Annotated in this window: 56 protein-coding genes (2 of these 56 cut by a window edge); 38 read left to right on the forward strand and 18 right to left on the reverse strand. The window is 57.1% G+C overall.

The features are described from left to right. A protein-coding gene (locus AABO57_09440) for an ankyrin repeat domain-containing protein (GenBank protein MEK6285949.1) crosses the window boundary here: on the reverse strand, window positions 1-734 show its 5' portion. 67 nt of this gene lie to the left of the window's left edge; the window shows 734 of its 801 coding nt (coding positions 1-734); it begins with the start codon at window positions 732-734; its stop codon lies beyond the left edge, outside the window. Window positions 735-1033: 299 nt separating this feature from the next. Here AABO57_09440 and AABO57_09445 point away from each other — a divergent pair, with 299 nt between their 5' ends. The 9 genes from AABO57_09445 to AABO57_09485 all read left to right on the forward strand — a co-directional run bounded on the left by AABO57_09445 (window position 1034) and on the right by AABO57_09485 (window position 9037). Continuing rightward, window positions 1034-3280 (forward strand): PQQ-binding-like beta-propeller repeat protein, encoded by a 2247-nt coding sequence (locus AABO57_09445; protein MEK6285950.1) that lies wholly within the window; start codon window positions 1034-1036, stop codon window positions 3278-3280. A 102-nt stretch (window positions 3281-3382) separates the two neighbouring features. Then, window positions 3383-4831, forward strand: a complete 1449-nt coding sequence (locus AABO57_09450) for a PQQ-binding-like beta-propeller repeat protein (GenBank protein MEK6285951.1) — start codon at window positions 3383-3385, stop codon at window positions 4829-4831. Between the two features lie 354 nt (window positions 4832-5185). Beyond that, a complete protein-coding gene (locus AABO57_09455; GenBank protein ID MEK6285952.1) occupies window positions 5186-6328 on the forward strand; it encodes an iron-containing alcohol dehydrogenase in 1143 nt (380 codons plus the stop codon). Between the two features lie 42 nt (window positions 6329-6370). Further along, a complete protein-coding gene (locus AABO57_09460) occupies window positions 6371-7498 on the forward strand; it encodes a PQQ-binding-like beta-propeller repeat protein (GenBank protein MEK6285953.1) in 1128 nt (375 codons plus the stop codon). Between the two features lie 108 nt (window positions 7499-7606). Then, a complete protein-coding gene (locus AABO57_09465) occupies window positions 7607-7840 on the forward strand; it encodes a type II toxin-antitoxin system RelE/ParE family toxin (GenBank protein MEK6285954.1) in 234 nt (77 codons plus the stop codon). Further along, window positions 7806-8192, forward strand: coding sequence for a HigA family addiction module antitoxin (locus AABO57_09470; protein MEK6285955.1), 387 nt, complete (start codon window positions 7806-7808; stop codon window positions 8190-8192). The genes AABO57_09465 and AABO57_09470 overlap by 35 nt, the downstream gene beginning before the upstream one ends. 105 nt (window positions 8193-8297) lie before the next feature. Further along, window positions 8298-8537, forward strand: coding sequence for an addiction module protein (locus AABO57_09475; protein ID MEK6285956.1), 240 nt, complete (start codon window positions 8298-8300; stop codon window positions 8535-8537). Between the two features lie 45 nt (window positions 8538-8582). Further along, window positions 8583-8828: a type II toxin-antitoxin system HicB family antitoxin gene (locus tag AABO57_09480; GenBank protein MEK6285957.1), complete on the forward strand. Its 246-nt coding sequence runs from the start codon at window positions 8583-8585 to the stop codon at window positions 8826-8828. Then, window positions 8825-9037 carry a type II toxin-antitoxin system HicA family toxin gene (locus AABO57_09485; GenBank protein ID MEK6285958.1) on the forward strand — a complete coding sequence of 71 codons (213 nt, stop codon included), beginning with the start codon at window positions 8825-8827 and terminating at the stop codon, window positions 9035-9037. Before AABO57_09480 ends, AABO57_09485 begins: the two co-directional genes overlap by 4 nt. Window positions 9038-9039: 2 nt before the next feature. On the opposite strand, the gene AABO57_09490 is transcribed toward AABO57_09485, so the two are convergent. Further along, on the reverse strand, window positions 9040-10413 hold the full coding sequence (locus AABO57_09490; GenBank protein MEK6285959.1) for an MFS transporter: 1374 nt from the start codon (window positions 10411-10413) through the stop codon (window positions 9040-9042). A 162-nt stretch (window positions 10414-10575) separates the two neighbouring features. Between AABO57_09490 and AABO57_09495 the strand changes: the two genes are divergently transcribed. From AABO57_09495 to AABO57_09505, 3 genes are read left to right on the forward strand one after another with little or no spacing between them, the layout of a single operon-like run. Beyond that, on the forward strand, window positions 10576-10860 hold the full coding sequence (locus AABO57_09495; protein ID MEK6285960.1) for a BrnT family toxin: 285 nt from the start codon (window positions 10576-10578) through the stop codon (window positions 10858-10860). Then, complete coding sequence (locus tag AABO57_09500; GenBank protein ID MEK6285961.1) at window positions 10847-11110, forward strand: CopG family antitoxin; 264 nt, start codon at window positions 10847-10849, stop codon at window positions 11108-11110. The genes AABO57_09495 and AABO57_09500 overlap by 14 nt, the downstream gene beginning before the upstream one ends. A gap of 4 nt (window positions 11111-11114) precedes the next feature. Continuing rightward, a complete protein-coding gene (locus AABO57_09505; GenBank protein MEK6285962.1) occupies window positions 11115-11963 on the forward strand; it encodes a hypothetical protein in 849 nt (282 codons plus the stop codon). Between the two features lie 35 nt (window positions 11964-11998). On the opposite strand, the gene AABO57_09510 is transcribed toward AABO57_09505, so the two are convergent. After that, window positions 11999-13639: a sodium:solute symporter family protein gene (locus AABO57_09510; protein ID MEK6285963.1), complete on the reverse strand. Its 1641-nt coding sequence runs from the start codon at window positions 13637-13639 to the stop codon at window positions 11999-12001. Continuing rightward, window positions 13636-13950 carry a DUF3311 domain-containing protein gene (locus tag AABO57_09515; GenBank protein MEK6285964.1) on the reverse strand — a complete coding sequence of 105 codons (315 nt, stop codon included), beginning with the start codon at window positions 13948-13950 and terminating at the stop codon, window positions 13636-13638. Before AABO57_09515 ends, AABO57_09510 begins: the two co-directional genes overlap by 4 nt. A gap of 145 nt (window positions 13951-14095) precedes the next feature. Between AABO57_09515 and AABO57_09520 the strand changes: the two genes are divergently transcribed. The 11 genes from AABO57_09520 (at window position 14096) to AABO57_09570 (ending at window position 25313) form a co-directional block, all read left to right on the forward strand. Then, complete coding sequence (locus AABO57_09520) at window positions 14096-15406, forward strand: coproporphyrinogen-III oxidase family protein (GenBank protein ID MEK6285965.1); 1311 nt, start codon at window positions 14096-14098, stop codon at window positions 15404-15406. Continuing rightward, entirely contained in the window at window positions 15399-16784 is a 1386-nt protein-coding gene (locus AABO57_09525) for an NAD(P)/FAD-dependent oxidoreductase (GenBank protein ID MEK6285966.1), read from the forward strand. The genes AABO57_09520 and AABO57_09525 overlap by 8 nt, the downstream gene beginning before the upstream one ends. A gap of 22 nt (window positions 16785-16806) precedes the next feature. Continuing rightward, window positions 16807-18066 carry a cation:proton antiporter gene (locus AABO57_09530; protein ID MEK6285967.1) on the forward strand — a complete coding sequence of 420 codons (1260 nt, stop codon included), beginning with the start codon at window positions 16807-16809 and terminating at the stop codon, window positions 18064-18066. A 481-nt stretch (window positions 18067-18547) separates the two neighbouring features. Then, the gene (locus tag AABO57_09535) at window positions 18548-18784 is read left to right on the forward strand and encodes a DUF433 domain-containing protein (protein MEK6285968.1); all 237 of its coding nucleotides are present in this window, start codon (window positions 18548-18550) and stop codon (window positions 18782-18784) included. Window positions 18785-18907: 123 nt separating this feature from the next. After that, complete coding sequence (locus AABO57_09540; GenBank protein MEK6285969.1) at window positions 18908-19144, forward strand: ribbon-helix-helix protein, CopG family; 237 nt, start codon at window positions 18908-18910, stop codon at window positions 19142-19144. Continuing rightward, window positions 19141-19482 (forward strand): type II toxin-antitoxin system PemK/MazF family toxin, encoded by a 342-nt coding sequence (locus tag AABO57_09545; GenBank protein ID MEK6285970.1) that lies wholly within the window; start codon window positions 19141-19143, stop codon window positions 19480-19482. The genes AABO57_09540 and AABO57_09545 overlap by 4 nt, the downstream gene beginning before the upstream one ends. Window positions 19483-19815: 333 nt before the next feature. Continuing rightward, complete coding sequence (locus tag AABO57_09550) at window positions 19816-20799, forward strand: toll/interleukin-1 receptor domain-containing protein (protein MEK6285971.1); 984 nt, start codon at window positions 19816-19818, stop codon at window positions 20797-20799. A gap of 738 nt (window positions 20800-21537) precedes the next feature. Further along, on the forward strand, window positions 21538-22485 hold the full coding sequence (locus AABO57_09555) for a metallophosphoesterase (protein MEK6285972.1): 948 nt from the start codon (window positions 21538-21540) through the stop codon (window positions 22483-22485). Between the two features lie 46 nt (window positions 22486-22531). Continuing rightward, entirely contained in the window at window positions 22532-23125 is a 594-nt protein-coding gene (locus AABO57_09560; GenBank protein ID MEK6285973.1) for a hypothetical protein, read from the forward strand. 221 nt (window positions 23126-23346) lie between these two features. Further along, window positions 23347-24807 (forward strand): PQQ-binding-like beta-propeller repeat protein, encoded by a 1461-nt coding sequence (locus tag AABO57_09565; protein ID MEK6285974.1) that lies wholly within the window; start codon window positions 23347-23349, stop codon window positions 24805-24807. 23 nt (window positions 24808-24830) lie between these two features. Further along, entirely contained in the window at window positions 24831-25313 is a 483-nt protein-coding gene (locus AABO57_09570; protein MEK6285975.1) for a hypothetical protein, read from the forward strand. A 243-nt stretch (window positions 25314-25556) separates the two neighbouring features. Here the strand turns inward: AABO57_09570 and AABO57_09575 are convergent, their stop codons facing one another. From AABO57_09575 to AABO57_09610, 8 genes are all read right to left on the reverse strand, one after another. Continuing rightward, complete coding sequence (locus tag AABO57_09575) at window positions 25557-26630, reverse strand: hypothetical protein (protein ID MEK6285976.1); 1074 nt, start codon at window positions 26628-26630, stop codon at window positions 25557-25559. A 60-nt stretch (window positions 26631-26690) separates the two neighbouring features. After that, entirely contained in the window at window positions 26691-30656 is a 3966-nt protein-coding gene (locus AABO57_09580) for a caspase family protein (protein ID MEK6285977.1), read from the reverse strand. A gap of 537 nt (window positions 30657-31193) precedes the next feature. Beyond that, a complete protein-coding gene (locus tag AABO57_09585) occupies window positions 31194-33575 on the reverse strand; it encodes a hypothetical protein (protein ID MEK6285978.1) in 2382 nt (793 codons plus the stop codon). Between the two features lie 104 nt (window positions 33576-33679). Further along, window positions 33680-34873 (reverse strand): glycosyltransferase, encoded by a 1194-nt coding sequence (locus tag AABO57_09590; protein MEK6285979.1) that lies wholly within the window; start codon window positions 34871-34873, stop codon window positions 33680-33682. Between the two features lie 88 nt (window positions 34874-34961). Continuing rightward, the gene (locus AABO57_09595; GenBank protein ID MEK6285980.1) at window positions 34962-35180 is read right to left on the reverse strand and encodes a type II toxin-antitoxin system HicB family antitoxin; all 219 of its coding nucleotides are present in this window, start codon (window positions 35178-35180) and stop codon (window positions 34962-34964) included. A gap of 42 nt (window positions 35181-35222) precedes the next feature. Then, window positions 35223-35414, reverse strand: coding sequence for a hypothetical protein (locus AABO57_09600; GenBank protein ID MEK6285981.1), 192 nt, complete (start codon window positions 35412-35414; stop codon window positions 35223-35225). A gap of 12 nt (window positions 35415-35426) precedes the next feature. Further along, entirely contained in the window at window positions 35427-36218 is a 792-nt protein-coding gene (locus tag AABO57_09605; GenBank protein ID MEK6285982.1) for an FRG domain-containing protein, read from the reverse strand. Between the two features lie 92 nt (window positions 36219-36310). Then, window positions 36311-38653 (reverse strand): integrin alpha, encoded by a 2343-nt coding sequence (locus AABO57_09610; protein ID MEK6285983.1) that lies wholly within the window; start codon window positions 38651-38653, stop codon window positions 36311-36313. Between the two features lie 388 nt (window positions 38654-39041). Here AABO57_09610 and AABO57_09615 point away from each other — a divergent pair, with 388 nt between their 5' ends. Genes AABO57_09615 through AABO57_09625 form a run of 3 tightly spaced genes read left to right on the forward strand, consistent with a single transcriptional unit; the run spans window position 39042 to window position 41845 of the window. Beyond that, window positions 39042-39641 carry a sigma-70 family RNA polymerase sigma factor gene (locus AABO57_09615; protein ID MEK6285984.1) on the forward strand — a complete coding sequence of 200 codons (600 nt, stop codon included), beginning with the start codon at window positions 39042-39044 and terminating at the stop codon, window positions 39639-39641. 2 nt (window positions 39642-39643) lie between these two features. Continuing rightward, on the forward strand, window positions 39644-40732 hold the full coding sequence (locus AABO57_09620) for a zf-HC2 domain-containing protein (GenBank protein ID MEK6285985.1): 1089 nt from the start codon (window positions 39644-39646) through the stop codon (window positions 40730-40732). A gap of 21 nt (window positions 40733-40753) precedes the next feature. After that, entirely contained in the window at window positions 40754-41845 is a 1092-nt protein-coding gene (locus AABO57_09625; protein MEK6285986.1) for a hypothetical protein, read from the forward strand. A 118-nt stretch (window positions 41846-41963) separates the two neighbouring features. On the opposite strand, the gene AABO57_09630 is transcribed toward AABO57_09625, so the two are convergent. Together AABO57_09630 and AABO57_09635 are read right to left on the reverse strand one after the other, a co-directional pair. Beyond that, on the reverse strand, window positions 41964-42350 hold the full coding sequence (locus AABO57_09630; protein ID MEK6285987.1) for a VOC family protein: 387 nt from the start codon (window positions 42348-42350) through the stop codon (window positions 41964-41966). Between the two features lie 298 nt (window positions 42351-42648). After that, window positions 42649-42987 carry a hypothetical protein gene (locus tag AABO57_09635; GenBank protein MEK6285988.1) on the reverse strand — a complete coding sequence of 113 codons (339 nt, stop codon included), beginning with the start codon at window positions 42985-42987 and terminating at the stop codon, window positions 42649-42651. Between the two features lie 91 nt (window positions 42988-43078). Between AABO57_09635 and hpnJ the strand changes: the two genes are divergently transcribed. The 6 genes from hpnJ to AABO57_09665 all read left to right on the forward strand — a co-directional run bounded on the left by hpnJ (window position 43079) and on the right by AABO57_09665 (window position 47797). Next, window positions 43079-44515: a hopanoid biosynthesis associated radical SAM protein HpnJ gene (hpnJ, locus tag AABO57_09640; GenBank protein MEK6285989.1), complete on the forward strand. Its 1437-nt coding sequence runs from the start codon at window positions 43079-43081 to the stop codon at window positions 44513-44515. Between the two features lie 71 nt (window positions 44516-44586). Continuing rightward, a complete protein-coding gene (hpnK, locus tag AABO57_09645; GenBank protein MEK6285990.1) occupies window positions 44587-45495 on the forward strand; it encodes a hopanoid biosynthesis-associated protein HpnK in 909 nt (302 codons plus the stop codon). Continuing rightward, window positions 45492-45935, forward strand: coding sequence for an EamA family transporter (locus AABO57_09650; GenBank protein MEK6285991.1), 444 nt, complete (start codon window positions 45492-45494; stop codon window positions 45933-45935). The genes hpnK and AABO57_09650 overlap by 4 nt, the downstream gene beginning before the upstream one ends. Beyond that, entirely contained in the window at window positions 45932-46303 is a 372-nt protein-coding gene (locus AABO57_09655) for an EamA family transporter (protein ID MEK6285992.1), read from the forward strand. Before AABO57_09650 ends, AABO57_09655 begins: the two co-directional genes overlap by 4 nt. Window positions 46304-46315: 12 nt before the next feature. Continuing rightward, window positions 46316-47509 carry a bacteriohopanetetrol glucosamine biosynthesis glycosyltransferase HpnI gene (hpnI, locus tag AABO57_09660; protein MEK6285993.1) on the forward strand — a complete coding sequence of 398 codons (1194 nt, stop codon included), beginning with the start codon at window positions 46316-46318 and terminating at the stop codon, window positions 47507-47509. A 114-nt stretch (window positions 47510-47623) separates the two neighbouring features. Beyond that, a complete protein-coding gene (locus tag AABO57_09665) occupies window positions 47624-47797 on the forward strand; it encodes a hypothetical protein (GenBank protein MEK6285994.1) in 174 nt (57 codons plus the stop codon). Window positions 47798-47991: 194 nt separating this feature from the next. On the opposite strand, the gene rlmN is transcribed toward AABO57_09665, so the two are convergent. Continuing rightward, complete coding sequence (gene rlmN / locus AABO57_09670; protein MEK6285995.1) at window positions 47992-49062, reverse strand: 23S rRNA (adenine(2503)-C(2))-methyltransferase RlmN; 1071 nt, start codon at window positions 49060-49062, stop codon at window positions 47992-47994. A gap of 409 nt (window positions 49063-49471) precedes the next feature. Here rlmN and AABO57_09675 point away from each other — a divergent pair, with 409 nt between their 5' ends. Beyond that, window positions 49472-50521 (forward strand): hypothetical protein, encoded by a 1050-nt coding sequence (locus tag AABO57_09675; GenBank protein ID MEK6285996.1) that lies wholly within the window; start codon window positions 49472-49474, stop codon window positions 50519-50521. Window positions 50522-50754: 233 nt separating this feature from the next. Here the strand turns inward: AABO57_09675 and AABO57_09680 are convergent, their stop codons facing one another. Beyond that, the gene (locus AABO57_09680) at window positions 50755-52110 is read right to left on the reverse strand and encodes an amidohydrolase family protein (protein MEK6285997.1); all 1356 of its coding nucleotides are present in this window, start codon (window positions 52108-52110) and stop codon (window positions 50755-50757) included. Window positions 52111-52459: 349 nt separating this feature from the next. Between AABO57_09680 and AABO57_09685 the strand changes: the two genes are divergently transcribed. Further along, a complete protein-coding gene (locus AABO57_09685) occupies window positions 52460-53011 on the forward strand; it encodes a hypothetical protein (GenBank protein ID MEK6285998.1) in 552 nt (183 codons plus the stop codon). A 45-nt stretch (window positions 53012-53056) separates the two neighbouring features. On the opposite strand, the gene AABO57_09690 is transcribed toward AABO57_09685, so the two are convergent. After that, on the reverse strand, window positions 53057-54361 hold the full coding sequence (locus tag AABO57_09690; GenBank protein MEK6285999.1) for a metallophosphoesterase: 1305 nt from the start codon (window positions 54359-54361) through the stop codon (window positions 53057-53059). Window positions 54362-54561: 200 nt separating this feature from the next. Here AABO57_09690 and AABO57_09695 point away from each other — a divergent pair, with 200 nt between their 5' ends. The 4 genes from AABO57_09695 to AABO57_09710 all read left to right on the forward strand — a co-directional run bounded on the left by AABO57_09695 (window position 54562) and on the right by AABO57_09710 (window position 57502). After that, entirely contained in the window at window positions 54562-54786 is a 225-nt protein-coding gene (locus AABO57_09695; GenBank protein ID MEK6286000.1) for a hypothetical protein, read from the forward strand. Beyond that, window positions 54783-55184, forward strand: a complete 402-nt coding sequence (locus AABO57_09700; GenBank protein MEK6286001.1) for a PIN domain-containing protein — start codon at window positions 54783-54785, stop codon at window positions 55182-55184. Before AABO57_09695 ends, AABO57_09700 begins: the two co-directional genes overlap by 4 nt. A 61-nt stretch (window positions 55185-55245) precedes the next feature. Continuing rightward, window positions 55246-55653, forward strand: a complete 408-nt coding sequence (locus AABO57_09705) for a hypothetical protein (protein MEK6286002.1) — start codon at window positions 55246-55248, stop codon at window positions 55651-55653. Window positions 55654-55999: 346 nt separating this feature from the next. Further along, window positions 56000-57502 (forward strand): thioredoxin domain-containing protein, encoded by a 1503-nt coding sequence (locus AABO57_09710; protein ID MEK6286003.1) that lies wholly within the window; start codon window positions 56000-56002, stop codon window positions 57500-57502. Between the two features lie 53 nt (window positions 57503-57555). Here AABO57_09710 and AABO57_09715 read toward each other — a convergent pair whose 3' ends face one another. Then, window positions 57556-57671, reverse strand: the 3' end of a protein-coding gene (locus AABO57_09715; protein MEK6286004.1) for a hypothetical protein. 961 nt of this gene lie beyond the right edge of the window; the window shows 116 of its 1077 coding nt (coding positions 962-1077); its start codon lies off the right edge, out of view; its stop codon occupies window positions 57556-57558.

A 57671-nucleotide genomic window follows, 5' to 3' on the forward strand; every position in this document is an offset into this window, starting at 1 on the left:
TTGTCGCCTTCGATGTTAAACGCGATCGTCGCCTCAACCTCGAGGATCGCGAATGTGTTCTTGCTAATCGCAGAAGTGGTGAACCAACCCTGGCCGCTGACCCTTCCGGCGAGCTTTCCGTCTCTGATCTCAATGGCGAGCTCGCCGACCTGTTCGTTCTTATATAAGCCGGCATAGCTCTTCAAGACGTCGGGATCAACGGTTACTTCGGCCGCGACCGCGCCTGCCTTCTTCAACAGCTCGACGATCTCCTTGTTGCCTCCTGAAGAAGCTCGCCGCAGCGCGTTGTTCAGAGTCTCGGGTTTTACGCCACCCTTTTCGACCACTGCCTTGACGATCTCGACGTTGCCGTCTTGAACTCCCGACATCAGCGCACGCTCGATGCCGGCGGCGCCTTTGTCCAACAAGAGCTTCACCACCTGCGCGTGTCCGTGCGACAGCGCCCACCCGAGAGGGACCTCTCCGTAGAAGGTGTCCTTCACGTTCACGTCCGCGCCGCGCTCGATCAACACCTTCACCACCTCGACGTGTCCCTTATCGCAAGCGTAAGACAGAGCCGTCGCGCCGTAGCGCGTTTTGGCGTTCACATCCACGCCCGCATCGAGAAGCGCTTTGACCGCGGCGGCGTCGCCTTTTCTCGCCGCCGCGAAGAATTCTTCGTTCTTATCCTGTGCGCTCGCGGTCAGCGGGCACAACAATATGAGAGCCAGCAAAAACTTTTGTCCGGTTGACATCGACACTCCCTCGATTCACGGGACTTTTGAAAACCCGCCTTGTTGGGCACACCCTAATAGCAGGAAGCTTACGGCTTTTGCATCTACCGCGTCGAGATTATTAGTGGGCACTGTGATACTGCCGCGCTCGAAGTGTGAAACGTCGCCTCGGTCCAGCAGGTTCAAAGAATCCCTGCTTGACGCGCCTAACCGCAACATAATATCTTGAGATTCAACGAGTCAAGGCTAATGCAGTGGAGAAACTTGCTTCGTGCGGATTCGATGAGCGCGAATTCAGACCTATCTGTGAAGGGCCAATCATGAATGCCATTTTCCCGAAGTACCTATCCTTCGCACTGATGTTGTTCTTTCTCGTTCCGGCCGGCCGCGTTCGATCGGGAAGCGATTGGACTGACTGGCGAGGCCCGGCACGCGTCGGCGTCTCGCTCGAAAAGGGTCTGCCCACTCGCTGGTCGCCAAAAGGAGAGAACCTTGTATGGAAGGCTCCCTACGGCGGACGTTCGACGCCGATTGTGATGGGCGGCCGCGTCTTCCTGTTCAACTCGGCGGGTGAAGGCGAGACGATGCAGGAGCGCGTGATGTGCTTGAACGCCGACACCGGCAAGCTCTTGTGGGAGCATCGCCTCAACGTCTACGAGAGCGACGTGCCGACGCGCCGAATCGCCTGGTCATCGCCTGTTGGCGACCCGGCGACCGGCAACATTTACGTGTTAGGCGCTTGCAACGAGCTGACTGCTTTTTCGAACGACGGAAAAGTGCTGTGGGGACGATCGCTGACTGAGGAATTCGGCTCCTGGACGACGCACGGCGGGCGCACCGCTTCTCCGATCATTGAAGGCGACCTTGTAATCGTAGGCACGATCATAGACGGATGGGGCGACACCGCGCAGCGCAAACATCGCTTCTATGCTTTCGACAAGACGACCGGCGAATGCGTCTGGACCAGCGCGCCGGGGGGCCGTCCTTACGACACGGTTTATCCAACGCCGATCGCGGCGACGATCAACGGCACTCGGATGATCATCGTCGGCGGCGCTGACGGCGCTGTGTGCGCGATGAAGGCCCAAACCGGAGAGCCGGTGTGGACCTACGCGATCACCAAGCGCGGCATCAACAACTGCGCGGTGATCAACGGCACGACCGTCTTCGTTTCACACAGCGAAGAGAACCTCGACACAAACGAGATGGGCCTGATCGCCGCGATCGACGCGACGGGGAAGGGCGCGCTCACCAAGGCTAACATCAAGTGGTCGGTCAACCGCATCCGGGGCGGTTATTCTTCGCCGGTCATTGACGGCGACCGCCTTTACCAGATCGACGACAGCGCGAATGTGTTCGCCGTCGATATCAACACCGGCAAGGAACTCTGGAAGCATACGATCGGCACGCTCCAGCGAGCGTCGCCGGTGCTCGCCGACGGCAAGCTCTACGTCGGCACTGAGAACGGAAAATTCTTCATCCTCAAGCCGGGACCGGCCGGTTGTCAGGTGCTGGATGAAGATGAGCTCGAGCCGGGCGTCAGCAACGTGCAACTCAAAACCGACGCGGGCGACGATTTGATCGCGGCCAACGAGCAGATACTCGCTTCGGTGGCCGTTTCGCGCGGGCGCATCTACCTCGTTTCAACCAAAGCGATTTACTGCATCGGCAAGAAGACGCCCTCGCCCGCGCTGCCGCCAGTGACAGAGACCGTGGAGAATGCGCCGGCGGGCGCAGCCGTAGCGCACGTGCAGATCGTGCCGGCTGATTTGTTGATGAAGCCGGGCCAGACGGCGAAGTTCAGGGTGCGCCTGTTCGACGATCACGGGCGTTTCATACGCGAAGAACCGAATGCGGCGTGGTCGCTCGAGGGTGTGAAGGGCGCGGCTCAGAGCAATCAGTTCACGCCCGCCGCCGATGCCGGCGTTCAAACTGGGATCGTGAAAGCGGCGGTCGGAGGAGTCACCGGAGTCTCTCGAGTGCGCGTGATCCCGGCGATGCCGGTTAGCGAGGATTTTGATTCAACACCGGTGGACACCGTTCCCAGGTACTGGATCAGCACCGGAGGCAAATACGTAGTGCGCGAAGTAGAAGGCAACAAGGTGCTCGTTAAAAATCCCAACCCGCCGGCTTTCAAGCGCGCCCGGTCGTTCTTCAGCCCGGCCGATTGGTCGAACTACACAACCCAAGCCGACGTCCGTGCGACGGAAAAGCGGCGTCAAATGGGCGACGCCGGGGTTGTGGCCCAGCGTTATGAGCTGGTGATCATGGGCAACAGCCAGAAGATCGAGCTGCGTTCCTGGCAGGTCGAAGCCACGCGCACAGTCAGGAAGCCGTTCGCATGGAAAGCGGACACGTGGTATCGCCTGAAGCTGCAAGTCGAGAATCTACCTGACGGCAAGGTGCGAGCTCGCGGTAAGGCGTGGCCCGCGTCCGAGCCCGAACCCGCGGATTGGACTCTTGAGCGCGTTGAGTCGCCTGGCAATCGTCAGGGCAGCGCCGGGATCTTCGCCGACGCGCCGAACGAAATATTTATCGATAACATCAAGGTGACACCAAACAAGTAGTTTGGTAGTACGGGCTTCAGCCGGAAGTTTGTGAGGCCGTTCTGCTGCGACATTCGAGTTACGAACTTCCGACTGAAGGCCGTACTACGAACATGGAGATTTATGAAGATACGCAGTTCTAACTTGCTCTTATTCGGCGGCGCGTGCGCGCTGTCGCTTGCGATTGTTGCGCATCTCGTTTCAGCTTCCGATCCCGGCAACGGTGACTGGCCGATGTGGGGAGGGACGCCCGACCGGAACATGGTCTCGAATCTGAAAGGCATGCCGACAAGCTGGGACGTCAAGACCAAGAAGAACGTCAAGTGGGTCGCCACGCTTGGCTCGCAGAGCTACGGAAACCCCGTGGTCTCAGGCGGCATGGTCTACGTCGGTACTAACAACGAAGGGTTGCGCGACCCGAAGCAGGGCGGCGACCGCGGCGTGCTGATGTGCTTCCGTGAATCCGACGGCGAGTTCCTTTGGCAGCACACCAACGAGAAGCTTGCCGCCGGGCGCGTCAACGATTGGCCGTTTCAAGGAGTTTGCTCTTCACCGCTTGTCGAGGGCGACCGGCTCTATTACGTCACGAATCGTTGTGAGGTGGTTTGCCTCGACACCCAGGGCTTCCGCGATAACGAAAACGACGGGCCTTACAAGGAAGAGAAGTTGACCGGTCAGTCCGACGCCGACATCGTTTGGAAGTACGACATGATGGAGGAGGTCGGCTCGCAGCCTCACAATATGTCGAACTGCTCTCCGGTCTCGTACGGAGACATTCTTTACATCTGCACTTCAAACGGCCAGGATGAAAGCCACGTGAACATTCCTTCGCCGAAGGCTCCGGCGATCATTGCGATCAACAAGAAAACAGCGAAGCTTGTCTGGGAGGACAATTCGGTTTCCGATCGCATTCTGCACGGGCAGTGGTCTTCGGCAGCGGTCGGCAAGATCGGAGACGTGGTTCAGGTGGTTCACGGGCAGGGCGACGGCTGGGTGCGTGGTTACGACGCGACGAGCGGAAAGAAGCTCTGGGAGTTCGATTGCAACCCGAAGGACTCCGTTTGGCCAAAGACGCGAAACGAGCTGATCAGCACACCGGTGATCTTCGACAACAAGGTCTACGTTGCTAACGGACAGGACCCGGAACACGGAGAAGGCGTTGGCCATCTCTACTGCATAGACGCGACCTTGCGGGGCGACATAACCAAGACGGGAGCCGTGTGGCACTACGACAAAATTCGACGATCGATCTCGACCGGAGCGCTTTACGACGGCATGCTGTTCTATCCAGACTTCAGCGGCTTTCTGCACTGTCTGGACGCAAAGACCGGCAAGGCATTCTGGGTCCATGACATGTTCGCGGCGGTGTGGGGCTCGCCGATGGTCGTGGATGGCAAAGTTTATCTGGGTGACGAGGACGGTGACATCGCGATTCTGACGGCCGCCAAAGAGAAGAAGGTCATTGGCGAAATAAACATGGGAAGCTCCGTCTACTCCACGCCGATCCCGGTCAACGGCGCACTGCTCATAGTCAATCGCAATCAGCTATTCGCTCTGGCAGAGAAGAAATGATGGTTCACTGCCGCCGCGCAAACGAGAACGCGCGAACGTCAAAGACTTCCGGAATCCCCCCAACGGCAGTTGGGGGATTGTTCACGGGCAACCTACTGAGGCTTGCGAGGCAACTCCGTTGGGCGGAACAACTCCGTTAGGAGTTGAATGGTTTATAGAAGAGCTCGTTCCAAGTGGCGCGCCCCAGCGGGGTGCCATGTCGGTCAGTCGCTCATCGGATGAGGATTGATGCGGCACATTGCACCCCGCTGGGGTGCGGCTACCAGGCGCACTACGGTTCCATAAACATCGCACCCCTCTGGGGTGCCTCCAGCAATTACCGTGGGATGCCGAGCTCGGATAAAAGTTGGTTGTATGGAGCCCTTTGATTTTCACAGCCGGACACGATTGATCTTCGGCGAGGCGTCGTTTGACCGGCTCGGCGCTCTGGCGTCGGAACTTGGCTTTCGCCGCACGTTGCTGGTCGCTGACATTGGGATTCTCGCCTGCGGCTATGTAGAGCAAGCAACCAAGATTCTCACCGACTCTCGAATCACGGTATTCTCCTTTCACGATTTCGATTCGAATCCAAACACAACAATGATCGACGCCGGGCGCGCCGTCGCCGCATCGCTGGAGATAGATTCAATCATCGGCCTTGGCGGCGGCAGCTCAATGGATACGGCTAAGGCTATCAACTTTCTGCTGACCGGCGGCGGAGCGATGCGAGACTATTGGGGCTACGGGAAAGCTCGCGCGCCGATGCTGCCGATGATCGCCGTACCTACAACGTCGGGCACCGGCAGCGAGGCTCAATCGTACGCTCTCATCTCTGACTCTGAGACTCACGTCAAGATGGCTTGCGGTGATCCCGGCGCTGCTTTCAAGGTCGCGATCCTCGATCCGGGCTTGACCGTATCACAGCCTGCCGGCGTCACCGCGACCGCGGGTTTTGACGCGATCTCACACGCAGTCGAAACCTACGTCACAACTAAGCGCACTGCCGCGTCGGAACTTTTCTCACTCGAAGCGTGGCGGTTGCTTGAAGCTAATTACGAACGCGTGATCACGAATCCCCAAGACATCGAAGCGCGCGGCGCTATGCAGCTTGGCGCTTATTGGGCGGGACTGGCGATCGAGAACTCGATGCTTGGCGCGACTCACGCTTGTGCGAACCCGCTGACGGCAAACTACAACACCGAGCACGGCGTGGCGATCGGACTGATGCTCCCGCACGTTGTTCGATGGAACGGCTCGGCTGTCGGTGATCGCTATGATCAACTCTTGAAGCACGGATCGGTGACTGTGAATCGAGACCATCCCGCGGAAGCTCTCGCTGACAGGCTTGAAGAGTTGCTGGCAATCGCCGGAATGACGCGCGGCTTGAAGACGGAAGGTATTCCTGAAAACGATCTTCCGCGCCTCGCCGAAGAAGCGGCCGGTCAATGGACAGGAGAGTTCAACCCACGGCCGTTCGGCGCCGCGGAAGCGCTCGAGCTCTATCAGCGCGCTTATTGAGCACGCACGAACTTCTCAAAAGGAGGACTATCGTCTTTGGTCATGCAATCATTCAGAAAAACTCTCTCGATACTTCTTCTGCCGGTTTGCGTTCTGCTTCTCGTCTCACCCTCGAAGTCGCAGCTTCCTCCGGAAACCTGGTCTCAGTTCCGAGGAGGCCACCAGTTGATCGGCGTCTCGGTTTCAAACGTGCCTAAAGACCTGAAGCTCGTGTGGACCTACGAAGCCGGCGAATCCATCGAGTCATCGGCCGCGATCGTCAACGGAGCGGTTTACGTCGGTTCGCAATCAGGCGAGCTAGCAGCGCTCAGCCTCTCGGACGGCTCGGTGCGTTGGAAGTACAAAGCGACCGGACCGATCGGCGAATCCTCTCCGTGCGTGAGCGGCGGCGTAGTCTTCATCGGCGATCTCAACGGAACGCTGCACGCGGTCAACACGCGCGACGGCAAAGCGATTTGGACCTTCAAGACTAGTGCTGAGATCAAGTCCTCACCTGTCGTGGTGGGCGATCGAGTGCTGATCGGTTCTTACGATGAGCATCTCTATTGCGTCGCTGTTTCGAACGGCTCGCTCATCTGGAAGTTCAGGACCGGCGGCCCGGTTCATTGCACCGTCGGCGTCTCGAACGGCATGGCGCACGTTGCGGGTTGCGACGAAACGTTTCGCGCGATTCGAATAGCCGACGGCAAAGAAGTGTTCCACATTGCGTCGGGCGCTTACACCGGAGCGTCGCCCGCGCTGGTAGGTCAAAAAGCATTCTACGGTACGTTCAACAACGAAGTGCTCGCAGTCAACCTTGGGACTCGGCGTATCAGTTGGCGATATCGGAATCGTCAGCGGCAGTTCCCTTACTATTCGTCCGCTGCAGTCGCCGAAGGCAGAGTGGTGGTCGGCGGTCGCGACAAGATGGTTCACTGCATGGACGCGGCTACAGGCAGGGAGTTGTGGACGTTTATGACGCGCGCTCGAGTCGAGTCTTCACCGGCGCTTGCTGATGGAAGAGCGTTTATTGGTTCGAACGATGGGAAGTTTTACGTGCTGGACTACAAGACAGGCGCGAAGGTCTGGGAGTTCAATGCGGGAGCGCCGCTGTCAGCTTCGCCCGCGATTGCCTCGGGCCGCGTCGTGATCGGGTCGGAGGATGGAAGGCTCTACTGCTTCGGGCAGTGAGGTTATCTATCCTGGTGAGCCAACGCGGAAGTCGTTACAATTTGGCTCGTGATACGCTCGTTCGCCGATCGCGGGACCGAGGACATATTTGACGGTATCGAAACAAGGGTGGCACGCAGGACTTGCCCGAAATCTCTATGGGCGGCTGCGCGTCGCAAGCTCGACCAGCTCAATCGGGTGCGCGACATTTTGGAGCTAGCGATTCCTCCGGGCAATCGGCTCGAGCGGCTCCGACGTGACCGAGCCGGTCAACACAGTATTCGTATCAACGACCAGTATCGTATTTGTTTTCGTTGGGAGAAGGGTTATGCAGACGAAGTCGAAATCGCGGACTACCACTAGTACCGGTTCTCGCCGAGGCAAGCCCTCGCAGCTCGTTTCAGCGCGGCGTCTACCCACTAAGCGACCACCCACCCATCCGGGAGAAATGCTCTTCGAAGAGTTCCTCAGGCCACTCGGAATCAGCCAGTCAGCCTTTGCTGAGCGACTGGAAATATCTTTTCCTCGTTTGAATGAAATCATCCGAGCGAAGCGAAGCGTTACGCCCGATACGGCCCTTCGCCTTGAGCAGGTACTGGGAATGCCGGCCGACTTTTGGCTCGGTTTGCAGCAGGATTGGGACCTCTGGCATGCCGTGCGAAGCAAGAAAGCGGCATCGATTGCCCGCCTTGAGCCCCTCCGCCAGGCAAGCTGAGGCGCCGCCCAACTCTGACAGGGCGGCGTCGTGATCAGGTCAGAAGATGGGCGTTCTCAATAAGGCTGTCTTGGCCGTTAGCGGTCAAATCACTCACAGAGTACAATGCCGGACATGGGCATCGGTCTTGAAGAGTTGGAGAAGCAGGCTCGATCGCTTAGTACAGAAGAGAAGGCGACGCTTGCTCGCATCCTCATCGAAGGGCTCGACACTACAATCGATGCCAATGCCGAGCAGCTATGGCTTGAAGAGGCGCAACGTCGTTATGAAGCATTTCTCAGAGGTGAGCTTGAGCCGCTCCCCGGCAATGAGGTAATGGAGCGTGCGCGTGATCCCATTGGGTGAAGGGATTTCTATAATGATCGCATAGGGTGCTTTACCGGAGGTCTGATGTTCTACAAGATTCCATTGCTGCTATCGCCCCAACCGGAAGGTGGGTTCACGGTTACATCACCGCTTCTCCCCGAGCTTGTCACGGAAGGCGATACGCTTGACGAAGCGTTGGCCAACGCGCGCGATGCGCTTTCAGCAGTGGTCGAAGCGTATGAGGACCTGGGCCGGCCGCTACCCGCCAATACAATGCTTGCCGACGCGAGTAGCCCGCTCTGGCTGGAGACCGTAGTAACCACGCCATGACCTATCGTGAGGTCACTCGGAACTTGAAGGCGTTAGGGTGTCAGGAGTCGCCACGTCGCGGCGGCGGCTCACACCGAAAATGGCTTAACCCCGCGGCGCAGCGAGTCACCACACTTCCTGATTGGGGCAGTAAAGATCTCAAAGCGGGGACTGTCCGAGCAGCAATCAAACAACTCGGCATCGACTGGTCAGACTTCGAAACAGCGTAGCATCACTCAGGCAACTCCTCTCGCGCCGGCTCCGGCAGCCAAAAGCTCGCAACTAATCCAATCGCGTAAACAAGAAATGCCACCGCTGCTGCTCCGTACGCAAGGTAGTGCGCCCTCTCAATGGGATTGAGCGCTGGGTTGCCACCGCCCATCATCAATGCGAACTGCGTCGTCAGCAGCGCCGCCGAAGTCCCCACCATCCTTCCTCCGACGTTCGCCGCAAAACTCTCGCCTGTACCGCGAAGATGCGTCGGGTACATGCGCGGCAGGTAGTTTCCCCAAAAGCTCAATTGCCCAACGGTGAACAGCCCCGCGAAGAAGACTCCCCATTTCAGCATCCCGAGATCGTGCACCGCGGGATAGAGAAACACCAGCGGAACGATGAACAGTCCCGGAATCTGAAACACGCGGAGCAGCTTGCGGCGCGACACGATGCGAAGAGCCAGAAACGCGAGCAGAAACCGGCCAGCCAATCCACCAAGCTCTTGAAGCGTTTGAACGCCCGCTACCGTGGACTGGACAAGTTTCTGGCGCTCGGGCGGCGGCACGCTGCTGTCTACCGGAACGAGCGCGGGCACGATCTGCGGAAGCTGCTGGATCGCGCCGAACGCCGCGCCGAGGCTGCACGCAAAAATCAATGCGCTGACCAGAGTAGTCCGGCGATACAGAGGTCTGAAAATCTCGGCGAAGCTTGGCCGCTTGAGCGTCCCTGCAGCCTTCTTTTCCTTCCACACCGGCGACTCAGGTAAGAACGGACGAATGATGATCAAAGGAATCGCAGGAATCAGTCCTGAGATCAGCAGGTATCGCCAGGTGTCGTGACTCCCTTGAATGGGCGGCAGCGAAAGGGCGATCTTCGCGATCAGAAGCGCCATCAGGCTGACCATGAACCCGCCGAGTGAGGAGAACGCCTGCGTGTAACCGATGATCGTTTCACGCCGCTTCGGCTCGGGAAAGAGTTCGGCGAGCCACGCAACCGCGGCGACGAATTCCACGCACACACCGACGAACGTCGTCGTCCTCAACACAAGCAGCATCGGCAGCGAAGTCGCAAACCCAGCGCCCAGCGCCGAAAACGCATACAGCAAAATGCTCCACGTTAAGATTCTTCGCCGCCCGAGCCGGTCGGTCAGATAGCCGCCGAGCAGTCCAAAGATTCCTCCGCACACTGCGGGCACATAGAACATCAGGTCGCGCCAGCGCGTGAACTCCGGCGTGCCGAACGTCAACCCTCCGAGTTGTTCGAGCGCCGGCCGCAGGATCAGCGGGAGCATCAGCAGCTCGTAGGTATCAAAGGCAAACCCGATGACTGCGATGATGCAGATGAGCCATTGGATTCTGGTGAGACGCGGAGAGCCATCAGCGGGAGAAGTCATAATGGGCTAGCATTCTTTGTGAAGTCTGACCATACGTCAAGGCACGTGCGGCCATCGGAATCAGTTTCTCTGGCCGCCGCTTTCGAGACCCAAGGGCGTTGCTCACACAGCAGCCCCATAATACACTTGCTCGTTCTCAAGGCTCAGCGTGCGAGGTGTCGGGTGGAGATCGAAACCGTTATCTGGCTCAGATCCGTCGTGGACAAACTCGCTGGCAAACATCAGGTAGACACGTTAGAAGTTGAAGAGGTCCTCAGCAACCGTCCAAAGATTCGCTTCGTTGAAAAGGGCACACGCAGGGGCGAAGATGTCTACCTTGCCTTGGGACAGACTGATGCAGGGCGATACCTGGCAGTACTGTTCATTTACAAGAAGGCCAAAGAGGCATTAATCTTGAGCGCGAGAGACATGGCCGCCAGGGAAAGAAGGCAATATGGCAAGAAGTAAGGCGCAAGAGGTCCCTCTCCCGAAGAAACTTGACGATCTTGTCGAGTTCTTTGAAACACACGACATGGGGGAGTACTGGGATCGCATGCCAGAGGCCCATTTTGAGGTCGAGATAAAGAAAAGAACTCACCTGATCGCGATTGACGAAGACATCGCCGATCAGATAACAGCGATCGCGAAGTCAAAGAAGACCTCCTCGGAAACCTTGGTCAACTCATGGCTGAAGGAGAAGATCCAGAAAGCCAGTTGAAGCAATGAAGAAACGCGTCAACAAACGCTTCGGTAATGCGCTTCCGACGGAGTGGTACCACGTTGAGCGATTTGCGCAGCGAGCATGGGTCAACGCTATGTACGCCTACTCGTTTGGTATCGTTGGCAACCTGAACGGGCACGAGGGTCGCAGCTTAGGCACCGGCATCGGAGTCTGCTGGAATGACATACACCTGGTCCTTACTGCGGCACACACGCTGGCTGATACCCCCGTTGATAGACTCTACTTGATGGTCCCTGCGTCAACATTGGAAATTGGCGACTCGCTCGCGGACGTAGATCGTAGCAAGGTGTTAGTCCAGACCCGAGGTCAGTTTGAGGGTTCGCGGGTTGTGATCAGCAAAGAAAACGATCTTGCAGCGGTCGTCTTGCCTCATCAATCGGACGATGCGACACAACACTTCTATAGATTCGATAGCAGACGGACAATTGCACCGCCTGGGACCGTCGTAGGTCTGTTCGGTTACCCGGCATGTCGCGCCAAACCAATGGGTGTGCGTGCAAACTATGCGGTGCTTCCGTTCTGCGACTTAGGTCAAGTTTGTATCGGACCAATAAATCACAATCACAAAACCCAGCTATTGGTTAAGTATTATGCGGGAGCAGAAGTTGATCCGCATGGGCTCAGCGGAGGTGGAATCTGGAACTTTAAGAAATCGAGCCTTATTTGGTCACCCAAGCTCGTGCTCGCCGGTTTGATGACTAACTACGACAGAAAGAAAGGGGTCATCATCGGCTATCGCGTTGCAACCTTACTACGGTTCCTTCGAAAGAGCGAAGGCGAGATGCAAGCCCTCACTGGCCCGACCGATAACGGTTCGCTCAAGCACTGACCTGCAAGCAGTCCTTTTGAATTCTGCTACCGACGTCAAGTGCTAGACAGGGCACCGCGCCGGAAGTACCGCGAGAGTGTGGTCGCGCTCGGCTTCGATGTGAAAAAAGAAACTACGACTAACAACACCGCTGATATGATCGTCATCGGTACAACCGGCATCAATCCAAACACCGCAGTCCCGCCCGGCGTTCGCGACAGAACTTCGACTCCGGCTACCGACCACATCACTACCGGAGGTCCCGGAGCCGGCGCAGGAACAAGGGATTGAAAGACGGCAACCGCTGCTACTGCCATCGCCGCCCAAACCGTGCTCGCAAGCGCTCCCCACTTTGTGCTCTTCTTCCAGAACAGCGCCGCCACCAACAGCGGCGACAGCGCCGAGTAGCCCGAGAACGCATACTGGACGGCAAGATCAAAAATGTTCTGAGGGGCTCGCAGCGCAACCGCGTACGCGGCGATCGTTATCAGAATGATAAACAGACGCCCGGTGTGAACCTGAGCCGCTTCGCCAAAGCGTTTCTTCCCGCCATAGAACGCAAAGACGTCTTCGGTGAACATCGTCGACAGCGCGAGGATTTGAGAATCGCTCGCCATCACCGCGGCCATTATCCCTGCGCCCAGCAACCCCGCCAGCCAGATCGGCGCGTAGCGCTCTAACAGCAGCAACAACACATCGTCGGCAACCATCTTCTCGCGCAACCCGTCGCGCTCATCGGGCGTCAGCACCGGACCTTCGACTGCAAGCGCGCGGCGCGCTTCGAGCTTCTGCTGAATCTGCGGAACGTCGTTCATTCGATTGGCCATCACCCCCAGAAAAACACACGGCAGCCACAGCGCCAGCATGCAGAACGGATAGAGGATGACCGTCTTCTTGAACTGACTCATCTTGCGCGCGGTCAGACAGAAGATCGTTATGTGAGGAAACGCAATCGACGATAGCGGTATGAAAGTGTAGCTGAAGAAAAACAGCGGTGAGATGCGTTCGCGCGTTAGAAGCGGCGCAGTGCCGGGCGAGGCGAGCAGCGTCTCAGCCGACTGCTGAAACCCGCCCATCCCAACTCCAATAACAATCAGCGCGATCGCCCCGAAGCACAAAAACAGCGACGTCTGAAATGTGTTCACCCACGCCGTCCCCCGCATCCCGCCAAAGAACACGTAAGACATCACTACCATCGCCACCACCGCGCCTCCCATCCAGTAAGGGACCCGGCCGCCGCTGATCGCGCTCAGCGCCGTTCCGCCACCCATCACTCCGATGATGATGTACGGAATGAGAAACGCCGCCTGGACCACGAAGATGACCGTTCCGATGTGACTGCACTCCCAGCGATCGCGAAACATCTGCACCGGCGTAATGAAGCCGTACTTCTTCCCGAGCGCCCAGACTCGAGTGCCGATAAACAAAAGCGAGAGAGGAATGATCAGCGCCGACGATGAAGCCATCAGCCCGAAGGTCACAATACCGTTGTTGAACGCGTGCCCAGACGAGCCGAGAATGGCGAACGCGGTCATGTTCGTTCCGAACAGCGAGAACAGAAAAACGTAGGGTCCCAGTGAGCGGCCTGCCAGGAAGTAGTCTTCTGCCTCCTCGCGATGGGCCGACCTTCTAAACGCGAAAATGCCGATGTAGATAACGACGGCGAGATATGCGAAGACGAAGATCGTCGGGATCACTGCTCGCCCTCCCGACCGCGTGGCGCAGACTTCAGTCTGTGATCGAGTTCGGCCTGCTCAATGACTACCGGGTTCGAATCTCGCAGACTGAATCCTGCCCCACCCTCAATCTCTTCTTCGAGGTGTGAAGGCCACGCGTGCTTTACTAGCATCCACATTAAGAGCGCGGCCGCGACGGTATAGCAGGCGTGATAGAACAGCCCGATGGGAATAAATCCGAAGACGAGCGGACGCGCCGCCCGCCAGAACCAGAAATCCTGATGCAGGACGTAAAGAGCAACTACAATGATCGGCAGCAGTGCTCGTTTCATTCAGCTTTCGTTGTAGCCATTGTAGAAATGTCTGCGTAATATGGCACAGCGCCGCAGAAAATTGCAACGCCCGCGTGCTGTTTGTTAGAATGAAGGGCAATCGCGAGGAGGCGCGCTTTGCATCAGAACTTCAAAGAGGCCGATCATGACCGATACATCTCAAACCAAGACCGAGGTCGGCAATTATTTCGTCTCCAACTATCCGCCGTTTTCATTGTGGCAACCGGAATACATCCCTCACGTTATTGAAGCGCTGAATCAACCCCCGCGCATCGAAGACCCGCTCGGGCTTTATCTGCACATTCCCTTCTGCCGCAAGCGCTGCAAGTTTTGTTACTTCAAGGTCTACACCGACAAGAACGCCTCTGAGATCGAGCGCTACCTCGACGCGTTGATTAAAGAGAATGAGATTTATAGCCGCACGCGCGCCTTTCAAGGCAGGCGGCTTCGGTTCGCGTACTTCGGCGGCGGCACGCCCTCCTACATTAGCGAAAAGCAGCTCCACTACCTCGTCGAAGGGCTCAACCGGCACGTTAGTTGGGAGAACGCCGAAGAAGTCACCTTCGAATGCGAGCCTGGGACGCTGCGAAAGTCGAAGCTCGAAACGCTGAAGGAAATCGGTGTGACGCGGCTCAGCCTCGGCGTCGAACACTTCAACGACGACGTTCTAGAGGCTAACGGCCGCGCGCATCTTTCACCCGAGATTTACCAGGCCTACGAGTGGGCTCGCGAGGTCGACTTCCCCCAGATCAACATCGATTTGATAGCCGGGATGATGGGCGAATCGGAAGACAAGTGGCGCGACACGGTCCGGCGCGCGATTGAACTCGAACCCGATTCGGTCACTATCTATCAGATGGAGCTGCCTTACAACACCGTGATCTCGCGAGAGATGATCGAGAAGGGACTCGATTCGCCGATCGCGGATTGGCCTACGAAGCGGCGCTGGGTTGACTACGCGTTCGAGCAGTTCCAGGAACGCGGCTACCGTGTCGCGAGCGCGTACACGCTTGCGACGACGCAGAAGCCTTGCCGGTTTATCTACACCGACGCGCTCTGGCACGGAGGCGATATGATCGGGCTCGGCGTTTCGTCGTTCTCGCATTTCGGCGGCGTGCACTTCCAGAACGCGCACAGCTTCGAAGAATACGTTCGTCTCCTCGATAACGATCAGTTGCCGCTTCTGCGAGCGTTATCTTTGACGCCGAAACAAAAGCTCATCCGCGAGATGATTCTTCAGCTCAAGACCGGCGCGCTCGACACCGCGTACTTTCGCCGCAAGTTCGGCGTCGAGATCTGGAACGAGTTTCAGCCGGTCTACGAGCGCCTGGCCGACGAGCATCTGATCGGGCGCGACAACGGAACTATCGAGTTGACCCGCAGCGGGCTGCTGCAGGTGGATAGCTTTCTCTCGGAATTTTTTGAACCAGAATTGAGACCCGTTCGATATGCATAAACTCCCGACGGAACTAGGCGCGAATGTTTTTGATGTGATCGTGATGGGGGGAGGGCCGGCAGGCAGCACTATCGCCAGCATCCTCGCCCGCGAAGGCCGCAAAGTTGTCCTCTTTGAAAAGGAACAATTCCCACGCCATCATATTGGCGAATCGCTGATGACCGACACCTATTTTACTTTCCAGCGCATGGGATTTCTGGAGAAGCTCAAACAGAGCCCGTTTGTGGTCAAGTACAGCGTGCAATTCGCGAACTCGGCGAGCAAAGAATCGCGCCCATTTTATTTCTTCGAAGCGAACCATCACGAGAGCGCGGTCACCTGGCAGGTGACTCGCGCCGTGTTCGATCAGATGCTTATCGAGCACGCCGAAGAGCAGGGTGCGGCCGTTTATCAGAACACAATGGTCAAGCGAGTAGTCTTCGAGGCCGGCCGCGCGTGTGGCGTCGAAGCGCAGATGCAGGACGGCTCGATTCACCAGTTCAACGCGCAGGTCGTCGTTGATGCGACCGGGCAGAGCGCGATGCTCTCAAACAAGTTTCAGTGGCGCGTTCGCGATCCCAAGCTGAAGAAGGCCGTGCTCTATTCTTACTTCAAGGGCGCGCACCGCGAGCCCGATCTGAACGGGGGAGCGACGCTCGTTCTTCGCACTCCTCCTGAGAGCGGCGGTTGGTTCTGGTACATACCACTCGAGAACGACATCACCAGCGTCGGCATCGTCGCCGATCCCGAGTACTTGATGAAGGACCGCGGCAAAGACCTGGCGAAGATCTTCAACGAGGAGATCGAGAGATGTGAATCGTGCCGCAAGCGAGTCGAGGGCGCCGAGCGCGTCGATAAGATTTATTCGATCGTCGACTATTCCTACCGTTCGAAACAATGCGCGGGCGATGGGTTCATTCTGATCGGAGACGCCTACGGCTTCCTCGACCCGATCTACTCGTCGGGCGTTCTGCTGGCGCTCAAGATGGCCGAGCTGGCGGCGGATGCGATCCACGACGCGTTCAACAACAACGACTTCTCCGGCGACCGGTTGGGGCAGTTTCAGACCAAGCTGGATAACGGCATCGAGTCTATGCGCAAGCTTGTGCACGCCTTTTATAGCGATGGCTTCAGCTTCGCGAAGTTCCTTCAGAAGTACCCCGAGCACCGGGTGAACATCATCAACCTTTTGATAGGCGACGTGTTCAAGGAAGGCGTGGACGAGGTCTACGGGCCGATGTCGGAGTTCGCCGAGATTCCGCCCCCGCTGTACGAGGAGTTCCTGTCCTCAAACGGCGACGCTGATCCGTCGGTGATCCCGGAGCCTGGGCAGGTGCTTACAGCGAAGTACTTGTACTTTGACGATCGCGTGCCCGCGCTGAAATCAACCGAGTCTTGAACGGTCCGCCGTCCTTCCGTCTATGGCCAGCTTCAAGCTGCTAGTTCTCCAGATCGGGACCATCCTAATTGTCGCGCGTCTGGTCGGCTTGCTATTCAGCAAGCTTCATCAACCGCGCGTGGTTGGCGAAATGGTCGCCGGAATTCTGCTGGGACCTTCGCTGCTGGGATGGCTGGCGCCAAACATATCGTCCGCTCTCTTTCCGCCTGAAAGCCTTGGACATCTGAATTCGCTGAGCCAGGTAGGGCTCTTGATATTCATGTTTCTGGTGGGTCTCGAGCTTGATCTAACGCACCTTCGAGAACTGGGCCGGGCGGCAGTGATGACCAGCCAGGTCAGCATCATCGCGCCGTTCATCCTGGGCTCTCTGTTTGCGGTTTATCTTTATCCAAGATTATCCGACCCAAGCGTTAACCTCACTGGGTTCGTTCTGTTCATGGGCGCGGCCATGAGCGTCACGGCATTCCCGGTTCTGGCTCGTATTCTGACTGAACGCAATATGCTACGCACCAGGGTTGGCTCGGTAGCGATTACCTGCGCGGCGGTAGATGACGTCACGGCATGGTGCATTCTTGCGGTCATAACGGTCATGGTCCGTTCGTCGAGCTTAGAACTTCCAGTATGGTTGACGATGAGTGGGCTGGTGGCATTTGTCCTGGTGATGGTGCTCGCGGTGAGGCCCGCCTTGCGCAAGCTCGAGATGGTCTATGAAAAACGCGGCAATTTAACACAGGACCTGATTGCCATAATTCTGTTGGTAGTATTGGCCTCAGGTTGGATAACAGAAACTCTGGGGGTCCACGCTTTGTTTGGCGCCTTCCTGGCCGGAGTGGTGATGCCCAGACACCCGGAATTATCTCGCGAGCTTTCGCAGAAATTCGAAGCACTCATAGTTGTGCTGTTGCTCCCAATCTATTTTGCGCTTACCGGGTTGCGATCCAGTTTTTTCCTGATCACCGGCGCGAGCATGTGGTTCTACTGCGGCGTGATCATCGTGCTGGCTGTTGTTGGTAAATTGGGCGGCTCGATGTTGTCGGCAAGAGTGAACGGAATGTCGTGGCGCGAGTCTGCCGCGGTTGGCGTTCTGATGAACACTCGCGGGCTGGTGGAATTAGTGATCCTCAATATTGGTCTCGATCTTGGCATCCTCTCGCCGGCGCTATTTTCGATAATGGTGTTGATGGCTCTGGTCACTACATTGATGACAACGCCGCTGCTGAGATGGGTCTACCCGGAAGGAACCTACACCCTGGAAAAAAACCCTGGAAGGGTGAAGGCATAAAGCCACGGGTGAGTCCGCGAACCCGTGATTAGGGGCGAGCAGGACAACGAACCCACAAAGTGGGTGGCGGCCGTTAGGACTAATTTTCTCTTGAGCCGTTGAGACGGGCGTAGGGGACGTCGTGTCGAATGATTGCGTCTAGTGATCGCATTGGCCGTCACCCTCTGCGAGGGTTCGGGGGACTGCCGATGCGTGCCCACGGGTTCGCGGACTCACCCGTGGCTTTATGCCGTCATCCCTTCGGGATTCAACGGCAAAAAATCTAACGCGCCCCACTGTTGCGCCCCAGCGTTGCCCGATCCCTTGATTTGGCATATGGTGTTGGCGCGATATTCCCCCTGTTGCTTCGGCGGCAGGGTGCGGGGCCGTAGCCGACACCGGTTGCGGCCCCTGCTTTTATGAGCGTCAGTCTGTCACGCTTTAGGTTCTGTCACGCTTTAGGTTCTTGCTAGCCGAACCATAGACCGGTAGAGTCGTAGCCATGCGATATCAGGACATCATTACCATAGACCCGGGCATGCGCGGGGGGAAGCCGTGCATTCGCGGCATGCGGATCACGGTCTACGATATTTTCAGCTACCTGGCGGCGGGGATGAACGAGAAGGAGATCTTAGAGGACTTCCCGTGCCTGACTGCCGAAGACATCCAAGCGTGCTACGCGTTCGCAGCCGCCCGCGAGGGACAGGCTACAGTGGCTCACAGTGAAACTTCTATGTGACCATAACCTGTCGCCTCTACTCTGTTGAGGCGGCTCGCTGATCGGCACCCGACTCCTCGCGAGTGTTTGCACAGCCTGTACCGTAGGCTTGAGCGCCTGTCCGGCTCTGGTTATACTCCCGGTATGAAAACGGCGGTATCAATACCCGACGACGTCTTCGAGAAGGCCGAGCGATTGGCGCGCCGGATGAAGAAGTCTCGAAGCGAGTTGTTCAGCCGGGCGCTGGCTGAGTATGTAGCTCGCCATGCGCCAGATCATGTGACGGAATCAATGAATCAGGTCTGCGACGAGATCGGTGGTGAACCGGATCCGTTCCATTCGGCGGCGGCCCGGCGCACGCTGGAGCGCGTCGAGTGGTGATCTCTCAAGGAGACATCTGGTGGGCAGATCTTCCGGACCCAACTGGATCCGGGCCTGGATTCCGCAGACCAGTCGTTGTTGTGCAGGGAGACTCATTCAACCGCAGCCGGCTCGCTACGGTTGTTTGTGTTCCGCTTACAAGCAACACCAAGTGGGCCGAGGCTCCGGGCAACGTTCTGCTGTCAGCTCGATTGACGGGGCTCCCAAAAGAATCGGTCGCCAACGTCACACAGATAGTCAGCTTGGATCGAACGCTGCTCACCGAGCGCTCAGGTAAATTGCCGCGAACGAAGCTTGCTTTGGTGTTATCCGGAATAGACGTTGTGCTGGGCAGATAGGCACTGAGCAGATCTCAGGCAAACGGGGCTACGAGCTTGCGCCTGAAGGCCCGGACTACGAACTTTCTTCATCGGAGTCTTCGCGTTGCAAATCAGGTGAGTTGCAGTATAATCCCGGTCGGCTCAGAGCTGGCGGTGTATTTATCACAGTCCGGCTGCTCGATCGTGTTGTTCATACTGCCTAATCACCGTATCATTTTGCGGTCCTTAATCCGGCAACTGGATCACGCGATCTAATCACAGTGTTCCGATTAAGTGGGCCATTTTAGAGTAATGCAGCCAGGTTGTGAGAATAGAATGCTGTAAGCGCTTTTCGAGACAGGGAGGACCACGATGAAAGTGTTCATCAGTTGGAGTGGAGAGCGTAGTCAAGCTTTAGCGCAAACGCTCCGTGACTGGCTGCCACTCGTGCTCCACTACGTTGAACCGTGGCTGTCGGAGGCGGACATCGCCGCCGGGGAACGGTGGGCGGAGGCTGTCGCAAAGGAACTAGAGGCTTCGAATTTCGGCATCATCTGCGTTACAAGCGAGAATGTCGGTTCCCAGTGGGTTCTATTTGAGGCCGGTGCGCTTGCGAAGTCGATGCAAGGCAGCAGAGTGATTCCACTCCTACTAGACTTAGAGTTTCGGGACATCACCGGTCCACTAGCACAGTTTCAGGCCAAGAAGGTCGAGAAATCCGGTCTGAGTGAGGTGGTTCACTCCATTAACAATGCCGCGAGCCAAGCCGTTCCTGAAGCGCGTGCTAAGCAATTGTTCGATGCCCTCTGGCCAGAGTTCGAGAAGACAATCACGTCGATACCCAAGGAAGCGTCCGCCACAAAGCATACCCGGCCTCAACACGAAGTACTTGAGGAGCTCGTCGCAAGCGTGCGCTCTCTCGATTCTCGCTTCCGCGATATTTCGGAGGAGTCACCGCGACAGATGCGATCTCGACGGTTCAAGTTTCATCCCTTCATGTTACGGGAGTTCGCTGAAATGGTGGGGGAGAAGCCAGGCGATCCGATACTGCTGCTGATTGCGGCGAGCATGTTTCGCGAGGATGCACCGTGGCTCTACGAACTCGGCATCGAGGCATACCGTGCTGCCAAGAGTGGCGTGCCTGAAGAAAGCGAGCGTACGCTACGCCGTTTCCAACGCGCCGCAGAGCTCATGGAGCGCGGCCCATTTGCTGAGGAGATGGGCCTCGATCTTAGGGGCACCCATATGATCATGAGAGAGTTAAGACATTTCTTCCCGAGCGAATCAACTGCTGATGAGGAGAGCAAGGCAAAGAGCAGACGCAAGAAGGAAGAGCAAGAAGACGAGGGCTCGTAACCGCACAAACTGAGGGGCTGCGTGATTGGGTTGCGCAGCCGACCGCCCGCGACGGAGTTCGTAGGACCCTGGAGTACTAGGAGACGACATATGGGGTTGCGCTTCAATCTTGAGCAAGCAAGCCTTGTTGGATGGCTTACGCGTCGGGACTTCCCACCTCCAATCGATGAGTTGGACTGGAGACATTGGCCCGAACCTTGGGATCGGCACTTTCGTCACCGGCGACGGCATCGCGCTCTCGAACAAAGTGAAGAAGGGGGAGGGCAAGTCTGGCGCGCACCGCGGGTTCAAATACGCGTCCTTGGGGACTTTCTTAGAGCACTGCCAGATTCGGTTGTGACTTCACAGCCAGAAGATCATGCGATTCTTCGTGAGCTCGCTACCAAGTCTCGACATGCATTTGCATCCATCGAGGAGAACGATCGAGACGCGGTCGTCTCCTCCAACGACGTCGCGCGCATTCTTGCTCCACTACGCCCTTGGTTCGACGTGCCCTTTTACTTTTTGCCGCTCGGAAGTCAAGTTCCCTTCGAGCGTTTCCGAGACTCAACGGACTACACAATGTGGCTTCGTTGCGAGGACAACAGACCTGGGACAATCACAAGAGACCTACTTGATCCGTTTCCGGCAATTAGGCAGTTGTTCACAGCTAATATACCAGCGACCGTATGTTGGACGTGGAGCGGGGATACAGTCGTCGTATCGCAAGAGAGTGCCTCGGTCGAAAGACTACTGGAAATGGTTCGGCATAGTCCACCGTGGCGCCTTTGGTCGGAGCTAAAGGGCCTGCACCAATCCGAAGCGCCCGCATTCAATCTTCTACAACTCAGCGATCTGCACTTCGGAGCGAGCGCCGTGACCAATACGAAACTCGCTTACGTCGAGCAGCACTTGCGCGACCGTATTGACGCGGTTCGAAGTACCGGAGGTGTCGTTCAACCGGTTATCACTGGCGACCTAATGGACACCCCGAGCAAGAAGAACCTGGAGGAATTCAAGGCGTTTAGGAATCGGCTCACTGATAATTCGAAAACAGAGGTCATCTGTATTCCGGGAAACCACGACATGCGCAAGAAGGGCTTTCTCTGGAAGAACTGGGAGGCACTGGCTGGTCTAGAGTGGAACAGTGTTGTCGCAAGCGATGTATGCAAAGTTGTCTTTCTATGTTTTGATACGTCACGCGATGCGAAGCTCGCTCAGGGTCGAATAGCTGACGATCAGTTCCTCGAGGTGGCGACAAGGCTCACGGAGCTACGTCGAAGAGGGAATTACTCCGACTATATCAGCGTCGCGCTGACGCATCATCATCCGTTTTCCACACGTGATGATGAGATTGACACCTTGCCATTTCTAGGGATTCGAGAGGAGCGATTCCTGCGAATGGAGAACGGCGATCATCTAGTGCGCTGGTGCGCAAGCAATAGCGTGCCCCTAATTCTTCACGGTCACAAGCACAAGCCAAGATTTGTCGGTCAGGAGATTGAATTCGAGGGCCGTACAAGATTGGTTCGAGCGGTGGGCTGTGGTTCTAGCTTTGGAATTGAAGGTAAGCCACTATCGTTTAATTGGATCACTTGGCAACCGGCCATAAGACAGTGGACCGTTTCATTCTTCGCCGATCCTGGTGATGGCAGTGGCTTCCAGGAGAAGAGGCTGGCGATTGGAGCGCAACCGGCTCTCCCGTGAGTAGCTGAAGCAGTTTTCGTTTGGGCGCAGAGGGTCAATTCAAAACATGAGCAGCTGCACCTCAAATACGAAGAACGATTCGTCGTTCTGTAAGCAGCCGACTATTGGTCCGCATCTTGGAACACTGGAGGCGGTCGTCCAGAGCTACCGCGAAACGTGCCAATCGCGCTTGGAGGCCCAACTACGTACTTTCGGCGACGAACCCACACTACAGTCTGCGGTGGCGCGGGCGGCTCTTGCTGAGACGCCCGATGGAAAGCGATACTCGCACCAACGCCGGATCAAGCGGGTGGTTCTACGAGAGATGCGGCGCCGACTTTTGGAAATCGGCTTTAGCAAGTTGCGTAGCTTCGACGAAATCCACAACGCTGTTGACCAGGCGATCGGATCGATTCGTGGTGTTGGCGACTTGCTGTTGTATGATACCGCACTCCGTATCGGCGCAAAGCTCGGAATTATGCCTGACCGCGTATATCTACACAGCGGCACGAGGCGCGGCGCTCGCGCCCTCGGGTTGCCGTCGAAGCGCCGATCAATCTCGATCGCGGAGCTACCAGTTGCTCTTCGCGGTTTGAAACCGCACGAGATCGAGGACTGCCTGTGCATTTTCAAGGACGACTTCCAGGGCGCGGCTCCGTAGCAGGAACTTGTTGTGACTCCTTATTATGAGCGCCTCAGATCAAGCGTGGCTCTGCCCGGTAGGCAAGCGGCTTCGCCGCAAGCCGACTACCGGTTAGTGATACAAAGTCAGGACAGGGCGTTACCGCTTTTCTTTTTCCTCCGCTATCAACTAGAATCCACCGCGCAATATCATTGAAGACTCGAAAGGCTTTCAGCGAACTTGGGTTTATGGATCACTCCATGTCAAAGATTAAGAACGTCCTCTTCGCGCTGTTAATCGCGTCACTGTCTCTGTCCTCCGTTGCCGCCGAAGACTGGTTGCAATTTCGCGGGCCTAACGGCACCGGGGTTTCTACGACTACGGGTCTGCCGACTGAGTTCGGCCCCGAGAAGAACGTCGTATGGAAGACGCCGCTTCCGCCGGGCCATTCCTCGCCCGTGCTGACGCGCAATCGAATCTTCATCACGGCGCACAGCAACGAGAAAGAGAACCATAAGCTGTTCGTCATCTGCCTCGACCGACAGACGGGCAAGCAACTCTGGCAGCGCGAAGTGCCTCGCACGCGAACCGGCCGCTTGGAGAACGTCAACGGGCCCGCCTCGCCAAGCCCGGTCACCGACGGCGAGAACGTCTATGTCTTCTTCCAGGAATTTGGGCTGGTCTCATTCGACGCCGCCGGCAAGGAAAGATGGAAGCTGCCTCTCGGACCTTTCAATATGTTCTACGGGTTTGGCGCGTCGCCCATCCTTATTGACGACAAGGTGATTCTGCCCATAGACCAGGACAACCCGAACTCATTCCTGATCGCGGTGGACAAGAACAACGGGCGCGTGCGGTGGAAGGTCGAGCGCCCCGGGGTCATCTCCGGCTACTCGACGCCCATCGTCTATCAACCGAAGCAAGGCGCGAAGCAGATCATCATCCCTGAATCGTTTCAGCTTTCGGCTTACTCGGTTGAGGACGGCAAGCGAGTCTGGTGGGTGCAAGGTCTAGCTTGCGAGATGAAATCGATCGCCAGCCACGACGCCGAATACTTGTATGTAAACGGCTGGGGCTTTCCTCAGAATCAGCCCGGAGAGCAGGTCAAGACCATTCCCTTCGCCGAAGCGCTCGCAAAATACGACGCGAACCACGATGGCCAAGTCGCTAAATCAGAAGTGACCGGCAAAGAGATGATGGACAAGATGCTGAGCGACGCGTTCGAAGCCTTTGACACGGACCGCGACGAGAAGCTCAACGAAAAAGATTGGGGCATCTTCCGCGCGATGCTGGCGGCCGAGAACGGATTGCTCGCAATCAAGCTCGGCGGCAAAGGCGATCAGACCTCGACCGCGATCCGGTGGCGATACACTAAACCGGTGCCTCAAGTGCCTTCGACGCTGCTCTACAAAGGCGTGCTGTACATGGTGAATGACGGCGGCATACTGATCTCGTTTGATCCGGCCACGGGCACCGTGATCAAGCAAGGGCGGCTCACGGGCGCGATCGACAAGTACTTCTCGTCGCCGGTCGGAGCCGATGACAAGGTGTTCCTGATCGGCCAGGGAGGCGCGGTGTCGGTGCTGAAGGCCACCGGCGATTGGGAGATACTCAAGGTCAACCAGCTCGACGACGAATGCTTCGCGACACCGGCGATTGCCGACGGGCGGATTTACATAAGGACTCGAAGCGCGCTGTATTGTTTTGGCAGTAAGAGCTAAGCAAAGAGTTAAAGGAAGAGTCCGTGACTGAAATCAAGAAGGAGACGAAACAATCTATGATCTGGGTGATGTTCGCTTTGGGCGCCGCGCTTTCGTGGGGTCTGTACGGACCCGTTCTGCACAAAGGACAGGTTGCGCTCGGCAATCCGTTCCGCGCGTTGCTCTGCGTAGGAGTCGCTTACTTTCTAATCGGCGTCCTGGTTCCGGTGATCGTGTTGGGAGCGCAGGGTGGGCTGAAAGACTTCAACAGCGGCGGCATAACGTGGGCGACGTTTGGCGGGGCGCTCGGAGCGGCGGGAGCGCTTTGCATCATCTACGCGTTCAAAGCTGGAGGCATTCCGACTTACGTGATGCCGCTGGTGTTCGGAGGCGCTCCGATCGTGAACGTGTTGTTCTCGATGTGGCAGCACCCGCCCAAGGCGTCGCCTAACCCGCTGATCTATGTTGGCTTCGTTCTGGTGGCGATCGGCGCGGGATTGGTGTTGTACTTCAAGCCTCAGTCGTAGGTCGATCCAATCGCATGAGTGAGAGCGAAATGCGCAGCAATGGATGGCGAAGCGGTTTCCGGGCTCCGGAAATACCCCAACTGAAGTTGGGGGACTTCGTCCTCCGTTGTCGTTCTTGTTTCATCCATCTCGCCCGCGAGATGGATGAAAAGTCTGGGGACCGAGATAGGCCGAGTTCCGACGTAGGTTGAACCTAACAATCCCCCAACTGAAGTTGGGGGGATTTCCAAAGTCCCGCGCGACTCACCTGGCTATTCGAAGCATCACCTTCACCAGCACAGGGGTGCTGGGCGTGGCGTTCAAACGCAAGATCGTTTGAGGAAGCGGATCCCCTTGGGTCAGCATCCGCGAGCCGTCTCCGCCTGCCGACTTTTCTGCTTTGGTGTATGGCAGGCCCGCGCCGCCCTCAAGCTCGAATTGCTCGGCGCGCCCACCCCACTCCTTCTCCCACTGAGCCAGCTTCGCGGACGGCACGTTGACGGGCTCCGAACTGATGGGCAGGGCAGCGAGCGGTTGAGGTGCCACGATCAAGATCAGCACTTCTCCACTATGCTCCGGGCGGCTGCGCGTCAGGGTGAAGTATGGCGGGTTGTCTTCCTGAGCCGGAAACTCGATGACCCGTCCCCCGACCACCGAGTTGTTTCCGCCGCGCGTGCGCGAGGTAGGGAAGATCAAATACGCGTCGCCAAGGCTGCCGTCGGCGTATTGCTCTCGATCGATGACGTAGAGATATCCTGTGCTCGGAGACTCGATGCTGACGCGAACACGCTCGCCTTCGCTGACGCGCGTATCGGCTTCGATTCGCTCGGCTGTCCATTCGGCGGTCTTTGATGCCTGGTGCTCGAGAATCCTTGCGTCTTTGTTGTCGGCAGGCCGCACCGGGCGCAAGCGCCACAGCGTTACGCCGATGACTGCTTCCGATGCCGACGCCGATTTGCGCAGCTCGGAAGATGAGGCCGAGCCGGTAACCGAGCGATAGGTTCGCGGTTGTTGAGGATCACGTGGCGTAGTGGATGCAGGCCGGCTCTCTTCGAGTTTCTTGACGTGCAGCCCCCGCGTCTGGTCCTGCTGTTGGGCGGAGGAATTGCGGGCGAGCAGGATCACTGCGCAGATGATGATCGCTGCCGTAGCTCGAGATGCCAGCCGGCGGCGCGCGAGGGAAGCCGCCAAAGATTCGTGATGAGCGCCGCGGTCCGCGTCACGGTCTCCTAACGATAGACCACGGCCCCGCCACGCGTGGGCCGCGTAGCGGTTACCAGGATTCCTGCTGAACATCTTCGATGAGAGCGAAGATGTACGCCGGGTCATATTCCACATCGAATCTCCTCAAGAGGGCCAGGTGTTTATCTCTAAGCAAGACGGCTGTAACTCCATAGACTACGGCTTGGCGACGATCATCTGCTGAGTTTCCCGCTCGCGGCGATAGAAGACCCGTGGACGTTGCACGCTTCGTTTGTCCACGTCCTCCACCTTTTCCTCGCCTTCCACAAAAGCGACCTTGTGTTTGAGCCCTCGCCCTTCCTTCATCTTCGCCTCTTGCATTCGAGGCACCCGATCGGTCGCATAATCGAGCCATTCGCGCAGCATCACCTGGCCGTCTTTGGGCTCACCGTCGGCGGCCGCGGACTTCAGTCCTTCTTCAACCAGCGCGTAAGTCAAATATCCGTGCCCAAGTTGCTCGGCTTCCATCGCCGCCTGATAGCTCTGCGCCGCTGTCAGAATGTACATACCCTTTTCATAAGCAAGCTGCGCCAGCCCCTTCGAATTCATTGGCCCGCGACGTTTCTCTTCGGCTTCAAGCGCCTGCCCGCTGTTGCACGCGTCAATCACCATCAGCAGGTTCCCGGCGTCGATGCCTTCGCAAGCCTGCTCGAGCTCGAGATCCGAAACGCTGTGCGAGAGGATCGTCTTCAACCCCGCTTCGTCGATCTCGGTGCGCGCGCCCGCGTATCCGAGATCGTGAGGGATCAAGTAGAAGCGTTGCTCCTGCGCGGTGCCATGCCCGGCATAGAAAACAACCACCGCGTCTTCCGGCTCCGCGGCTTTGATTTTTTCAAGGGCTGCCGGAGCGCCCGACGGCGGTTTCGCATCCGGCGAGCCCGCAAGACGTTTCAGTGCGTACAACAGGTTCGCTTTCGTCGCGTCGCGATCGAGCAACGTTGTGACTTCAATCTGTCCATAGCCGCCAAGCTTCCGTTGCTGGCGTTCGACCTCTTCGGTGAATGCGCGCGCGTCGGCCGCCGCGTACTTGAGGTTGTAGTCGGAGTTCGCGTATTGATTAACACCCACGGCAAGAACGTGAAGCGTCGACGCGCGCCTCAGCGAGTCGGCTCCGTTGACGGCAAGCGCCGCGTCCGGGCTTTTCACGTTGTCTCGGTTGAAGGCATATGCCGTTAGCTGATTCGGTCCGGCAACGACGCTGATGGTTGTCTCGAGGGTAGCATTCGGCTGGCCCTTGAGCACGTCGCCGCGCCAGAGCTTGACCAGCGAGCCGTTGCGGAAGAGACGCACATCCCGCGCGCCCGCTGGAGCTTCGCCGACATCGATCTTTATCTTCAGAGTCCGCGTCGAAACACTCGCGGCGTTTTGCGGATCGGCGAGCGCGAGACTCAACTTTGGTTGGCGGCGATCCTTTTGCGAGATGTCCGCGGCGGCCGCGATCTTCTTGCCGGCCAGAATGTCCGGCAGCAGCCCCGGGTAGTAATACTCGGTGAAGAAAATCTCGACAGGTGAAACGTCGAACGTGTTAGGTGAGAACCGCCAGAGGATCTGATTCCAGCCGCCGGGTGAGCCATCGAACAATCCATCGGGTGTTACGACTAACCAGTCATCGCCTTTGTTCAAGCTGACCATCGTGGCGACAAGCGCTCCCGTTTGCGTGTTCCACAATCGCGCGCTGCCGTCGTCGCTCCCTGAAACCACAAAGCGGCCATCGCTGCTGAAGTCGACCGCCACGATCGAGCCGCCGTGCCCCGCGAGCGTGCGAAGCTCGCGGCCCGAGGACAGGTCCCACAGCTTGATAGTGCTGTCGAAACCTCCGGAGGCGAGCATACGGCCGTCAGGGCTGAACGCGAGACCGTTGACGAAATTGTTGTGCCCTGCAAGCGAGTTCAGCTCGCTTCCTGTTTGCGTGTCCCATACTTTGATCGAGAACGTCAGGTCGTCAAAGGAAAATGTGTCCGCGGCATTGGCGGCGGCAAGATTCCGTTTGGAGCCCGAGTGCGCCGAAGCGAGTCTCCGGCCGTCGGCGCTCCACGCGAGGCTGAAAACCATCATCGAGAACGTTGACTTGAGAGTGCGCAGCTCCTGCCCGGTGCTCACCTCGCGGAGCGTGATCGGCGAGTCGAATCCCGACGCTGAAGCAACGATGCGTCCGTCCGGACTGAAGGACAATATCGAACCCGAAATGGCCTCAAACCCGCCCATCATCTGGTTTAATAAGCCCGACCGAGCAAGAGGAATCGCTTGCAGTTGCCGGCCTGTTGCCACATCGAGAAGGCGAAGATTGGTCGAGCTCTTATTGGCAGCTTTTGTTATCGGCGCGGTCACTCCCAGTGAGTCCAACACCGACATGCTGGCGCTCATATCGCCTTTCTTCATGGCCTCTTCGGCCTTCTTCATCATCTCCTGCATTTTCTTCGGGTCCTTCTGCATCTGCTCCATGATCTTGCTCATATCAGGCATTACGATGGGCTGAGCAGGCATATTGACCGGCGCTTGCGGGGATGATTGCTGCGAAGCTTGAGGACCCGGTGCTCCGGGCTTCTGAATATCTCTCTCGACGAGAGCTACAACGCTCCCGTCTCTATTGAAGGCGGCATTTCCCAATTGTTTGCCTTGAGTCAATGACACGTTTGGCAACTCGCGGCCTGTTGCCACCTCCCAGACTTTTGCGAGCGGCTGGCTGCTGCTGCCGGCAATCACGAATTTCCCATCGCGGCTCAACAAGCAGCCTCGTTCCTGCATACCAGTCTGTCTGTGCCGAGCGTAATCATCGGGCAGAGCGACGGCGCGCCGCACTCCGCCTGTAGTCAATTCCCAGGAGCTGACTGCCTGGTGCCCTGCAAGAGAAAGCGACTTCCCATCAGGAGAGAAGGCGAGATCGCTGACCGGCATGGCCGAGCCGCTCAGCGTTCTTACTTCGCGGCCGGTCGCCGCGTCCCAGAGCTTGATCTGATTGTCGGTGCCCGAAGAAGCGATGAGCTTGCTGTCGGCGCTGAACCCGACGCTGATGATCGTGCCGCTGTGCCCGGCAAGCGTATGCAACGTAGCACCGGAAGAAGCATCGACAAGATTGATCTTGTTGCTCTCGCTGACTACCGAAAGCGAGTGGCGGTCGGGACTGAAGAGAAACTTGCCGGCGAACATGATCATTGAGGAATCAGACTGGTTGGCTAACATTTTTGGAGCGGCAAAGCTCTTCAGCTCGCGCCCGGCGGCGACATCCCAGATTTTCATCGAGGCTTCGTCGCGAATCGCCAGCCACGCGCCGTCGCTGCTGAAGGCAAGGGTCGCCGAAGAGCCAGGGGATACGCCGAATTGCGTCGGGCCTGACGAGACCTTCAACGTCTGCGCTTTTCGTCCGCTCGCAACTTCCCGGAGTGTAATCTGTAGCGTTGTTTCGGCGGCGCCTTTACGCGAGACCTTCATGGTTTCGGACAGCACCGCCAACAAGCTCCCGTTAGGACTCAGCGCAATCCCATTCTGCGCCTCGATGCGGTCCTCCTTGTCGAAGGTGACCGGTTGCAGTTCCCGGCCGGCGGTAGTATCCCAGAGCCGCACCGCCGAACCGTCCGGGTTCGCTGCGGCCAGGATACGCCCATCTTCACTAAGGAGAGCCGCGAAGAAATCTTTGGCCGTCGGTATGTTCGTGCTGGCTAGCTCGCGGCCTGTCTCGACCTCCCATCGCCTGACTTTGCCGTCAGCAATCGCGGTCAGCGTGCGCCCGTCTACGCTGAACTTGAAAGGCCGCGTCAATGAGTTGGCGCCCATGGATGGAATGCCGCTGTCGAGGTGGCGCAACAACCGGCCTGAAGCGACCTCCCACAACTTGATCGCATTGCCGATCATTCCCATCGAGGCGAGCAATCGGCCATCGGGACTGAAACTGAGTTGAGTTTGCGGAGACGTGATCCCCGCCTGTAGCAAGATCTCCGGTTTGCCCGCGCCCGATTTTGTTTGATTCGGCGTGGCATTTGCCGGGTTCGGACGAACGCCGAGGCCTCGGTCGTCTTTGGGCTTCGACTCCTGGGAGGCTGAGAGAGTCAAAGCGGCGATCGAATTGATTACCAGAAGAGCAAGCATCGGCAAGCTCAAGAAACGAGATCGAGCGAGATGAATCATTACAGACCTCTTCCTTCACCGCTTACCCACGCAGGCGGCTACCAATGATCGTATGTGGATAACGATCTTAGCGGATGCCGAGTTATAAAGGACAGCGAGTTGTCTCCATCGGTGCGGGTCAGACTCTCGCGCATACGGGCACTCGCTAAGCGGTTGGTCCGTGACGCTAAATACCCCCAACTGAAGTTGGGGGTATTTTAGGGTTTCTCACACAGTCTCTTCAGTTGGGGTTTTCCGTCTTTCACTTTCGTGGCTCGTATGGGTCCTCGCGGCACGCGGCCTTCCGATGCGGATTATCGAGATGGCAAGCCAGCGCCCGCCGGAGATAAGCCGCGTAGATGGACGGGCGCTCTATGCAAACAAAGGGTAGGATCCTCCTGCGCCGCATAGGACGGAGTTTGCAAAGAGGGAACAATCAGACCGATGCCGAAACAAAGCCTGTAGCAAAAACGGCAAGCCACTTAGATAACTTACGAGGCACGTCAGAGCCGTCTGTTGGGCAAGCTGTTTGATTGGCCAATCAGTCCTCCAAACCGATCACGTGCCTATCGCTTGCTCAGCCGCTTGCTCTCGAATGATTACGTCTTGTTCGCTCGTTTGCGGACGCGTGATCAGAAACATCGCGACAAGATACAATCCCGCGCCGATCATCAACGCTTGATTGAAGCCGGAGAGTATCGCGATCACCAGCGCCGCGACTGACCCCATCACCGAGGTCGCCCCGTTCACACCCCACGCCCACGGAATAATCTCGGGCGCGTTTCGAGCCAGGATGCGTATCCCGATCGGCATCGGCATCCCCATAACCAGAGCGAGCGGCGCCATCAACACAACGGCTATCACGATTCGAAACTCGCGCGCGAGATGGACCAGTCCATAGAAGATCGGTGGAAGCGCCACGATGTAGATGAACACCAGCGCCACAACTACCATTAGCAATTTCATCAGGGCCGCGGTCAGCCGCTCTTCGCCTATTCGTCCGCTCAGGTAGCTGCCCAGCGCGCTGAACGCCAGCACCGAGAACAGCACCACCGCCAGCGAGTAAACCGGATGTCCCAGGAAGAGGATGAACTTCTGAATCATCGCGACCTCGACGATGATAAAGCCCGCGCCCAAACAAGCGAAGTATAAAAGGTACGAAAGTTTCGTTCTCAAGCCCGTCGCAAGCGCGCGGCCTCGAATCAGCACCAGCGGCCCGATGATGAACAGCAGCACCAGCACGCTTGTGATGGCGAACAGCGCAAACAGAATCGAAGTGCCCAGATTGGTCTTTTGCCACTCGCCCGTTGTTCCCTCGATCACGCTCCAGATGTTCGAGAGGCGAACCGAGTTGAAGAAGAACGGATTGTTGTCGCGCGTGGGCTCGACGTTTGTTTCGAGGCTTGCCCAAAGCGCGGCGGGATCCGGCGCCTCGATCATTTGCGTGAAGACGTTCGGCGGGCGAGAGAGAGGACTGAACAACAATTGGAAACCGCTGGTCTGCGCCAGGGCCTCGATGTCTCGAACTTCGTCGTCGGTGAACTCGCTGCGCTTGAAGATGTAGGTCGCCGGTGTGCGGTCGTAACCGGATCTCGCGTCGCGCACCAGCATTATGTGCCGAGCCGGGTTCGAGATTCCAAGCTCGTCCATCATCGCGCGGGTGAGCGTGATCAATCGCAGCAATTGATCGGGCGGCTCGAAGTACCACCGCGTCATCGTCAGCACGCCGTCGTCGGTCAGATGGGTGACGTAGTCCTTAAAGGCTTCGACGGTGTACAGATTGTTTTCGCTGAGCGAGAACGCGCCCGCCGCAGTGGCCGCCCAGGTGTCCACCATCGTAGCTTGAATGATGTCGTAGCGATCGGGCGAGTTTCTAATAAAGCTGCGGCCTTCATCGACGACCAGGCTGACGTCGGGCTGCTGATAGATCGAACCGGAATAACTCTTGAACGGCTCGGACGACATGACATCGTGAGCGATTATCGGGTTTATCTCCACCGCGGTGATGTGCTTCTGCTCGAGGACCCGCGCGGCCATCACGTCGTTGCCTCCGCCCGGACCTATTATGAGCACGTTTGCGTTGCGCTTCAGGTGGTGCGCCAACGCGCTGAGCGAGTCTCGCGCATCCTGGTGAATCGCTGAGTTGCTCGCGTCTTTGCTGATGCCGGTCGCAGCGTCCGCGTCGATCTTGATTTCGACTCCGGTATCGAAGTCGCCTTCGACCGTGATTCGCGAAAACGAGTTCCACTTTGCAAACAGCACGCTGGTCTCCTCGAAGCCCTTCGATTTGCGAATGTCGATTCGACGAGTCGCGCTGTTGTAGACGACAAGCCCGGTCAAACCTACGGCAAGCAGAAGCGAGCAGACCGCCACCGCTCGGCTGCCGCCGGTCGAAGCGCCGAACATCACTCCGGCAATTGCGGCGAGCGCCGAGACCAACAGGACTATGTTGATCGCCCCCATCGTGTTGAGCACCGGTATCAACAGCAAACACCCGAGCGCCGCCCCCGCCAGATCGAACAGATAGAGCTTGCTGATCTCCTTCGCAAGCCGCGTAATCGCAAGCGTCACCGCGCACCCGGCAAAGAAGAACGGCAACGCCGCCGCGCCGTAGATTCTCGCGAGTCGATAGTAGTTCTCCGGGCCGGTTTCAAACGTCAGCGGATTGGCCAGTATTACGTAAAGCGAAAACAGATTGCTGAGGGCGAAGAGCATCGCCGCGGCGCTCAGCCACTGACCGGTGCGTTCCGGTTTCAACCCGCGTTGAATGATGTAGACGAACACGCCGCTCGCGCCCGAGCCGAATAACGCAAGCGAGATCGCCATGAACGCGAAGTGATAGTACATCGTCGCGGAAAAGAGGCGAGTGAGTGAGAGTTCGAGCATCAACACCGAAAGCGTGATCAACGATATGCCCAGAAAGATTCGTCTGCGATTCATTCAATGTCTCCGGTGATTGACGTAATTGCCGATTGCCGATTGCCAATTGCCGATTTCGGATTGCAGATCGCTGGTTCCTTCAATCGGCAATCGGCAATCGGCAATTATGTCTTCGGTTCCAACAGCGCGGCGATAGCCTCGCTCACTTCCTCTGCTCGAGCGTCCCAGGTTGACTCTTTCACTGCTTGTTGACGGGCATCGCGCTTCAATTCCGAATCGTTGGTAAGCGCGTCTTCAACCTTCGCGATGAAGTCATCGTAGCCGCGAGAAACGCGCAGTATACCATCCAACGATTCGTATTCGTAAATCGGGGTGATCACCACCGGCTTACCGGTCGCCAGGTACTCGCGCACCTTGATCGGGCTGCCGTAGTTCACGAACTCATTGTCCGTAACCCACGCCAGCACGCACACGTCGAAAGCCGCGGCATAGCAAGGCATTGATGAATACGGCCTCGAGCCCAGGTAGTGAACGTTTGTGAGTGACTCGATGTCGAGCGGCGAAGCCCGCAAGCCAATCAGCACCCAGTGCCAATCCGGGCGCTTGCGGCTGACGTAGCGGATGAGCTCCTGATCTATCAGCCACGGATCAATCGCGCCAAAATAACCAAGGCGAGGGCGAGGCACGTCAGCTATGTCGCCGGGCTCGGTCCAATCTCGAGCCGTCGCCGATGCGAAGTGATCGTAGTCGGCTGCCTGCTCGAGCAGCCTGGCTTTTTTGGCAATCTCAGGAAACCGCGCGCGTTCTTCTTCGAACAGCTTCCGGCCCGAGTAGTAAACGAGATCGGCCCGGGCCAGCAGATCGCCGTGCATCTCGGCGATCACGCCGGAAGAGGTCGCGTGGTCCATTTGATTTGCGTCGTACTTGTCCGAGACTTGATAGATCAACGCCTGCTCGCCGATTCGGCCAACAACTTCGCGAGCAGTCGGAATTGCTATCCAAAGAATCGGGTCGCGCATATCGAATGCGATCATCAGCAGCTTGATCTGGGCTACCAGCAACCATCGATTGATCGTTCGCGCCAAGCGATTCGAATAGAATGGAAGCAGCGGAGGCGAGACGACGATCAGGCCTTCTTCGGTGACTCGCACCGGTTTGGCGTAGCTGCGCAGCTTTCGTTTGATCTTGCTGAACAAGTCGGGACTCCCAAGCGAAGGCAATCCCATGGAAATCGAATTCACAAAGACGACGCGATTCCCGGCGCGCGCCAGTCTACGCATGATGTGATTCTTGGAGTGCTGATGGTGATACCACCAGTCTTCGCCGGCGAAGCAGATTATCGATTGGTTTCGAATCATTCTGGGGCGAGAAGCGTCGAGCGAATTCGGGAAGCATCAGTTCCGCGAAGTGCAAGCTACAAAGAGACTCATGCCAAGCGGTCATGAGTTACGCGTACATGAGCCGGCCCTTGGGCTCAGGAATCGGCCGGCCGAGTTCCTTTGCGGTTTCGATCCACTCATCGATGATGATTTGAATGTTCGCGAGAGCCACGCTGTACGTTGCGCCGTCTGCCGCACAGCCCGCTAACTCAGGGGCCTCTGCGATGAAAGCACTATCTTCTTCGCTCCAGTAGATGATGACCTCGTATTTGGAATCCCTATTCATCGTCTCGTCCTCCAAGCTTATACTCTAGCTCCAGTACAGGTATCAACGTCGCACTCGGTTTAGCGCGCTGCATGATTCACACTCTACAACCATTGCGTTGGCCTCGGGCTCATAGAAAATCGTGCACGCATCTTCGCCGCAGTTGCCGCACGTCCATCGCACGGCGGGTAGCTCACCGTGAATCATCTTGATCACTTCGCCTTCGACCTCGAAATCGTAGCTGTGATCTTCCATATCATCATCAATTCATCTGGGCTTGGGCGTGTAATATCTCTTCAGCCAACTGCTCAAACCATCGAGTCCCGGCATCAGCACCCGCTCGGTAATGTTGGCCTGGTCAAGCTTGTCGCGCACTTCCCATTTCAACTCGGCGGGGATGATCACCCGCCTGCACAACTCGGGGTGCTCTTCAAGCCAGCGATCGAGCCGCGCCGTCGGGCTGGACATCATCGAGAACAACGCGAACTGATTCACTATTCGGTCGTCCAGCGACGGCGGTTCGAAGAAGACCACGAATTCATTGTCCGGCGACAGACGATCGTATTCGGCAAGGGTGCCCGCTACTCGATTCAGCATGTCAACGGTGAAAGCGTTCGAGCCTTCCTCTTGCAACAACGTCTTGAGTTTCTCCGGCAGCAGCCCGTTGGTCTTCACGAAGTCCACGCACCAGATGACTCCGTCGACGTCGTAGTCCTGAAGCCAGACGGTTGCGAAATGCATGGCAACGAACGGAGAGAAGGTCCAATCGATCAACCGTGTGGGCAAGCCGTGATGCTGAGCGAGAGCGATCCAGTTCCACATCGAATCGTCGGGCACTGAATCACGCCGCGCGTACTTGCGATAGTTGCGCAGCAGGTGCCCTTCGAGCTTCTCCGCCGCCCCGCCCAGTCTTATCAGACCGGTCTTCAGGTCATAAGCTGAATTGCCCAGGCCGCGAAACGCCAGGTTGGACCGAAAGCGCGCGAGGGGTTCTTCCCACGATCCCTCGTAGAGCCGCTCGTTCAACTCGTGCCAGTTTGATATGCGGATATCGTCCACCAGGATCTCTCTAGGCTAGCGCAGACTCTAGTCTGTGCGAGCCAATAGCGCAGCACAGAATTCGCCGGACACAGACTAAAGTCTGCGTCACGTCACTTGGCCGTTGCGGTCAGCTCGTTCGATTGAATACCCTGCGAAGTTACAACGCGTATCCGCATGGTAGTGCCGGCAGCCGGCGCCGATTGAGGCCCAATCTTGGCTGAGATGAAATCGGCCGCCTCGAAGCTCGCAAAGTCCAACGGCACCGGAGAACCGTTCGCCGTTACGGAGACCGTTCCCGCAACCGGGAAGTTTGCGCCGAAGATCTTCAGTATCAATGCGCCTGACGCTTTCTTCTTTACCTTGACGTTTGTAATCTGAGGCCCGACCAGCGTGCCCGCGACGATCTCATTGGAAAGGTCCGAGGGCGAGGGGCTGCTGTTGCGCACGCGCACGGCCAGCGGCCCGGCTCTGAACCTAATTGTTGGATTGCTGTCCAGGAAAACAGCCCTTGTAGTGGCGCCGGGCGGAGGATCGATTGTCGGACCAGATACTACGAGAGTGTCATTGATGAAAACTTGAAGATCAGACTTGAAGCCTGTGCCATTGACCACTACCACAAGATTTTCTTCTCCTGCAGGGGCCTGTTGCACCTGTGTGCCGTTAATAAGTCCGCCTCTAAACAGCACCGCCGAAGTGAGGACCGGAGTCGGCGCCTGCTCGGGCGCAAGCATGCCAAGCTTGGCCGACAGTTTCTTGCCGCTGAAGATGTAGACGTTTCCTCCGTTAAAGACTCCGTTGCCGAAGCCGTCGCCATGCATAGCGTTTGCAATGTAGTCAATGTATCCGTCGCCGTCGACGTCCGCTCCCGTCAACCGGTAAGAAAACTCATCTTCGGTTTGCGCGCCGGCAAGTCTGAAAATGCGCACACCAGCCGGCGGATCGTAGAACTTAATGACCGGCGGAAGGAAATCACGCTGGCCGTAGATCACTTCAGTGACCCCGGCGTCCTCGCGCTCCTCGCCATTCACTATGAATGTCCGCTCGGGGCTGCCGATAAACAGATCCGAGAGACCGTCCTTGTTTATGTCGTAGGTCCGAACCGAGTCCCCGGCGCAATCCAATACATGTTCGCCATAGATCGACGAGATTCTTAGCCCTGATGCGTCGGGATTGGCGAGATCGATAAACGCTCCGGGCAAGTTCGCCGCGCCGTAGATGACGTAGACCGCGCCTGTCTGGCCTTTATTGTCGGGAGCCGAAGCCCGCAGCGCGCCGATTATCAAATCAGTGCGGCCATCTCCGTTCACGTCGCCGCTGTGGAGCTGCGAGCCAAGGAAGTCGAACGCGTTAGCCCCGACTACGTGGGTTGCGTTGGCAGGCGGGTTACTGAGAAGTGTGTTCGGCGGCCAGTTTTGCTGTCCGTAGATCACGTAGGCTTCGCCGCACCCAGGTCGTTGCCCGCCGAAACTCGCAGCTTTCCCGGCGTGACCATTGTCTTGGTCGCTTGGCGTGACGTAGAAACCCGAGTCGCGGTTGATTGAGCCTCCGATAATGACGTCGCCGATCCCGTCGTTATTGATATCGCCGACTTGCAGCGCTGCGCCCCAGTGATCTTCCTGGCCCGCGCCAACTATGCGAGCGGTCCGGACTCCGGCCGGAGGGCTTGCCAGGTCGATTACCTGCGGCAGAGACAACGAGCCGAACACAATATAAGCGCCGCCGGCATGCTGGTTCCCAGCCACATTGATCTGGTCCGACCCGATGATGATGTCAGCTATCCCGTCGCCGTCGAGATCGCCTTCGTCGATCCATATTCCCATTCGCCCGCCCGGCTGCGGGCCGTAGATCGCAATGACGCCGGGTACCGGGTTGCCGTCCAGCGTGTTGAGATCCGCGTTAAGGCTGAAGGTCCGCGAGCCCAGAACTACATAAGCCGCGCCCCGGTTATCCGCGATTCCGCCGCCGGGTCCGTCCTGCAAGGCGGCTCCGATCGCCACATCGCGTATTCCGTCTCCGTTTACGTCGCCGTTAGCGGACACGGAAGTTCCCAGCAGATCACCCGAACGCTGCCCGGTCAGCTTGAAGATGTTTGGTGGGTTTTGAGCAGCGTCGACGAAGCCACTGTCGCGTCCATCGCTCAAATAAAAACTGACTACGCCATCGTTGTCGCGGGTTCCAGTGCTGCCGTACATCCCGCAGACGATCACGTCACCGCGCCCATCCCCGTTGATGTCTCCGGCGGCAACAGGCAACCCGATGTCGCCCTGCAACCGCAACCCGCCGAACAGCACAAGCAAGCCGTCTTGATTGAAGTTTGCAGTGTCAACCGCCAGTTCAATCGCGCCGCCTTGAGCGGTAGCTCGAATCGAGATAAGTGGCAATACCAACGAAAGAATGAGTCCGAGGATTAAACCCTTGTAACCCTTGTACGCCCTTGTACCCTGTTTACTCATTTGACCTCGAGATGAATTGGCCCGCGCGAGAGTGTCTCTCCGTGGGCTGATGATTATACAATGCGGTCGAGCCGCATTGCGAACGTTGCGTCGAGCGGTGGGTTCTTGGTTTCTAGTTTGTGGTTTCTAGTTTCTGGTTGTATCCGTGCGAATCCGTCAAACCCGTGTGATCGGTGGTCTATTAGTTCGTAAGAATCGCATTGCCAGCGCCGAATACACCACGGATCGACACTGAATCGGCGGACTTGCGCGGATACAACCAGAAACCAGAAATCGGAAACCAGAAACTAGAAGCCGGCCGCCAACCATAAACTAGAAACCAGAAACTAGAAACCAGATCGGGATGGAAGAAAAGTGAAGCCGTGGCCGTCTAATCAACGATTTATGGATGGCTACACTTATGGAGCAGCTCGCAATAATGAGCGAACGCCAAACAGAGGCTGAAACAATCGAGGCTTGCAAACAGGGTGACCGGGATGCCTTTCACGACCTGTTTGAAGCACACAAAGATCGGGTGTACACGATCGCGTTTCATTACAGCGGCGACGAGGCAATGGCGCGCGATGTGTGCCAGCAGGTCTTTCTGAAGCTCTTCACGAGCATCAACCAGTTTCGCGAGGACTCACAGTTCACGACCTGGCTCTATCGCATAGTAGCTAACGCGTGCGCCGACGAGCACCGGAAGCGAAAACGGTTCGTGCCGTTCAGCCCCGAGATCGAGGCGAGGAATATGGTGGCGAAGGGATCTCAAGAGGAAGCCTATAACAAGAGACAGGTGGCCGAGTCGGTTCGCGGCGCGATCGCCGAGCTGACACCGAAGCTGCGATTGCCGATCTTGCTCAAATATGTAGAGGGGCTGTCGTACGACGAGATAGCGGAATCGCTCGGGCTCTCCATAGGCACGGTATCCTCGCGGCTTAATCGGGGACACAAGATGCTGGCGCGCAAGCTGGATCATCTGCGCGGCGAGTTGGCAGCAGGGGAATGAAGATGTTTACAAAGCATGTGATCAAAAAACTATCGGCATACTGCAACGGCGAGTTGCCGGCTCAGGAGGCGCGCGGCGTGCGCGAACACCTGCTGGCGTGTGAGCGATGCCGCAACCAGCACGGCGAAATAAAGCTCGGTATGCAGTTGGCGCAGCAGCTCCCGCCGGCAACGGCTCCGGCCGGGATGTGGAGCGAGATCGAGGCGTTGTTGGATGAGCGTTCGCCTCGGCCGGACTTCCAACCGAAGGCTCCGAGGCTTGCCTTCGGCTTCAGTTGGTTTCGCGTTGCCGCTGCCACCGCCGTGCTCCTGGTCGCGGTGACGATTGGATTGATGTGGTTCAATTACGCTCCGGGAGTTAAGTGGCCTGTTGAAAGTTCCGGGTCGGTACGAATCGATGGCAACCACATCAGTGACAAGGGGAGCATTGCCGCCGGCGAAACGCTCGAGACCGACAATTCATCGCGAGCACGGATCACGATAGGCGTGATCGGAGAGGTTGAACTGGATCCGAACTCGCGCATACGACTGGTGCAGACTCGACTCACGGAACATCGTCTCGCGCTCGATCGTGGCCGAATGAGCGCGAAGATCACAGCGCCGCCACGGTTCTTCTTCGTCGACACGCCCTCAGCGGTGGCGATCGACCTCGGCTGCGCGTACACGTTCGAGGTGGACGATGCGGGTCGAAGCTTCTTGCACGTCACTTCAGGTTGGGTCGAGCTGGTTGGCAATGGACGTGAGTCGTACGTCCCGATCGGCGCGATGTGTGAGGCGCGGCTTGGATTCGGGCCGGGGACGCCCTACTTCGACGATGCTTCTGAAGATTTCGTGCGCGCGCTCGAGAAGTTCGATTTCGAAGGCGGCAGCCATTCAGAGTTCAGCACAGTGTTGAAAGAGTCTCGCGAGCGCGACACGTTCACGTTGTGGCATCTGTTATCGCGGGTCGAGGGTGACCGGCGAGTTCAGGTGTTAAACCGGATGATCGAGCTGGTCGGTTTGCCGAACGGCGTGACGCGAGAAGGAACGCTGCAGCTCGATCCGAAGACGCTCGAAGCCTGGAAGGATGAGATGGACACGGTGTGGTTCTAGAATATGACCCGAGGTAGACGATTGCGGAAACACTCGGCTTGGATAGCCGGCGCGCTGCTCATCCTGCTGATCATTTCAAACGTCCACCACCTCTCACGCTCGGGCAAGCCCGCTGACCAAAATCGCGGAGCACCGCCCGCAAGCGAATCGTTAACGCCGATCGTCGAGCAGTACGCGCCGTTCGTCTACGCTGAGACGGGCAAAAGCGGCGGCCGGCAGGACGTCATCTCGAACATTGACTTCGACGGCGATCTCGAGGGCAACAACAACTGGGAGAACTTCGATCGTTTCGTGCTGAAGCCAACTGTCTACTACGCCGTTCTGGAAACCGAGACTCATTACTTCATCGCGTATCACTTGTTTCACCCGCGCGATTGGAACCGCTTCACCGTGTGGCTGAACGACACTCACGAAAACGACGGCGAGAACTTTCAGGTGGTCGTCCGTAAGAGTGACGGTCGCGTTGTGCTGCTGTGGACCCAGGCTCATTACCGCAGCAGCGTGTACACGATTTCCGGCTCAGGCATCGAGTCTGGCGCGACACGAATGGCAGGCCAGTTTCAAACCGTCGACTCGAACAGTGTGCCGAGCGACGAGGGAACTCACGCTTGTGTATTCGTGGAAGCGGAGGGTCACGGCATCTATGGAACGCTGGACTCGGACAGCGAAGTGCGCGTGAACGCGGACGGCACTTTCGGCTTCAAAGGCGGGATCGGTCTGCTGTTCCGCCCGGCGCGAGCGGGTGAAGAGGTGAAGGAGCCGGAGAACACAAGCTCAGGTCAGGTCGCTTATCAGCTCGATTCAACAACGATGAAGCTGTGGCCGTTGCTTCGAGATGGAAGATTGACCGGCGACGGCAAGCTGCTCGACGGGTCATATCGTTATCAGGACGAGCTTGTAGACATCGAAGAGGTCCCGCGCTTTTACGATGGGAACCGATTCAGCGGGCCGTTCGGGAGCGATCGAGGCATCTCCCCCTTCGCTCTTGATTTTTCGTTCGATCGCGGAACGCTGGGCGCGCTGTTCTTCAACCCGGCGAAGCGATACGCTGAAGCGCTGAAGATCACTGGTCCGTGGTCACATGAATATACCAACTATCCGTTTGCGAGATGATCGGTGCGAATCCGTCAAACCCGTGTGATCGGTGGTCTATGAGTTCGGAATAATCACATTGCCAGCGCCGCATAGACCACAGATGACGCTGATTCGGCTGATTTGCGCGGATACCTTCCTAAGGCTCCTGCCTGAGCCGCCACGGCGGATTCAGCCTGTTCTCTCCGGCATAGTAAAGGCAAATCAGGTTGCCATCGGGATCTCGCAGATAAGCCTCACGCCAGTGCCAGTGTTGGTCTGTTGGTTCGGACTCGAACCGGATACCTCTTTGCTTAAGCTCGGCGACTTTCTCATCGAGGTTCTCGCATTCAAAGTAAACGACTGGCTTTTCTCCCGGTGCGACTGCATCCACGACATGAATTGAAAAGGTCGCGTCGCCATCGGGACAAACGAAGCGAGCGTAGCTGGGCAAGCTGGCGACGATCTGAATCAGCCCGAGCTGCTTATAGAACTGGACTGATCTAGCTACGTCGGTTGATGGGACGGTGACCTGATTGAGATTCATGCGATAGACGTCCAAACCCTCGCCGCTGATTTTGATTCTGGTCCTAACATAGCCTCTCGTTGGGCGGGTGACAAACAAACCGGTATGAGCTCATTGAAGGGGAACTATTCGCGTCTCGCTCACCAGCCTCACACACCAAAGCGTCTCCGGTAACCTGTTCCGCAGCGTTGACGGTTACCTGATTCAGAACCCAATTGGCAGGCTATGGCTTACGCCGGGAGTTATCTTCAGCGAGTTCAGCGGTGTGATCCCGGATCTGGTTTTTGTGCGCCACGAGCGGCTCACAACTCAAGTGTTGCTAAGGCAATGATTCAGAAGCGGTGAGCCTTTGCCTAAGTAGCTTACTGACCTGGAGACTCATATTATCGTGTTTGATAAAGGCAGGCTTGAAGATGGCTTCCAGTTGGCGCTCGATGCGATCGAGGCGTACTTCCACCGAATCAATCCGCTGGTCGAGTCGCTTCTCCACTTCTTCAACTCGGGTCTCCACCGAATCGAATCGCGCGTCGAAGCGCTTACCTAGTTCTTCAACTACTCGCTCGGTATTCCGCTGGTTGAGCCACGAAGCGCCGAAGATGGAGAGCACCAGTGCAAACACGGTGATCGCAGCGGAAAGGATCGCAATGCCTTGACTCATACGGCGCTTAGTATACTGGAATCTGAAGTCCTTGACTACGCTTTGAGCCGCGAGGTATAAGCCTTCTGACGACATTGTTGGAGAGTTCCCCATGAAAACACTGCTGCTCAACCCGCCTTCATTCCCCAATTTTGATGGAGGCGCCGGTTCGCGCTGGCCCGCTGCGCGTGAGATCGCGTCGTTCTGGTATCCGGTTTGGCTGACGTATCCAGCGGGCATGATCAAAGACAGCCGGTTGCTCGACGCGCCGCCTCACGGGGTCACCCCGGAGGAGACGATAGAGATTGCGAAAGGGTACGACTTCGTCGCTCTTTACACCAGCACGCCGGGATGGAAGAACGATGTGCGGCTCGCCGAATTAATGAAGGCCGCGAAGCCCGATCTCAAACTCGCGTTCGTCGGGCCGCCGGTCACTTCGCAGCCCGATCAGGCGTTGACTGCATCCGAGGCGATCGACTTCGTGGTCAGGAAGGAGATCGATTACTCACTCAAGGAGTTCGCTGAGGGGAAAGAGCTCGATGATATTCAAGGCGTGAGCTATCGAAAGGATGGCCGCATAGTTCACAACGTGGACCGGCCGCCGCTTCACGATCTGGACACGCTGCCGTTCGCGTCGGACATTTACAAACGCGACCTGGACATCACCAGGTATAACGTTCCGTTTCTGCTTAACCCTTACATCTCGTTTTACACGTCCAGAGGCTGCCCGGCGCTTTGCACGTTCTGCCTTTGGCCGCAGACGATTAGCGGGCATGCGTGGCGCACACGAAGTCCCGAGAACGTCGCCACCGAAGTCAAACGCGCGTGGGAGCTGTTCCCTAACCTTCAAGAGATTTTCTTCGACGATGACACTTTCGCGTGGGCGAAGAACCGAACGATCGCGGTGTGTGAAAAGCTAAAGCCGCTCAAGACGACCTGGTCGTGCACCTCGCGAGTACACACCGACTACGAGACGCTCAAGGCGATGAAGGAAGCCGGCTGCCGCTTGCTGATCGTAGGCTTCGAGTCCGGCGATCCTCAAATACTAAAGAACATCAAGAAAGGCGCGACCGTCGAGCAGGCTCGCGAGTTCATGAAGAATTGCAAGAAGCTCGGCATAGTCGTTCACGGCGACTTCATCATCGGCCTCCCGGGTGAAACGCCCGAGACGATAAAGCGCACAGTAAAGTTCGCCGAGGAGATTGATTGCGAGACGATTCAAGTTTCAATCGCCCACTCCTACCCTGGCACTGAGCTCGACGACTATCTCAAGAAGAACAACTTCTTCACCCAGATCGAGGATATGACCGACGAGATGGGCCACCAGCTTCCGACTATTCACTATCCGGGTCTGAGTCGTGAAGAGATCGTGCAGGCGGTCGAGCACTTCTACGATCGCTATTATTTCCGCCCGAGGATTATCTTCAGGATCGTTCGCCGCGCGGCATTCAACGGGCACGAACGCAAGCGCCTGTACAAGGAAGCGAAGGAGTTTCTCCAGCTTCGCGCGAAACGGAAAGAGTTCGTAGCAGCGCAAGCCAGCAGATGATCCGCCAGTCATCAGGTTCGACAGCACAATCTAGCGCTGCCTCTCGAAGTAGAGGCAGCGCTAGCGCGCTTTTGCCTGAAACTCGCATCGACAACACCTCGCGCGGAGGCGCCGCAAAGCAACGACGGTTGATCGTCAACGCTGATGATTTCGGCATCTCCGCGGAAGTCAACGAAGCAGTCATTCGCGCGTTCAGGGAAGGCGTGCTGACCAGCACCAGCCTTATGGTGACCGGCGCCGCGTTCCAGCAGGCGGTCGACCTTGCGAAGGAGAATCCAGGTCTCGCAGTGGGGATTCACCTGGTCACGGTCGTGGGAAAAAGCGTGCTTCCGCATTCGGAGATTCCGGCGCTGGTCGATAAACAGGGGAACTTCTCAAACAACTCGACGCTGGCCGGGCTGAAGTACTATTTCTCCCGGCGGGCGCGCCGCGAGCTGAGAAAAGAAATCGCCGCGCAGTTCGAGAAGTTTCACTCGACGGGCTTGCCGCTTTCGCATATCGACGGACATCTTCATCTGCACGTGCATCCGGTGATCTTCAACGCCGCGCTCGAACTAGGCGCGAAATACGGCGCGCGGCGTATGCGAGTGCCCGCTGAAGAGCGGGAGCTCGCCCTTGCGTTTGATCGCACCAATGTTCTTCGGAAGACGATCCACGCGATGTTGTTTGGCGGGCTCGGGCGATACATGAAAAGGAACTTGCGCGCTAGCCGCTTCATCTTTCCGGAGCGGGTATATGGCAATCTTCAAAGCGGCAGAATGAGCGAGCAGTACTTTCTTTATGCGCTCGACAACCTTAGCGCCGAAACCAGTGAGATATATTTTCATGCGGCTGTTTATGCTGACGACAAACTGCTCAACGATGAGGAGCGTCAGTGTTCGATTGAGTTCGAAGCGCTGACGAGCAGAAAGGTAAAGGAAAAAGTGCACGAGCTTGGCATCAAGCTGACCAACTACTTTGAAACGGAAGCGACCCGATGAAGACAACTGCCGTGCTGATCACCGCAATCTTCGCGCAAGCCTTCGGCGATGTATGCCTGACCAAAGGAATGAAGGCGATAGCTTCGTTGGAGACGGGCGGCGGCGGTTTCTCCGAATCGCTCTCGCAAGTCTTGCATATCGCCCTTCAAGCAATGCAGAGCCCGCTGGTGTGGGTCGGCACGCTGCTGCTGATCGTGTTCTTCCTGCTGTTCTCGGCGGCGCTTTCGTGGGCGGATTTGAGTTTCGTGCTCCCGGCTACCGCGTTCGGCTACGTGTTGAACGTCGCGGCGGGTTATTACTTCTTAGGCGAATCAGTCTCAAACAGAAGATGGATGGGCGCCGTGATAATCACTCTAGGAGTTCTGTTCGTCTCGCGTTCCGGCGCTCGCGCGGCCGAAGCGCCAGGCGACCAGTTGCCAGCAGCAGGAGTTCTGGAATGATGACCGCGGTGCTGATTGCGCTCGTCGTACTTGGCGGTTCGGCGGGCGATGTGCTCATAACGAAAGGCATGAAGCAACTGGGCGAGATTTCAACGCTTCATGCCGGAAAGCTGCTTCGCATTGCTTGGCGCGCAATCACGAATCGATACGTTCTGACCGGCGTGCTGTTCATGGCAATAAGCTACTTCTCGTTCCTTGGGGCGCTGAGGCTTGCCGATCTGAGCCTCGTGCTTCCCGCAACTTCGATCAGCTTCGTCATCACGACGATCGCAGCACGGCTCTTCCTAAGAGAGACGATCAGCGCGACACGTTGGGCCGGCATTCTGCTGGTCTGCATTGGCGTCGCGCTGATCTCGATACCTTCGTAGCCCAGATAAACGTTGATACACGTTGCCTACATAGCGATCAAGGTCATCCTGGCCGGCTGCGCGCTGGCAGCCAACGTCTATTATCTATTGTCCATTGTCGCCGCGTTCAGATTCTTTTCAAGGCCCAGGCTGGATGACAGCGTCAATTTTCTACCGGTGACGATAATGATTCCGCTGCACGGGGCCGATTTCAAAGCATACGAGAACTATGCCCGGTTCTGCCGCCAGGACTATGCCCAATATCAAATCGTATTCGGCGTGCGCGACTCGCGTGACTCTTCGGTGCCAATCGTTCAAGAGCTAATCGCAAATTTTCCTGATCGAGACATAGCCCTGGTCATCTCTGAAGAAACGATCGGGGAGAATCTTAAGGTGAGCAACCTTCACAACATGCTCGGGCACGTCAAGTACGAGCAAATTGTCATCGTCGACAGCGACATTCGAGTTAGCCGCGACTACCTGCGCAAGATTCTCGCGCCCCTTTCAGATGAGCGAGTCGGGCTGGTGACCTGTCTCTATCGCGCAGCGGAAACACCTGACTTCGCATCGAAGCTCGAAGCGGTGGGAATATCGACGGAGTTCGCACCGGGTGTGCTGATGGCGTGGATGCTGGAAGGGGTGAAGTTCGCGCTGGGGTCTACGATGGCGACGACGCGGACGAGGCTTGAAGCGATCGGAGGATTTCGAGCGCTTGCTGACTACCTCGCCGATGATTTCATGCTTGGCAATCTGATCGCGAAGTCCGGCTATGAGGTTTGTCTTTCTGATCACGTCGTCGAAACGGCGATGCAGCCCGCCGGCTTCACGGGGATGATGCGGCATCAGGTGCGATGGGCTCGCTCGACTCGGATCTCGCGGCCGGCAGGCTATCTCGGCTTGATCTTGACTTACGGGACTGCGCTGGCGCTGTTGAACGTGGCGGTCGATAACGCGTCGAGGTTCAGCCTATTGCTGCTCGCCACGACGCTGGTGGTGCGCCTGACGATGGGTTGGATGATAGGGGTGCATTGGCTTGGCGATAAGATTCTGAAGAAGTATTTTTGGCTTGTGCCGGTGCGCGATCTGCTGAGTTTCGCGATCTGGTGCTCGAGCTGGGTCGGCAAGAGAGTTGAATGGCGCGGGCGGCTGTTCGAGGTCGCCCGCAACGGAAAGATGATTCAGGTTGGAAGAGAGGAAACCCACGCTACGCAAGTTCATTCTTCGTGACGCGTCTCCAATAGACAGCAACACAAGAATGGGACACTACCACTCTTGACCGAGCACAATCGTCCGGCTACACTCGATCTGGCCTTCAGTACGTAAGTCGCTAGAGGAGCGCCGATGCGCAAAGAAGCAGAGGTGAAGAAAATCAACCTGAGACCGTCGCTGCGTCCCAGACGCGAGATCACATCGCGCAAGGAGGAACTGCAGCGGTTTCGGAGCATCGAGGAGTGGAGGCGCGCCCACTTTGAAGAGTTCAAGAAAACCCACCCCAAGGTCCGCAATCCGCATTGAGTGCTACGTTCCAGAACGCCTTGACCAGGATGCTTACAACATAGCCTTCGACTGGCTGTCTTCATCATCGAGTGAAGATAGAGTCTGGATGGATGGCGATTTTCACCTTGGTTAGTGCCGCGTTTCCTTCTGCCTGGAACCCCAATGTTGGTTTGTACTCCAAGAATGCATTAACCGAGAAGAGCCAAACGCGATTATGCTGTGGCCTGATGACGGGCCGCGAGCTGACCGCATGCAGCCGAGATGTCTTGGCCTCGCGGACGACGGATGAACGAAGGCAAGCCGGCATCGGTCAGGATCTTCTGAAAAGCGAGTATTCGATCCATCGGCGAGGAGGCATAAGGAAGTTCCGGCGCCGGATTGTGCGGAATCAAATTCACCTTCGCTCGAATGCCCGACAGCAACCGCACGAGCTCGCGGGCTTGTTGATCGTTGTCGTTTATTCCATCCAGCATCACGTATTCGAATGTCAGTCGCTCGCGCTCGCTCAATGGATAACGGCGGCACGATTCGATCAACTCACTCAGCGGGTACTTGCGATTGATCGGAAACAAACGGTCGCGAATCTCGTCGTTGGGCGCCGTCAACGAAATAGCCAACCTCGGCCTGACTTCTTCCTTTGCAAGATCGTGGATTCGCGGAACTATTCCGGCCGTTGAAAGAGTCACGTAACGGGGCGCGATCGCCAGGCCTTCCTGGGCGGCGAGCAAGCGCACAGCTCTGATCACCTGGTCGTAGTTCAGCAGTGGCTCGCCCATTCCCATCATCACTATGTTCGTGCGGTGCGGCACCGCGACTCCTTTGCCATAGACCTGATTCAGGACGATGATCACCTGGGAGACCATTTCGCCAGCCGTCATATTGCGCTTCAGTCCGAGAACACCGGTCATGCAAAAGCCGCAAGCAAGCGGGCAGCCGACCTGACTCGAAATGCAGATCGTGTCACGGCGCTCTTCGGGCATGAACACCGACTCGACTTCAGATCCATCGACGAGCCTTAAAAGGAATCGGCGCGTTCCGTCTGACGATAGAAACACGCTTTCGATTTGCATGTTGGTAACGACCGCCGCCTCTCCCAGAATGCGCCGGAGAGTCTTGGGCAGATCGGTCATTGAATCCACGTTCGTAATTCGGCGACGGTAGATCGCGTCGTGAAGCTGCCGCGCGCGATAGGGTTTCTCGCCGAGCGCAACCATGAATTCGCGCAACCCGTCCTGGGTGAGACCAATCAACTCGGTTTGTGTGTCTTTTGTGACGCCGCTCATCGAAGGGATTATATGAACCCGCGCCTCGGATCAGCAAGAAGCTCATCTGCGAGACTGGGACATGTGAATATCTCTAACTCGGCATGCTATGCTGAGTTAGTTCAGACGATCCACCTCGGCTCCCTGAAAAACAGACCGTTTTTCGACGGCTGCTTTGCGGCCTAACCGCTGTCTTACGAGTGGCCGATGAGTGTAACCCATAAGGTTCATCAGTGTACTAAACGGGGCCTGTATTTGTGCGCGCAAAGGACGAACCCTTATCATGCATACATTTACGGCGTGGTATGCCATTTGCCAACCTCTTTGTGGATCGATGCAATCGTGGATCGATGCAATCGTGGATCGATGCAATCGTGGATCGATGCAATCGTGGATCGATGCAATCATGGAATCGATCAGGGAGGTTACTATGACAGTCAATTCATTTAGGCAAATGACGATCGCATCTGTTATTGGCGCGGCGTTACTCCTGGGGACAAGCGTCCAAGCGAGTGCGCAGCAAACCGATGAGCAGCGCCGACAACAGAAGGCTGAACGGAAACAACAACAACAGCAGCAGGCTCAGCAGCAGCAGAGCCAACAGCAACAACAGAAGGCTGCGCGAAAACAGCAGAACCAGACCCAGGCGCAGCAAGCGCAACAGCAGCAAGCGCAACAACAGCAGCAGCGCCAGGCCGCAAGAACTCAAAGGCAGCAGACACAGGCCCAGCAGGAGCAGGTTCTTCAGCAGCAGCGCCAGCAACAGAAGGCTGCACGGCAAGTACAGAACCAGGCCGAAGCGCAGCGTCAGCAGCAGCTAGAACAGCAACGTCAACAGCAGCTTCAACAACGGAGCGGTCAAGTCCAGCGCGGGACACGCCAGCAACAATCGCCGCAATTGGCGCAGGAGCGACAGCGTCGCGACGAACTAGGCCAGCGGCAGCGGCTGGATCAGTATCGGCAGCAACAGATTCAGCAGCAACGCCTCGATTCGCAGCGTCGGCAGATACTCGAGCGGGAACGCCGGGTTGCGCAGTTGCGTTATCAGCAGCGCTATTTCGATCGTCTGCGTCAGGATCAGGCCCGGCTGCAAAGCTGGAGCTACACCTACGCGCCTACACAGTATCGCTACAATCGCGGTGGCAGATACTACGAGGTAAATAACTATGGCGCAGACATGCTTCGGCAGGCTGTGAGGTACGGCTATGAGGAGGGCGTCCGCGCTGGCCAATCTGATCGAGAGGATCGTTGGCGCAACAACTATCAGGAGAGCTTCGCGTATCAGGACGCAACCGCCGGTTATAACGGGTACTATGTTGATCTACCCGAGTACCGCCACTACTTCCGCGAGGGTTTCCGGCGCGGCTACGAGGACGGCTTCAACGGCCGGTTCCGCTACGGCAGCAACTCGAACGGAGTGTTTAGCTTGCTAGGCAACGTTCTGCAGGGAATCCTTAATCTGCAGACCTACAACTACTAGTCTGCGATAGTGCAGACGTAAAGAGAGACGCCCGGCTCCGCTGATGGCAGCGAAGCCGGGCGTTTGTTTTTCAACGGCCGGTCACCGAGAACCATTCCCCGCTGACCTCGACTCTGTCGGGTGTGAGATTCCCAACCGACAGGTTGCGGCTGACCGCGAGGCCGCCCCACGAGGGTATCGCTGACGGTTTCGAAGCGGCTGTTGGCTACAAATCCAGTTCGGGTTGCGAACGATTATCGAGTCCACCTGCCGCTTGGGATTCTGACCGGACCTGCGTGGAAAAACTTCTCAGGCATCATCACGCCGTCCTTCTTGAACACCATTCCGTTCTTCATGACGAACTGCACGTTGCGCAACGCGTCGATGTCGCTGAGCGGGTCGCCCGCGACCGCGATCAGATCGGCGAAGAAGCCCGCTTTGATCGGACCGCGCTCCTTGATGATATCCGCCGCCTTGTAGCCGTTGATCGTCATCGCACGGAGGGTGTCCGCCGGGGGAATGCCGGCTGCTTTCCACGTCTCGATGAAGGCGATCGTCAGGTCACCGCGGCTCAACCAGTCGCCTGTCTTCTCGTCCTTCATACGCTCGTTCCAGTAGTCGAGGTCCGTCGAGAAGGTCAACGGCACTTTTTTCTCCCACGCGTCGCGCAGCTTGGCGACCACTTGTTTGAAGGCCGCCTCACTGCCCCGGTACTTTGTGAACGGCGTGTCGGTCCCCGCGAGGAAGATTCCCTTTTCGGCCATCTGCCGATGATGATCGGGCGTAAGCGCATTGCCGTGCGCGATGATGTAGATGCCGGCATCAATCGCGCGCTGCGCTCCCTCGGCTGTCTGAACGTGCCCTTCAACTTTGCAGCCGCCCTTCGCGGCCTCGCTGATGGCCAGCTTGATGTCCTCGACCGAGTAACCCCAGGGCTTGCAGTCGATGCACAGCTTGATCGCCCGGGCGCCGAACAGCATGTTCTCACGGATCGCGCGGACGATCTCGTCTGGGCTGTTCGCGTCGATGTATTCAGGAAAGACGATGTTGTGCTGCTTGTACATTTCCGGCGTCGGCCAGAACTGCCCGCCGGTGCTGCCGATGATAATTCCCGAGGGGATTATTGTCGGCCCCGGCAGCCAGCCTTGCTCGATCGCCTGTCGCAGCGCGGTATCCGCATAAAGCCCGTTGTTTCCCACGTCTCGAATGACGGTGAAGCCCGAGTTGAGAAGTTGAATGCCGTTCGAGGCGGCTTGAATCGCGCGCAACGCCGTCGAGTCCATGACGTAGGTGAGGTAGTAGTAGTTGTTCTCGGGCTGATCCTTGTAAGTCATGGCCATATGCGTGTGCGCATCGACCAGACCTGGAAGCACCGTGAGTTTTCCGAGATCGATGATCGTCGCGCCGGCGGGAATGGCGAGGTTGGGACCGACGGCGGTAATCTTCTCTCCCTGAATCAAGATCACCTGGTTAGCAGCGACTGTCCCGGTTTCAGGATCAATCAAACGTCCGGCCTTGATCGCGGTAATCGGCGCGGGCTGCGACTGCGCGGCCGCCTCAGCCAGTGGCATCGCCAAGATCAGACAGAATGCGGCTAGTCTCATTCTCATGATTTGCTCCTCGAGTCAGGGTTAAGAACTGGGTTATTCACGCAACGCCAGCCTTGTGCGCTGAATCGCGCTCGGCGCGATCATCGCGAGTTCAAGCGGACGTCTCTGCGGCAGTTGCCAAGCCACACCTTACTGGAACCGGCAGGAGTTGCTCAAGCACAGGGCAAGGCTCATTCACGACATTACGCTTGACAGACAACCGTAAATCAAAATAGGTTCACCATTCGCTCGAAGGATTCCAGCAGCCGCGCCCTGGGGAAAAGGGTATCGAACGAGTGGCTGTCACATCCGTTATCTCAAGCTTCGCCAGAAGACGGCGAGCAACCGACCCCACAAGGAGAGTGCTGAGATGGTAAATCTGACTGAGTTGTGGCTCCCGATCCTGTTGTCAGCGGTTGTCGTGTTCATCGCCAGTTCCATCCTTCATATGGCTCTGCGATACCACAAGAACGATTACTCGAAGCTGCCCAACGAGGACAAGGTGCTCGAATGCCTGCGCAATGAGGGTGTGGGTCCTGGCAACTACATGTTTCCTCACTCTACGAAGATGAGCGACCCTGAGACCATCGAGAAGCAAAAGAAAGGACCAGTCGGGACGATCAACGTGATATCAAGCGGCCCGCCCGCCATGAGTAAGTACCTGCTACTGTGGTTCATTTACTGCGTAGTGATCAGCATTTTCGTTGCGTACCTCGCCGGGAGCACACTCGCCCCGAAAGCGGAATACCTGAGAGTCTTTCGTGTGGCCGGGTGCGTGGCCTTTCTGAGCTATGCCGCCGGGCAGGCACAGGAATCGATCTGGAAGGGTCAGCGCTGGAGCACGACGATTAAGCAGATGTTCGACGGGCTGATTTACGGGCTGCTGACGGCAGGCGTTTTCGGCTGGCTCTGGCCTCGGTAGAGCCAGCCAGGTCGTCGTCCTTGGGTCGGTCTCAGGAAATCGCATCTATGCCGCTCTGAGCGTTATGTGAGTGATCTCGGGTGGCGCATTGATCCTGATAGGCGGTCCCGTTGTCCCGAGCCCGCGGTTCACGTAAAGGTGCGAGTCGCCGATCTTGAACAGACCCGCTAGAAACATCGTCGAAAAGCGAGCCGGAGCGATGATCAGGTCTCCGATGGTCAGCGCTATCTGACCTCCGTGTGTGTGGCCCGACAGCGTTAAGTCTATTCCAAACTTGGCGGCTAGAGGGAACAACTGCGGAGCGTGCTGAAGCAGAATCGTCGTGCCTTCCAACGACAGCTCGCTTAGAACATGATTGAGCGTGCTGGCGGTCGCTCTCGATGCGAACAGATAATCCACTCCGATGATATTTAGCTTTGCCCCGCCGATGTCGATGATCTCGCTTTTGTTTCTCAGCAGCTTGAAGCCGGCTCTCGTGAAGCGGCGCGCGAGCGCTTCCTCCGAGCGAGTGAACATGTCGTGATTGCCCAGACATGCGAACACACCGTACTTTGCCTCGAGCAATGTCATCGCGTTCATGAAGGGCTCAACCTGATCGCTGTGAGTAGCAACGAAGTCACCAGTCAACGCGATAACGTCGGGCTTGAGGCTGCTGGCGATGCGGGCGTACTCAGCCATCTGCGACTCTCGCATGAACATCCCCGAGTGAATGTCGCTGAGTTGAACGATAGTTAGCCCGTCGAGTTGAGGCGGAAGACCGGAGATCGGAACAAAGACTTTTTCAACAACCTTACGAGTGCGCGCTGCAACCGCGCCATAAGCCGCGATTGCAAACGGCATCGCGGCAATCGCGGTCAACGCCATCTGCAAGAACCGGCGGCGCGAAAGATCGAACACCTCCACCGTTACCCCTTCTTCCCTGGGATCGCTCTTCTTACGCCTGAAGAACTGGACGCCGGCAAAACAAGCCATCGCTATCGGAGCCGCCGCCGCAAAGAACAACGAACCGATTGTCCATACGAAGAACGTGTAAGCAAAAGGGCGAATCGTCGACTCGTATGCTGACGGCGGGGCATACAGGAGCAACCTGCGCGGAGTGACCAGTCCTTCGACAATGAAGAATACAAGAGGCACGTTCACGATCACCAAGAGAGCGACAGCGGCTGCGATCAGACTCTTTTCCTTCCTCGGGATTAGCTGCATCGACCGTATGATTCGCAGCATCGCCCGAAGCACATAAAGCTGGACCGCGACGAGCAGCAGCGCAAACACGGTACGCGCTCCGATAAGCAACAACGTTTGATCGGCGAGCGCTAAGAGTTGGGTGATTGCCGTGTGCAGATGGTTCAACGGGTACCTCTTGGGGGCGACTCCTTTGGTTTATGATACAGGCTGCGCTGCGCGCTTGAAAGTTAGAGTCGACTTGCCGTCGCGCGCGCGTGACATTGCTGTTTATCGACCGGCTTGGCCCACCGGTCGGTGCGTGTCCCCGCCTGTGCAAAGTGCGTGTCGAGCTGTGTTAGAATTGGTGCCACTAAGGAAGCATGCTTATGGAAAACAGATCCGAATATGAAGGAAAGGTAGTGAATGGGGTCGTCGTCCTGGAGAACGGTGACTCTTTGCCAGAGGGCACCCGAGTGCGGGTTTTGACTGTGGAGCCGACCGGCGAGACGCTAGGTCAGCGGCTGCTTAAGTTCGCCGGGACCGCGAAAGGACTACCGAGCGACATGGCAGAGAATCACGATCACTACATTCACGGGCGCCCTAAGAAATGAGAACGCTGTTCGCCGATACCTTCTATTACATCGCTCTGCTTAGCCCAACTGACGCGGCGCATACTCGCGCTGTCGAATTCACAAGAACCTACAATGAGTTGATGGTCACGACAGCGTGGATCATCACTGAACTCGCCGATGGTATGGCTGACGCCAGTAACCGCCAGGCTTTCACGAGTTTCTACGACGCACTGCGAGTCGATCCACAGGTTTCAGTAGTCCAACCGGAACAGGACATCTTCAATGAAGGAATGGAACTATACCGCACCCGTCCCGATAAGGACTGGTCCCTCACCGATTGCATTTCGTTTGTTGTCATGCGACGGCAGGAGATCACTGAAGCGCTAACGGGCGACCACCACTTCGAACAAGCCGGGTTTAAAGCGCTGTTAAGGTAGATCGAGCTCAATCACGTCGCAGGCGTGTGAGAGCGAGCAAGACTTCCGAGAGAGCAGATCTATGCTGCACATTCACAACGGAGACTCCACCGCAGGAACATTGATGCGGTTTCCTTCGGTGAAGAACGGTCTGGGGCGCGTCGAGAACACGGCGTTGGAGATGATTTCAAACGGCGCGAGCGGATTCAAATCACTGTTCCCGAGATTCGGAAAGGCCGAGCCCGTCTACGGAATGGGAGATTCGCAGTTCTGGTGCGCGATGAAGCGCCTCGGTGAAGCCAAAGATCCGCTGATCACGTTAAGCGGACTCGGTGACGACCCACCATTCAAGTCGACTCGCTACTACGACGTTTCGTTTGAGCTGACTGAAACTGGACGAGCAGTGCTTGCGGGCGAGCGCGACTTCAGCGAGACCAACGGCATAGATCTTTGGTTAGGTGGCGTTCACGTCGTTGACGGCGCGGGGTAGAGATGGGATGAGCGCAACGGATTGACGCGACGCAGCGCCTAATAAAGCCGAAGAGACGAGGGAATGAAAAAGGATGAACAGCGCATGCTCTTTCGAGCATCCTGTTCATCGGCTTTGCCTTAGAAACGCAATCTGCCTCAAAAAGAATTCGTTTGCCCCAAAAAGACTCTGGTGCCTTATCAAGGGGTGTTGCTGGTTTTGGTTGTCTGCTTGATGCGGGGAGTCCCGCGCGAGTAAGCTTCGCGGCATGGGCCGTCGGGAGATCGCCACGCTTATTGGCAGCGGTGCTTTTGCGCTGGTTGTCAGTCTCATTGTCAGCGCATTTCAAGTTGCGGGAGTTATCAATATGACTCTCGCGCACCTATTGATAGCAGCGGCGTGGTCGGTCGCAATGATTGCGGTCTGGACATCGGAGAAGCTATCCAATAAGTCAAGACGACATACTAGGGTGGTTGTCTTAGTGACCGGGCTCGTTTTGGCGGTTCTCTTGGTTGGTGTTGACCGATGGATGGTTAAGGAGAAGGCCGCACAGGACGCTAATGCGGCGGCTACGAATACATCTCCATCGGAAACACACACCGATTCAACGGCCAAACCGCCGACTTCAGTACCTGAGCCTAAGCCCTCGGCAGCGGATGCAAGTGACCCGCTAGACCTGGAACCGGTCTACAAAGCGCCGAAAGTCGAAGTGCCGCGAATAACGGACCCGCCGCGTTCACCGTTTAAAGAGACTCTACCTCATATCGTTGAGGGAGACTTTCCCCAAGAGGTCCTGAAAGCCACTAAACCTGTCTTGGTGTTCTTTTGTGCAGAACCGTATGAATCGTGTGATCAGACGGCCCCGGCTGTTCTAGCAGCCGTTGGCGACCAACGGGATAAGATCAAACTCGTGGCGCTCGACGTGCGGATCAACAGAGTAGTGTCTACCCAGTACGGTGCAACGTTCTCCACTATTCCACTCCTCATGATCTTCAAAGACGGCAAACCGGTTGGTCAGTTCTTCGGGGCAGCATCAAAGCAAACCGTAACTCGCCTCATTGAAAAACCTGAGGACTTCAAGATTCAGTCAAGTCAGGCAAGAGAGAAGGAACCCTCGCAGAAGGATAAGGATCCATTAGTGACAATACCAACCGTCCCAGAAAGTGATTTTGACGATGAGGTGCTCAAGTCTTCAATCCCTGTCCTTGTGTACTTTCACGCGAGTTTCCAAGACGCATGTAAGGTAGTGTCCCCGTTGGTCGCGCAAATAGCAGAGAGCTACAAGGGTAAAATCAAAGTGCTACAGATTGATTCCAGCATTCATCGAAATATCTCTAGCAAATACAACGCAGGCCCTCTTAGCGCTCCCGTGCTTATTTTGTTCAAGGATGGTGCAGCGCGTGGCCGAATCAAGGGCACCACGTCAATGCAAACTATTGCTCGTTTAATCGAGCGGCCCGAAGATTTCAAGATTGAGGTTGCTGAAGATCGAAGACGAGTAGAGCCAGAGCCTCCATCTCGCGTGTCCGTGATCCTAGCTGCAATACCTGATGTCCTAGAAAGCGACTTCGACTCAGAAGTCAAATCTGCTATTCCGACTTTGGTTTATTTCTATGACGACGACGATAGAGTTTGCAAACTTATGGCCCCAACTGTTGTGGAGATAGCAGGACTGTATAAGGGCAGAATCCGAGTTCTAAGACTGGATGCGTCTATCAACCAAAGTACTCATTACAGGTATCGAGCGGGCGGTTCCTGGGGTCCTGGTCTGCTTCTCTTCAGGGGCGGAAAAGTGAAGGACCGTAAGGATGGCGCATTCTCCAGAGCTGCTATCGTCAACATGATTGATAAGGTCCTTGCAGCAAAATAGTGCACGGAAATTATGATGCGGCGGTTAGCTTCTTGTATTCAAGATTCGAGTTCCTAGCTTGAACGCTTCGCGAAGGCAGGGTGCGTCTTTTCGAAAATCACGTCAAACTTCAAGGGTGCTGGAGTCCTTTTCCTTGTACGTCGAGCATCCTCCCAAGCGGACAACGCGG

Source organism: Acidobacteriota bacterium (genome assembly GCA_038040445.1).
GTDB lineage: Bacteria > Acidobacteriota > Blastocatellia > UBA7656 > UBA7656 > Onstottus_A > Onstottus_A frigus.

Coding starts and splice junctions, on each gene's coding strand:
- AABO57_09555 (MEK6285972.1), top strand. CDS start 21,538: ATGGTTCGGCATAGTCCACCGTGGCGCCTTTGGTCGGAGCTAAAGGGC.
- AABO57_09700 (MEK6286001.1), top strand. CDS start 54,783: ATGAGAACGCTGTTCGCCGATACCTTCTATTACATCGCTCTGCTTAGC.
- AABO57_09590 (MEK6285979.1), bottom strand. CDS start 34,873: ATGATTCGAAACCAATCGATAATCTGCTTCGCCGGCGAAGACTGGTGG.
- AABO57_09530 (MEK6285967.1), top strand. CDS start 16,807: ATGGCCAGCTTCAAGCTGCTAGTTCTCCAGATCGGGACCATCCTAATT.
- rlmN (MEK6285995.1), bottom strand. CDS start 49,062: ATGAGCGGCGTCACAAAAGACACACAAACCGAGTTGATTGGTCTCACC.
- AABO57_09620 (MEK6285985.1), top strand. CDS start 39,644: ATGTTTACAAAGCATGTGATCAAAAAACTATCGGCATACTGCAACGGC.
- AABO57_09630 (MEK6285987.1), bottom strand. CDS start 42,350: ATGAATCTCAATCAGGTCACCGTCCCATCAACCGACGTAGCTAGATCA.
- AABO57_09460 (MEK6285953.1), top strand. CDS start 6,371: ATGCAATCATTCAGAAAAACTCTCTCGATACTTCTTCTGCCGGTTTGC.
- AABO57_09520 (MEK6285965.1), top strand. CDS start 14,096: ATGACCGATACATCTCAAACCAAGACCGAGGTCGGCAATTATTTCGTC.
- AABO57_09490 (MEK6285959.1), bottom strand. CDS start 10,413: ATGACTTCTCCCGCTGATGGCTCTCCGCGTCTCACCAGAATCCAATGG.
- AABO57_09635 (MEK6285988.1), bottom strand. CDS start 42,987: ATGAGTCAAGGCATTGCGATCCTTTCCGCTGCGATCACCGTGTTTGCA.
- AABO57_09580 (MEK6285977.1), bottom strand. CDS start 30,656: ATGATTCATCTCGCTCGATCTCGTTTCTTGAGCTTGCCGATGCTTGCT.
- AABO57_09525 (MEK6285966.1), top strand. CDS start 15,399: ATGCATAAACTCCCGACGGAACTAGGCGCGAATGTTTTTGATGTGATC.
- AABO57_09455 (MEK6285952.1), top strand. CDS start 5,186: ATGGAGCCCTTTGATTTTCACAGCCGGACACGATTGATCTTCGGCGAG.
- AABO57_09550 (MEK6285971.1), top strand. CDS start 19,816: ATGAAAGTGTTCATCAGTTGGAGTGGAGAGCGTAGTCAAGCTTTAGCG.
- AABO57_09675 (MEK6285996.1), top strand. CDS start 49,472: ATGACAGTCAATTCATTTAGGCAAATGACGATCGCATCTGTTATTGGC.
- AABO57_09575 (MEK6285976.1), bottom strand. CDS start 26,630: ATGTGGAATATGACCCGGCGTACATCTTCGCTCTCATCGAAGATGTTC.
- AABO57_09515 (MEK6285964.1), bottom strand. CDS start 13,950: ATGAAACGAGCACTGCTGCCGATCATTGTAGTTGCTCTTTACGTCCTG.
- AABO57_09475 (MEK6285956.1), top strand. CDS start 8,298: ATGCCGGACATGGGCATCGGTCTTGAAGAGTTGGAGAAGCAGGCTCGA.
- AABO57_09585 (MEK6285978.1), bottom strand. CDS start 33,575: ATGAATCGCAGACGAATCTTTCTGGGCATATCGTTGATCACGCTTTCG.
- AABO57_09485 (MEK6285958.1), top strand. CDS start 8,825: ATGACCTATCGTGAGGTCACTCGGAACTTGAAGGCGTTAGGGTGTCAG.
- AABO57_09470 (MEK6285955.1), top strand. CDS start 7,806: ATGCAGACGAAGTCGAAATCGCGGACTACCACTAGTACCGGTTCTCGC.
- AABO57_09695 (MEK6286000.1), top strand. CDS start 54,562: ATGGAAAACAGATCCGAATATGAAGGAAAGGTAGTGAATGGGGTCGTC.
- AABO57_09595 (MEK6285980.1), bottom strand. CDS start 35,180: ATGAATAGGGATTCCAAATACGAGGTCATCATCTACTGGAGCGAAGAA.
- AABO57_09680 (MEK6285997.1), bottom strand. CDS start 52,110: ATGAGAATGAGACTAGCCGCATTCTGTCTGATCTTGGCGATGCCACTG.
- AABO57_09500 (MEK6285961.1), top strand. CDS start 10,847: ATGGCAAGAAGTAAGGCGCAAGAGGTCCCTCTCCCGAAGAAACTTGAC.
- AABO57_09560 (MEK6285973.1), top strand. CDS start 22,532: ATGAGCAGCTGCACCTCAAATACGAAGAACGATTCGTCGTTCTGTAAG.
- AABO57_09450 (MEK6285951.1), top strand. CDS start 3,383: ATGAAGATACGCAGTTCTAACTTGCTCTTATTCGGCGGCGCGTGCGCG.
- AABO57_09685 (MEK6285998.1), top strand. CDS start 52,460: ATGGTAAATCTGACTGAGTTGTGGCTCCCGATCCTGTTGTCAGCGGTT.
- AABO57_09665 (MEK6285994.1), top strand. CDS start 47,624: ATGCGCAAAGAAGCAGAGGTGAAGAAAATCAACCTGAGACCGTCGCTG.
- AABO57_09615 (MEK6285984.1), top strand. CDS start 39,042: ATGGCTACACTTATGGAGCAGCTCGCAATAATGAGCGAACGCCAAACA.
- AABO57_09505 (MEK6285962.1), top strand. CDS start 11,115: ATGAAGAAACGCGTCAACAAACGCTTCGGTAATGCGCTTCCGACGGAG.
- AABO57_09705 (MEK6286002.1), top strand. CDS start 55,246: ATGCTGCACATTCACAACGGAGACTCCACCGCAGGAACATTGATGCGG.
- AABO57_09540 (MEK6285969.1), top strand. CDS start 18,908: ATGAAAACGGCGGTATCAATACCCGACGACGTCTTCGAGAAGGCCGAG.
- hpnJ (MEK6285989.1), top strand. CDS start 43,079: ATGAAAACACTGCTGCTCAACCCGCCTTCATTCCCCAATTTTGATGGA.
- AABO57_09610 (MEK6285983.1), bottom strand. CDS start 38,653: ATGAGTAAACAGGGTACAAGGGCGTACAAGGGTTACAAGGGTTTAATC.
- AABO57_09650 (MEK6285991.1), top strand. CDS start 45,492: ATGAAGACAACTGCCGTGCTGATCACCGCAATCTTCGCGCAAGCCTTC.
- AABO57_09565 (MEK6285974.1), top strand. CDS start 23,347: ATGTCAAAGATTAAGAACGTCCTCTTCGCGCTGTTAATCGCGTCACTG.
- AABO57_09535 (MEK6285968.1), top strand. CDS start 18,548: ATGCGATATCAGGACATCATTACCATAGACCCGGGCATGCGCGGGGGG.
- AABO57_09600 (MEK6285981.1), bottom strand. CDS start 35,414: ATGGAAGATCACAGCTACGATTTCGAGGTCGAAGGCGAAGTGATCAAG.
- AABO57_09655 (MEK6285992.1), top strand. CDS start 45,932: ATGATGACCGCGGTGCTGATTGCGCTCGTCGTACTTGGCGGTTCGGCG.
- AABO57_09480 (MEK6285957.1), top strand. CDS start 8,583: ATGTTCTACAAGATTCCATTGCTGCTATCGCCCCAACCGGAAGGTGGG.
- AABO57_09445 (MEK6285950.1), top strand. CDS start 1,034: ATGAATGCCATTTTCCCGAAGTACCTATCCTTCGCACTGATGTTGTTC.
- AABO57_09710 (MEK6286003.1), top strand. CDS start 56,000: ATGACTCTCGCGCACCTATTGATAGCAGCGGCGTGGTCGGTCGCAATG.